This is a genomic window from Bifidobacterium sp. W8110 (genome assembly GCF_016101375.1).
Classification (GTDB): domain Bacteria; phylum Actinomycetota; class Actinomycetes; order Actinomycetales; family Bifidobacteriaceae; genus Bombiscardovia; species Bombiscardovia asteroides.
Window position 1 is genome coordinate 1 of the sequence record NZ_JACFQO010000001.1, and the last position, 57,671, is coordinate 57,671.

Consider the following 57,671-nt stretch of genomic DNA (forward strand, 5'->3'; position numbering starts at 1 on the left):
AGCTTGTTGCGGTGCTTGCCGCCCGAACCCTTGGTCGGGCCCTTCTTGTCAGCCATGCCTCCAGTGTAAAAGCAGGCAAGAACCAGCAAAACATCTGTCGGTCTCAATATCTGCCGGGTGAAGGCACGCCGTACCGTTATAGATCAGGCCGCGCGGATTGTTCCTGCGAGTCATCCCAGAGTGGCTACCTGGTCAGGATCTGGGAACTCCATCCACTCGACCGGGGACTGTCCCTTCAATGCAGGTGTGACGGCGATGTGGGCCATGGACGACCGGCCTGAGGCGCCATGCCAGTGTCTGATGCCCGCCGGGCAGAAGACCACATCACCGGGTTCCAGCCTGCGGGGCCGATGGCCCTCCTCCTGCTCCCACCCCTGCCCGGCGGTGACAATCAGGAGCTGGCCATGCGGGTGGGTGTGCCAACGGTTGACGCACCCGGGTGCGAAGGTCACATTGCTGGCTGAGCATTCCGCGTCCGGATCAGTCAGCCGATGCAACCAGACATGCCCGGTGAAGTTGGGTCCGTCTGCCGAATCCCCCAAGGGGTAAGGCCCTGAATCCGGCCCGGTTCCGGTTGCAGTTGCGGTGGTGTCCTGGCTCTTGGCGTCACTGTCGCCCTCACCGTAGACCTCCTTGGCCAGGCCGAAAGCCGACCATGCCTTGGGCCAGCCTGCATAGAAGGCCAGGTGGGTGATCAGCGCCACCATTTCAGTGCGGGTAACGCCATTGTTCTTGGCCATGGTCATATGGCTCTTTAGCTGGGGGAAGAGCCCCATGCTCATCAGACCTGCGCAGGTGATCATGCTGCGGTCCCTGGCAGAAAGCTCATCCTCGCGGGACCAGACCTGGCCGAAGAGCACATCATCGTTGAGGTGGGCGAATTGTGGTGCGAACCGACCGAGCTGGTCGTGGCCCGCCGTCTGTTTGATTGCCATGGGTTGATCTCCTTGCCATCATCTTGGCCGTGTCATTCCGGCAGATTCAGCTATACCCCTTCGAGTGCGCTCGAAGTCAAGGAAGCCCAGGCTGTCCCGGATGATCAGCGAGGTAGGCAGGGCGAGGGCTCCGGGATCCTCGGTGACAGGCGGGATGCCGGCTTTGCGCAGCCGTGCGATCAGGGCGGACTGTTGGCGGGACTGCCCGGTCTCGGGCTTCTGACCCAGCAGAATATCCGCTGCGGCATGTCCTATGGCTCGGCGGGGGATACGAATCGTAGCAACGGCCGGCTTGACGACAGGGGCGACCATGGTGTTGTCAAATCCGATGACGCCGACCCTGTCGGGCACGGTGACTCCTTTGGATTGCAGTCCCAGAATGACTCCGGCGGCGATCAGATCATTGTAAGCGACCACAGCGTCGGGAGGTTCCTGCTCCAGAGCGGCGGCAGCCTGCCGGCCGCCTTGGACAGTAGGATCCACTGGCCCCATTCGCCGGCATTCCAACCCCAGGGCCCGGCTGAGTGATTGTATGCTCTCCCAGCGGGATCGGTCGGACCAGGCTCCCACTCGGCTGGCTATGTAGACTACGGACCGTCGTCCCTGCCGCCGTAGCAGTTCCAGGGCTTGGGCCAGACCGGTGGAGGCATCGGGCAGGATGGAGGGAAGGCCCTCCATGGGGCGGTTGATTACCACAAGAGGCAGGCGTCGTGCCAGGCGCCGGGCCGTTGGCGTTCGGACCTGATCAGTGGCCAGAATGATTCCACGGGTGTGGCCGACCAGGCTTTCCAGCAGATCTTCCGTCCGCCCCAGCTCGGCTCCGGCCTCGATGATGCCGACCGCACCTTGCTCAGGCAGGGCTTCTTGAGCGCCGGCAAGAATCTGGGAGGAGATGCCGTTGGAGGCATCCTGGACCAGAAAGGTTATCAGGACCGGCCCGGTCGCATCCCCGCTGGGGGGATTGACAGGCAGGGGGTAGCCCATGGATTGGGCCAGGGAGCGGATCCGGGCGGCAGTCTGCGAGTTCAGTCGACCGGGATTGTTGAGTGCGCGGGAGACCGTGGACGGGGACACTCCGGCACTTGCGGCCACGTCGATCATGCGCACGCGTCGGTGCCCTTCCCGCCCCTGTGTGGGCTCCGGGAATCTCTTGGACAAGCCTGATGCTCCGTTCCTTGCCTGATATGGCTGCACTGGCATTGTATACGGCCTGCCTGCAGGTCGGCGCTGATGCGTCCGAAGACCTCCTCGGTCAGCGGATAGCAGCGGATGAGCAGGACAGAGATGGTGAACATGACGGCAGGTACCAGGCCCACAGCCAGTCGCATATTGGCGCCCAGGGCTGGATCCTGGGCAACATTCATGCCAGGCCTGTAACCGAGGAAAGACAGGATGGCCGGCCCCGCCCATCCATTGATGGCCGCTCCGACCTGGCGGGTGATGCTCAGGGCGGCCATGGAGGCTCCTGCGGTGTTTCCATTGCCGGTCCGCCACTGCTCGTACTGGACCGAATCCGCCTGCATGGCCCAGATGCAAGGGGTGATGACCTGCACGCCGATGCCGTTCAAGGCTATGCAGGCAACGGCAGGCCAGGCGGATTGGGCCAGGATGAAGGCCAGCGAGGATCCGATGACCATCAGCCCGCCCAAGGTCCAGGTGCCCCGCTTGCCCAGACGCTGCACCAGCCAGGGCGAGCAGGGGGCTACGACCACCCCGGCAAGGACGCCCACCAGGGTCAGGGCGAAGGTGACTCGTCCGGTCAGCCCAGGGTTGCCGACGGTCAGGACCTCCTTGGCGACGATCGGGGCCAACGAGGCCACCGGGTTGGTCATGAAGAGGGTGGCCAGACAGACCACCAATAGAGGACGATTGTCGGCCAGGAGCCGAAGATCCTCTTTCAGGGAGGTAGGAGGGGCTGCCGGGGGCAGGTAGCGCTCCCTGGTGGTCCGGGCCATGATCAGATAACCCAGGGAGCCCAGCAGACAGCAGGCGGCGACCACCGGAAGAAAGAGTCGGGAGGGGTCCATGTCGTTGACCCGCGGAGCCAGGGTAAAGGTCAGGACGACCCCTGCCGCCGCTCCGCCGAAGGTGCGGGAAGCCGCCAGGCGCTGACGGTCATCGGAGTCCCGGGTCATGGCTCCAAGCAGTGCCCCGTAGGGCACGCCGCCCAAGGCTCCAAGGAGCTGATAAAGCAGGTAGGTGACGATGGCCCAGCCGATGCGTACCGGCATGGGCGCGCCCGCCGGGATGGTGTACATCAGGGTGACTGAGATCATCATCGGCAGGCCGAAGACGACCACCAGTCGCCGCAGACCGCCCTCCTTGTCCTTGGCGCGGCCGTCGGTGATTCTTCCGGCGACCAGGTAGACCAGGGCCTGGAAGAGGTGGGCTCCCAGGAAGATGTCGGCCACCAGCATGGGGTCCATGCCCAAGTAGAGGTAATAGGTGGTCAGAAAGAGGTTGGTCATCTGCCAGCCGATGTTGTTGGCGGCATCGCCTAGGCCGTAGCCCAGAATGGCGGACCTGGGCAAGGACTCAGCGTTCATGGTCGTCCTCGGCGATGAGGCAGGGAAGGGAGGCGGGGGATTCCGGTCCGGGTCCTGCCGCGTTGATGGCGCTGACGCTGACTGTATACTTGCCGGGCTCCAGGTCACTGAGGGTCAGGGTGGTCTGTTTGGCAGCCAAACGCAGTCCTGTACTCTGCCCACGGGCCATTTCGCGTAGGGTGACCTGATAGGCCTGTAGAGGGATGCCTCCGTCGCTCGGGGCCGACCAGGAGGCCTGCATGGTTTTACCGGAAGAGGTCAGTCTGGGCTTGCCTGGACGCCCGGGCGCATGTCCCAGAATCAAGGAATCGCCTGGGGGAGAGGGGGGCGAGACTCGACCATCCTCGGTGGTGAAGGCTGCCATGACGCGATAGATGCCTGGAGGAACCTGTCGGAAACTGTGGGTCTGCCTGCCGGCGGGCAGCCAGACGGTCGGCTCGGGCTCATGATCGTCGGTTGGTTTCAAGGTCAGTTCGTATCCTGAAAACCCCTGAGGGACCTGGTCAACAGTCAGACGGACGGTCATGTCTGCCAGATCGATGCTGGCCTGAGGGTCGCCGGGGCAGGGCAGCACCGGGTCGGTCCTTCCGGCTTTGGGAGGGCCCATGTGCAGTTCAAGCGGGTCTGCAGGTTCGCCGATGCCCGTGGAGTTGCACTCCTGCAGGACCATCCGCCAGGAGCCGAAGGGGATTCCGTCCAGGTCGGCCTGTCCTTGGGACCGGTCCAGGTAGAAGGTCATGGACCTGCCGTTCCGGTCGCGCAGAAGGACCTGGGTGGTGCTCGGCGCGTCGGCCTGGTGTCGGATTGGTCCGTGCCGCCAAGTCAGCCGCAGACAGTGTCCGTGAGGCTGGGCGTCAATGCTCTTGGGAGCTGCAGGTATGGCTGGCAGACGATGGCGGGCGAAGGCCATGATCTGGCTCAGCTGCATGGCGTACCGTCCTCCTTGATAAGGATTGGCGCGCAGCCGCGTTGCCTCGATTCTGATGAACCTGATATTGCTCATTGGAGCAAAATCGAAGGCCTGCGGCCGACCGTCCACCGGCAGCGGATAGTTGTGGCGGCTGCAGACCCGAGTCCAGCTGCGGCCGTCCGATGAAAGGCTGATGGAGAAGTCCAGCGGAAAACCCTGACCCTGGTTGGGGTCAGTCAATCTGTTGCTGGTTGCGTACTCCACCACGCCGAAGGAATCGGTGCCTGACCACTGGCTGGACTGGTCCGCGCCTCCGGATGGATTGCGGCCCCGAGGTGCCAGAACCACCTGGGACAGGGTGGCCGCCTTCCGCATCTCCAGGAGAATCCACTCCGGGCGATTCCGGTTGCTGACGAAGCTGGACCATCCGAATCGGTTGTAGGCGGCTCCGAGACGACCGTCGACCAGGGCGGCCCTTGTCCATCCTGGCAGATCAGACTGGGATGAGACCTGAACCCGGGCACCAGCGGCAAGATTGGCCCGGGCCTGTCGGGGAGGCCGGCGTCCAGCGGTGAAGGTGACCGTTACCGTGGCCGTCTCCTGCAACGCCCCTTGGAAGCGCACGCGGGCCCGGTAGAGGTGCCCAGGTTCCAGGCCGGAGGGATCGACAGTGTAGTAGATATCCTGCTCGTGACGCAGGTTCCCCTTCATCCTTTCCAAGCTGAAGGCGCCCTCGGCATCCTCCAGGACCTGGGCGCTCCAGTGCTCGCTCATTGCGCCTCCCTCCTGGCGCAGATGGATGCAGTGTTTGACCTCCCGTGATGCCCATTCCACTCGGCCCAGGTCGATGCGGGGGTGTGCGGTCCCCAGCCGTGGCGGAGCGGCATGGTCGATCCACCCCAGGAAGTTCTCCTCCCGGAAGACCTGTCTACCCTGCTTGCGCACACACAGGACCAGAAGGAGTCGGGACCCCTGGCTGGCCTGATCCCTGGGCACGGTGATGGTCACGGGTACGGTCCGCCAGGATGCATGTGGGACCTGCACCCGTCGGCGGCCTCGGTCGACAACCACCCGTCTGCCCCCTGGGCCATTCTGCCAGGCCACTTGCCAGACCAACTCAAGGTCGGTTCCCCGACGTTCCTCGTCATTGTGGACAATGATGGTGCGTCGGCTGGTCGTTCCGCGCGGGTAGATCCTGTGGGGCTGACCCAGGCGTGGTTCACGGTCGAATTCCTTGTCGTAGGCGGAGACATCTGCGAAAGAGGCAGCTATATATCCAAAGGCCGGCCCCTCCTGCCAGGGGTCATCCTCATCCCGCCAGGGATCGAACTGGGGGCGCAGCAGCCTTTTAGGGTTGAGCCCCCTGCGGATTCTGCGCCGGTCCGGTTCCAGGCAGGCCTCGACGTTGTCGTAGATGAAAGCGGAAATACAGAAGGGCTTCCAATCGACTACTCGCGTGGTCCGTATGCCCCTGGTCACCCGTCCGACCTCCCGGCCGAAGTCCGCCCGGGAGATGGTGTCCGGATCTCCGTTGAGCCGGCCGTGATAAATGTCGGCAATCCGTCCCTGCCCATCGTAGCGGGGGATGCCTGCGGTGGAGACCGAGAATTCCTCGCCGGCGGCCAGGGGTAGGGGCGATTTGATGTCGTAGAGGGCATAGATGTCTGGAGCCGAGGTCATGCCAGAGGGATACCCCCCGTAATAGTGGCGGGAATCCTCGTCGGTAATGGGGGCATTAAAGCCGTCATTGACCACTGGCCGGGTGCCGTCCTGTTCATGCACGGCCGCCTGCAGGGCTGGGATGAGCAGGTCGCCGTCCTTGGGGTTCCATGCCTCGTTGGTGGTGGACCAGAGGACGATGCTGGGGTTGTTCCGATAGGCCCGCACCCATCGCCGCGTCCACTCGACATAGTGGCCAATGGCTTCAGGGCCGTAGCTCATGTGGAGGGGCGGATCCAGTTGCACATTGGCTGGAGAGCCTGGATTCCAGAAGGCCGTCTCCTCCTCAAGGAGCATACCGGTCTCGTCGGCGCGGTCGGCCAGGGCTTGAGAGGGGACTGAGCGGATGTGGTTGCGCAGAATATTGAAGTTGGCATGTCGATAGGCGTCCACCCAGGCCTTGGTCATGTCCTGACCGGATTGGTTGTCGTCAAGGATCAGCCCATAGGCATCGCCGGCCTCGTTGATCAGGTCGCGGCTGCCCTGGTTGAGCAGGCAGAGGGAGTCGCCGCGCAGCCGGATGGGGATGCCATTGAGCAGGTACCGGTCTCCTTGGCGCTGGAATTGCCGGAAGCCGAATCGCTCCTGGGAGCGGTCGATCACATGGCCACCGATCTCGAGAACAGCATGCATGACATACAGGAAGGGATCGGTCCGGGACCAGTAGTGGGCGTCCGGCCAGGCGATCTGCAGACGGACGACCTTGGAGGAGCGGGGATTCAGTGAGCAGGACACCGGGTTGAAGGCCAGCACGGCCCGGCCCTTGGGCATCGAAGGCTTCCAGGGACGGACCTCGGCCTTGAATCGCAGATTGCATGGGTGTTTGCTGGTGTTGGTCAGGGTCGCGTTGAGCTCCAGCCGGTCGTTGGAGGGGTCGGCGTCGCCGCCCAGATCGGGGATGATCTGCATGTCCTCGATGCGGACCCTGGGCCTGCTGCCGAGCCAGACGTCGCCGCCCAGCCCCAGCCGTCCGACGATGTTCTCGGTGCCGAAGGGGAAGAGCAGCCGGCCGGGGCCCTCAGCAGGAGCCAGGGCATCGGCGGGAAGGGATTTGACGCCCCAGATCTCGATCCTCATCCGGTTGCGTCCGGCATGAACCGCCCTGGTGACGTCCAGGTCGTAGGGCAGCAGCGTCATCAGATAGCCGCCGGTGGATGGCGGCCCCACCTGGATTGCGTTGATCGACACCCTGCCCAGGGTGGCCAGGGCGTCCAGGTGCAGGATCACGTCCTCGTTCGGGTCGAGGGCACCCAGGAAGAATTCCCTGAGGTAGACGCCATGGTGCAGGTCCCGGCTCCAGGAGTCCGGATAGCCGGTGGTCTCCGGCAGGCTGTCCCACCAGGTGGGCACCATGACGGGGTATCCCCGGTCTCCGTCGTCGGGGTGGAAGTCCCAGATGCCGTTGAGATTGAGTTTCATGCCGCCTCGCCTCGCTGCCTGCTGCTGCCGGTTCCCGACCGCCCGTCATGGCCGGTCAACAGGCAGGTTACATCGTATTGAGGCGTTGCCATTTATTGCCAATCCGGATCCGGGCGGCGGAGGTGGCCAAGGCCTGCTTCAGGGATGGGCATTCCGGGATGGTCGGCGAACAAGCAGACACTGGCATGCCAGCGCCAGGCCTCATCGGCCCGACACGGGACTGATCAGTCCGAGACGTCGGCCTTGTAGAAGTTGACGTAGGAGCGCGAAGGGGTCGGCCCACGCTGGCCCTGGTAGTGGGAGCCGTTGTGCTTGGACCCATAGGGGTACCGGGCGGGCGAGGAGAGTTGGAAGAAGCACATCTGGCCGATCTTCATGCCTGGCCAGAGCTTGACCGGCAGGGTGCTCACGTTGGACAGCTCCAGGGTGATGTGCCCCTCAAAGCCGGGATCGACGAATCCGGCGGTGGAGTGGGTCAGAATGCCCAGACGGCCCAGGGAGCTCTTGCCCTCCAGCCGGGCGGCCAGGGTGGAGTCCAGCTTGACATACTCCCAGGTGGATCCCAGAACGAACTCGCCGGGGTGCAGGATCCAGGGTTCGTCTTTGGGCACCTCGAACTGCTCGGTCAGTGCACCCTGGTCCTCCGCCGGATCTACGTAGGTGTACTGGTGATTGTTGAAGACCCGGAAGTAGCGGTCCAGGCGTACATCCACGCTGGAGGGTTGGACCATGGCCGGTGTCCACGGGTCCAGATTCAGGTGTCCTGCCTGATGGGCATCCAGGATGTCATGGTCGCTGAGCAACATGCCGAGGTATCTCCTTTAGGTTCGTTAATCGAGGGTCTCTCGTCGGGCGGGAAACCATCCGAAATCCAGTCTAACCGGCCCTATGCCCGCCTTCTGATCCGGCTGGATTCACAGAGAATTTTCAGATAACACTATCGTCACCATAAGGTAGCTGTTCTTTACTATAAACATCGGCTCAAAAACCGAACGGGCGGTTGACCTCCGTCCGACAACTGATTTCCCTTTCTTCTCTCTCGCCCGGCGGTGTTCACGCACCGCCGGGTTCTCTTCATTTTGGGGGAGTATCGGTGCGCCGACGTTTCACGTGAAACCAAGTAGACAATGGCTCGATTGAGTTCGTTAAGGACTATTACAGTACGGTCGGGCGTTGGCAAATCCATGAGCGTTGGCAAATCCATGAGTCGTCCAGTGTTTGTCCGGGCCGGGCCTTTGTTCCTTGAGCTTCCGCCCCCCCCCCCCCCCTGTATTCGAGACTCGAGACTGGCAGATCTCCAAGATGGGATTGAAAGTTCCGCACAGCCGCCTTCTGGCATCTATATAAGTTGTGCTCCGATGCGCGGTCCGCACCCTGGGCACAGGATTAAAGGTAGCGGTCGAAGATATGGAAGAACCCCCGTCAGTTATGGCTATGACGGGGGTTCTCCACCGGGGGGAGGGGCGGCGATCTTCTTGCCTTCGGCGGCTGAGGGAAGAGGGGGACTATCACATTGCCGAAAGCAGTCCGAACTCCGCTCCCTCCCCGGTTCGAGCGGCCGGGTGCCGGTGCTGGGCCCGACTCATTCCCGAGGCCAGGAAGAGTGGACCAAGCAGTGCGGCTATCCGACCAAGTGTGTGGGTCACATCAGCCTTACTCCTGGGGAGCCTTGGCTGACATGGCCTTGTGGAAGATGGCCACGATGATCAGGGCCAGTAGGGCGGCCAGTGCCATGACCCAGAACATGTTGGCTACCTGGGCCTGGACGCCGGTCTTGACACCTGCCAGGGCATGTGACCCGAATTGGGGATTGGCCATGAGTCCGCTGTAGACAGCCATGCCGATGGATGCCGAGGTGTTCATCATCAAATCCCCGATGCCGATGCCGCGTCCGTTCTGGTCCACTGGCAGGGTGGCCGAGAAGGAGTCGTAGAGGGGCGTGTAGGACATGGTGATGCCAGCAATGAAGACCGAGGCCAGCGCGGTCAGGACCCAGAAGCCCGAGGTGAGCATCAGGGCCGAACCGGCAGCTCCGGCGAGCATAAGCAGGGCGGACAGGATCAGCATGGGCAGGCGTCCCATGGCGTTCATGATGACTCCGGACAGGCAGCCCACCAGGGTGGCCACGATGTAGACGATGGTCAGGCAGAGGGAGACCTGGCTCAGGGAGATCCCGTAGATGCGGTCGCCGATCACGTTGTAGATGGGCACGCAGGCGAAGTTGAAGAAGTAGAAGACGAAGAGGGCCAGCAGGACAGCCATGTAGGCGCCGTTGGTCACGAACCCGCGGCTCAGGAAGGGGTTGGCGCCCTTCCAGACATAGGCGGCGAAGATCAGGATCAGGACGGCCAGCACCCCCAGCATCCAGGTGGCCGGGAAGGAGAAGTAGACGGCTACGAATCCGGCGATCAGCGCGAACAGGGCGATGCCGAAGACATCGATGCGCTCGCCCTTGATGCCGGTGTCAGGTGTGTACTTGAGCACCGGGGGGATCAGCAGGATGGAGACCAGGGGCACCAGGAAGAGGTAGCGCCAGTCGATGGAGGTGATCAGTCCGCCGGCGAAGATGCCCACGGCGGAGGAGGCGTAGTAGACGGCGTTGAAGATGCCCAGATAGAAGGCACGCTCCTTGTCGCTCAGGTACTTCATTGCCATGACCAGGAAGACCGAGCCGGCCACCTGACCGCCCGCGGTCTGGATCATGCGGGCCAGGACCACGGCCCAGAAGTTCGATGCGCCGAAGAAGCCCAGGAGGCTGCCGATGATCAGGGCGCCCACGCCGAACAGGGTCATCTTCCGGGGGGAGATGTAGTCGCAGAGGGTGCCGTAGAGCATGCAGACCACGCCCAGGACAATGCCGGGCAGGGTGCTGATCAGCGAGGCGTTGGCGGACATCCCCAGGGAGTCGCCCACGTTCTGGAAGACCAGGTTGAAGGCCTGGATCATCAGTGTGCCCAGCAGGAAGATGGTCAGCAGGGCCGGCAGGGCCCGCTTGGTGCTGCGGCGGTTTTCGTCCACGGTCGTTTCGGTAGCCGTTGTGGTGATGGATTCGCTCATGACTGCCGTCCTTTTTATCGTTCGCTCTCGGTCTTGCGCACCAGGGTCAGGAGCCTGTCCATGAAGCGCCGGGTGAACCGCTCGGTGTCTACCGACAGGGCCACCTTGGTGTTCTTGACCGTGTCCAGGAGCCTGCTGGGGTCGCCGATGGTACGGGCCCGCTGTGGTCCCTCGGTCTCGACCATCAGGTTGGTGGCGAAGGTGGTGACCAGGCTGGGGTCGATGGCCACGGCGGCGGCCAGGGGGTCGTGCAGGTTGCAGCCGCCCAGGTAGACCCCGCTCTCCTTTTCGCTGATGTCGATGTAGTAGTCGGTCATGTCTGCCAGGAAGCGGCCGGCGCTGGTGCCTGTTGCGCGCAGGGCCTCGGTGTCCTCGCGGCTCATCAGAGCCTGGGTGGTCACGTCCAGACCAACCATGGTGATGTCCGCCGTGGTGGCGAAGACCCGATTGGCGGCCTCGGGATCCTGGTTGATGTTGGCCTCCGCGAAGGGTCCCACGTTGCCCGGCTGGGTCAGTGTGCCGCCCATCATGACGATGCTGATGCGGTCGACGATGTCGGGAGCCTTTTCCAGGGCGGCGGCGATGGTGGTCAGGGCGCCGGTGGGCACCACGACCAGCTCGCCCTTGGGGTAACGGCGGACAGCGTCGATGATGAAGTCCACCGAGCTCTGCTGGCTGGCCTGCCGGTCGGTCTGTGCAGGGATCTCGACGTTGCCGGTGCCGTTGGCCCCGTGGAAGATCTCGGAGTCCGGCGGAACGCTGAAGGAGTCGGCCGTGCTGGGGTGGTCGATCCCCTTGAAGACCGGGATGTCCTCCCTGCCATACATGGCCAGCAGCCGCAGATCGTTGTCGACGCCTTGGTCGAGCACCACGTTGCCGTAGGTGCCGGTGATTCCGATCAGTTCGGCATCCGGGGAGCCCAGGACATAGGACAGAGCCAGCGTGTCGTCGATGCCAGTGTCCAGATCCAGGATGATCTTGCGGACGGTTTCCTTGCTTGCTGACACGTTGGTCTCCTTCCCAGAAGGATGGGCAGCCCCAACCTTCTGCTTACCTATGTCGTGCCTTCCCTAGGCTGATTCGTTACTGCCGTGAAACAAACAACCTGTTTGATGTAACGTTTCATCAAACTGTACGGAGCTAAACTACCTGCGGCTTGGAGGCTTGTCAAAGCGCGTTGGGGGGTGTTCGCCATCAGGGCAGAGACCTGCAAATCTATCGGTGATGTCTGTAGCTGCGTGTGGTAGGCCGCTTTTCCCCGCACTCGACGATAATGAGGGGTATGACTTTAGCGACCCCTGAACAGTATGTGGCGATGCTTGATGCAGCCAGACGGGGGTCCTATGCCTACCCCGCCATCAATGTGACCAGCACCCAGACCCTGAACGCGGCCCTGCAGGGGCTGGACGAGGCCCAGTCCGACGGAATCATCCAGGTCTCCGTGGGAGGTGCCGCCTACCTGTCCGGACAGCGCCTGGCCGACCGGGTGGCTGGCTCCATCGCCTTCGCTAAGTTCGCCCACGAGGTGATCGCCCGTTACCCAAGCATCACCGTGGCCCTGCATACGGACCACTGTGCCCCGCAATACCTGGGCGAGTGGGTTCGTCCCCTGCTGGCCTATGAGAGGGACCAGGTGGCTCACGGTCAGGAGCCGCTTTTCCAGTCGCACATGTGGGACGGTTCCGGCCTGCCTCTGGGGAAAAACCTGGCCACGGCGGCGGAGCTGCTGGAGCTGTCCCGTGCCGCCCACACCATCCTGGAGATTGAGGTGGGCACAGTCGGCGGCGAGGAGGACGGTCACTCGGCTGCCATCGACCAGCGGCTCTATTCCTCGCCCGAGGACGGACCCAGGGTGGTTGATGCCCTGGGTCTGGGCGAGCGCGGCCGATACATGGTGGCTTTCACCTTCGGCAATGTGCATGGGTCATATAAGCCAGGTGTGGTCAAGCTACGGCCCGACCTGCTGGGGCGGATCCAGGCCAGGACCGCCCGAGCCATATCCGATGGGGAGATTGGCGGCATACCTTCCCCGGGCGCCCCTGCCGATAAGCCCTTCCTCTTGGTCTTCCACGGGGGCTCCGGCTCACAGCCGGAGGAGATTGCCTCGGCAGTTGCTCATGGCGTGGTCAAGATGAACGTGGATACCGACACCCAGTACGCCTTCACCAGGGCCGTGGCAGGGCACATGTTCGCCAATTACGACAAGGTCCTCAAGGTGGATGGGGAGGTCGGTGACAAGAGCGAGTACGACCCCCGTTCCTGGGGACGCCAGGCCGAGGACGGGATGGCTGCCCGAGTAGTCCAGGCCTGCCATCAGCTGGGCAGCGCAGGGCGGGCCATGAGATGATCGCTGATTTCCAGTTCGAACATGGTCCTGTGGGCGGGACAGTCATGATCGGCTGCTGAGCCTATTCGGCCTTTTGATGCCAGGGTTGGTTCCTGGGTCGGTCGGTCTTCCGCTCCATACATGGGGTTAGGCTCGTCTATGGATGGTCTGCCTTTGTTTTCCTTGAATGGCGACCAGTGGATAAGGAGCATCGTATGCCGGGAATCGTGATTGTCGGAGCCCAGTGGGGCGACGAGGGCAAGGGCAAGGCAACGGATTTGATCGGCGAGCATATGGACTACGTCGCCAGGTTCAACGGGGGCAACAATGCCGGCCATACCGTGGTCGTGGGCGACCAGGAGTATGCCCTCCATCTTCTGCCCTCGGGAATCATTCACCCGGCCATCACCCCGGTCATCGGCAACGGCGTCGTGGTCGACCCGGCCGCCCTCTTCGAGGAGATCGATGTGCTCCAATCACGCGGTGTGGATTGCAGCCGGTTGAGGATCAGCGAGTCCGCGCACATCATCGCCCCCTATCATCGGACGCTGGACAAGGTGACCGAGCGCTTCCTGGGCAAGCACAAGATTGGCACGACCGGCCGTGGAATCGGCCCGGCCTACGCCGACAAGATCAACCGTGTGGGTATTCGTGTACACGACCTGTTCAATGTCGACCACCTGCGCGACAAGGTGGAGGCCAGCCTCCACCAGAAGAACCAGATGCTGGTCAAGCTCTACAACCGCCGGTCCATCGAGGTGGAGGCCACCGTTGAAGAGCTGGCGGGATACGCTGAACGACTCAAGCCATACGTGGCCAACACCTCGCTGATGCTCAACCAGGCTTTGGAGCAGGGCAAGAACGTCCTCTTCGAGGGGGGACAGGCCACCATGCTGGACGTGGATCACGGCACCTACCCCTTCGTCACATCATCCAACTGCACGGCCGGGGGCGCCTGCACCGGCACTGGCGTGGGCCCGACCAAGATCGACCGGGTGGTCGGCGTGGCCAAGGCCTATGTGACCCGCGTTGGCGAGGGGCCCTTCCCCACGGAGCTGGACAACGAGCAGGGCGAATGGCTGCGTCGTCAGGGCCACGAGTACGGGGTGACCACCGGCCGCTCCCGCCGCTGCGGCTGGTTCGACGCGCTGGTCAGCCGCTATGCAGTGCAGATCAACGGCCTGACCGACATCGTGTTGACCAAGCTGGATGTCCTCTCCGGCCTGGAGACCATCCCGGTCTGCGTGGGCTACGACATCACCCGGTCCGACGGCTCCCGGGCCAGGGTGGATCAGATGCCCGTGGACCAGGCCGAGTTCCAATCCGCCCAGCCGGTATACGAGGAGCTGCCGGGCTGGCGCGAGGATATCTCCGGCGCCAAGAGCTTCGAAGAGTTCCCGACCAAGGCCAAGGACTACATCCACCGTCTGGAGGATCTGTCCGGCTGCCGCATCTCGGCCGTGGGCTCGGGTCCGGGCCGCGATCAAATCGTGCAGATCCACTCGCTGATCGACTAAGGAAGATCCATGGCTCTGCCCTGCCTGACCGCCTTCCCTGGGGCGGTCGGTACGGGAATCATCATCTCCACGGACAGGCCTCTGGGAGAACGGCTGCACGGTGCCATCACCGATCTGATTGAGGGCTACGAGCGTGCCCTGTCACGGTTCAGACAGGATGCCATACCTGCGCAAATGGCCCAGGCTGCTCATGGGGGCAGGTTTGTCTTTCCTGACTACTGCCAGGGGCTCTTTGACCTATATGACAGGCTGTATTCCGCCACCGACGGGGCCTTGGACCCCATGGTGGGCGAGGACCTGACCCGTCTGGGCTACGGCAGGCAGCCCACTTTCCGGCTGCAGGCCGACGCCGCCGGGCATCTGGGACGGATTCATGGGCGACCGACCTGGGGTGATGACCTCAGACGTCAGGGTGCCGTCCTTATGACTGCCGGACCGGTCAGCCTTGATTTCGGGGCGGTCGGCAAGGGCTATCTGGTGGATCTGATTGCCGACCTGCTCGAGCCTCGGGTGGAAGAGTATCTGATCGATGCCGGTGGCGACATGCGTATGCGGACCTCCCGCCCGGTCTCCATCGCCATGGAGGATCCCGGCGATCTGTCTGCAGGCGTGGGCCGGATTGAGCTGTCCCATGGCTCCTTGTGCGCCTCGGCGCCTAGCCGTCGCCATTGGGCCGATTGGTCCGAGAATGCCGCAGCAGCGGGACTGACAGCCCTTCACCACATTTTGGATGCCATCGACGGCCGCCCGGTCGACCATGTGCTGGCCTCTTGGGTGGTGGCTGATGGAAAGGATGACGAACACCCCACGGGCCTGGCCGACGGTCTGGCCACCGCCCTCTTCCTGGTGCCGCCGGATGCGCTGGCCGCCGGATTTTCCTTCTCCTGCGCGCTGATGCGTGCCGACCGTCAGGCTCTGATCTCCGACGAATTTCCGGGCGGGTTCTTCACTGACTCCAATAACCATTCGTCCACATAGTGGACCAGTCTCGCTGGACCGGCCGATGTCAGGCCTATGGTCGGCACCAATGCGGATGTGCAGAGAACGCATCCGATTCGTGAATGATGAAGGGAGGTTCGCCGTGATGACCAGCTTGACAGACACCCGCCGATTCGGCAATGTGTCCGCGCGAATTATTAGCCCGTCCTCACCGGCGGACTGACTCGACAATCTTCATTGTTCGGCCCCGTCGGAAGGCGGGGCTGGACGCATAGGCTTCATCGCATCAGACCCTGCCGACAGCGGGGTTTTTCTATAAGGAGATGAGATGAAGTGACGGCAAACGACGTCAGTGTTGCTTCCCCGGCCACGGCAGCGTCCGCGTCCGGCAGCACCCGTGTGACCCGCAGCTCGGTCCGCACAGTCATCGGGGCCTCCATGGTCGGCACGGCCATCGAGTTCTACGATTTCTACGCTTACGGGACGGCTTCGGCCAACTATTTCCCCAAGCTCTTCTTCCCCAAGACCGATCCGACCGTGGCCCTGCTGGCATCCCTGCTGACCTTCGCCATCGCTTTCATCGCGCGGCCCTTGGGATCCTTGATCTTCGGACACTTCGGTGACCGCCAGGGACGCAAGACCACGCTGGTGGTCTCCCTACTGACCATGGGCTGCTCCACGGTCCTGATCGGCGTCCTGCCCACCTACGCCACCTGGGGACTCTGGGCCGTGGTGGTCCTCTGCCTCTGCCGGTTCGTCCAGGGAATAGGCCTGGGCGGTGAGTGGTCCGGTGCGGCCCTGGTGGCCACCGAGAACGCCCCGGAAGGCAAGAGGGCCCTCTACGGCTCCTTCCCTGAGCTGGGCGCCCCCATCGGTTTCTTCCTGGCCAACGGAACCTACTTCCTGCTGGAGATGTTCTGCACGCCCGAGCAGATGCTGAGCTGGGGTTGGCGTGTGCCCTTCCTGCTCTCCGCCATCCTGGTGGTCGTGGGGCTGGCTGTGCGCGTCTCCATGCAGGAGACCCCCATCTTCCAGATGGCTCTGGATCAGCAGAAGGTCGTCAAGACCCCGCTATTGGAGGTCTTCCGCAAGAGCTGGCGCCAGGTGCTCCAGGCCACCTTCCTGGTCGCGGTCACCTACACCCTCTTCTACACCTTGGCTACCTGGTCCCTGGCCTACGGCACCAAGCCCAAGTCCCAGGGCGGCGGCGGACTGGGCTTCACCAACCAGGAGTACCTGCTCATGCTTATGGTCTCCATCCTGGTCTTCGCCCTCTTCATCGTGCTGGCCTGCGTCTATGCGGATCGCATCGGCCGTCGCCGGGTGCTGATCGGCAGCTCCGTCATGCTGGTGGTCTTCAGCCTGGTCTTCCCCTACCTGCTCATGGCCCATCACAACACCTTCCAGGTCATGGTCTTCCTCTGCGTCGGGTTCGCCCTGATGGGCATCGCCTTCGGGCCCATCGGCGCCTTCCTGCCGGAGCTCTTCGACGCCAACGTGCGCTACTCGGGTTCCGGCATCGGCTACAACTTGGCGGCCATCGTGGGCGCGGCCTTCGTGCCTACCATCGCCACCTGGCTCTCCTCCCACTGGGGAGTGCGCTCGGTCGGGCTCTACCTGGCCGTTATGGCGGTCTGCTGCCTGGTGGCAGTGCTGACCTGCCACGAAACCAAGGATGTGGACTTCACCAAGTAAGCCTGGATGCATCCCGCCGGCCGGTTCCTCGAATCGTGCCGGTGTCCGAACAACGAATTGCGGACAGTCCATCTGGCCATATCACGAGTATGGTTGGAGGCATACCGTATCCAAAGGGTACGGATCGGGGTCAAGGACAAAATCCGTCGCCCCGGTCGAAAGAGCATCGTCCGCCTGGAACAACGACAGGAATTCACAGTATTTTGCGTTCCCCGGCCTGGAAGAGCCGGTCCGGTTGGACCGCACATAAAGGAGTGTAGATAATGGCAGCACAGATCTGGTATGAGAAGGATGGGGACCTTTCGGTTCTGGATGGCAAGAAGGTGGCCATCATCGGCTACGGTTCCCAGGGACATGCTCATGCGCTGAACCTGCGTGATTCCGGTGTGGATGTGGTGGTCGGCCTGCGTGCCAACTCCAAGTCGGTGCCCTTCGCCAAGGAGCAGGGTCTGGAGGTCAAGACCGTGCCCGAGGCCACCAAGGAGGCCGACATCGTCATGATTTTGGCCCCCGACCAGTACCAGCGCAACATCTGGCGGGACGACATCGAGCCCAACATCAAGGAGGGTGCGGCTGTCGCCTTTGCCCACGGGTTCAACATCCATTACGGCTACATCAAGCCCAGTGCCGACCATCCGGTCTTCATGGTGGCCCCCAAGGGCCCGGGCCATATCGTCCGTCGTGAGTATGTCGCTGGCCGTGGCGTGCCCGTGGTCGTGGCCGTGGAGCAGGATCCTCGCGGCGACGCCTGGGACATCACCCTGGCCTATGCAAAGGCTCTGGGTGCCCTGCGGGCCGGTGCCATCAAGACCACTTTCAAGGAAGAGACCGAGACCGACCTCTTCGGCGAGCAGGATGTGCTCATGGGCGGCGTCAACCATCTGGTCGAGGCCGGCTTCGAGGTGCTGACCGAGGCCGGCTACCAGCCTGAGATCGCCTACTTCGAGGTCTGCCACGAGCTCAAGATGCTGGTCGATCTGATGAACGAGGGCGGCCTGAACAAGGCCCGCTGGTCCTGCTCCGACACCGCCCAGTACGGTGATTTCACCTCCACCGTGGTGGACGAGTCCACCAAGGACAGGATGCGTCACCAGCTGAAGCGCATTCAGGACGGCTCCTTCGCCAAGGAGTTCATCGATGACCAGGATGCCGGCGCCCCCAAGTTCAAGGAGCTCCAGGAGAAGTACTCCCACGAGAAGATCGAGGAGGTCGGCCCCAAGCTGCGCGCCATGTTCTCCTGGAACAAGGATGTCAAGGATGCCGACGAAGCCCAGTCCTTCACCGGCAAGATCGCCCGTTCCCAGGTGCAGTGACCTCTGGGTTCTGTCGGGAGGAGCCTGCCTGGCCCGACTGACCATTCAGTAAATGGCCGTTCCCTCATCCGGATGCAATGCCGATGAGGGAACGGCCATTTTGTTATTCCCGAAATTCATATTGCAGTTGCGCGGTCAGATTGTTCGTTGACCGGATTGGTCATATGGATGTGCGAAATATTCAATGCCGGAGGATATTGGTGGTGCCCCGCGGCTGGAACGACCATCTGCGGGGCACCATTGGTTATAAGAGGAAGTGGTCCTTCTGAAGTGATCCTTCTACAAGGTGTCCTTTGTTCCCGCCGCCTCAGCGGGTGGATTCGGCGCCGGACACGTCCATGTCCTTGAGACGCACGATCTTGGTGTGGTTGACGAACTTGAAGCCCAGGTAGAGGACCAGGACCAGTACCACGCTGAAGTATGTCATGGCCATGTGCGACCAGTTCAGGCTGAGCAGGGAGGGGATGTCCTGTCCGGCGATGACGATGACGCAGAGCACCATGGCCAGGATCGGGCCCAGCGGGTAGAGCTTGGAGTGGTACTTGAGCTCGCTCAGGTCGTGCCCCTGGAGCTTGAAGGCCCTCCGGAAGCGGAAGTGGCTCAGGGCGATGCCGATCCAGGCGATGAACCCGGTCAGTCCTGTGGCGGTCACCAGCCACATGTAGAAGGACTGGCCGAAGATGCTGGAGGCGAAGGTGGCCAGGGACATGCAGACCGTGGCCACCAGCGCCGCCAGGGGGATGCCCCTCTTTGTGGTCTTGGCGAAGATGGCCGGGGCATAATGGTCCTTGGCCAGTCCGTAGAGCATGCGGCTGGATGCATAGGCCCCGGTGTTGACGGCCGAGAGGATGGATGTCAGCACCACCGCGTTCATGACGCTGGCCGCCGAGGCCAGGCCGGCCCGCTGGAAGACCAGGGTGAAAGGCGACATGGCGATGTTCCCGTCAGAGGCTCCCAGGAGGTTGGGGCTGGTGTAGGGGATCAGGGCGGCGATGACGAAGATGGACAGCACATAGAAGAGCAGGATTCGCCAGAAGACATCGTTGATGGCCTTGGGAACGGCCTTGCCGGGGTTTTCGGATTCACCAGCGGTCACACCCACCACCTCGGTGCCCTGGAAGGAGTAGCCGGCAATCAGGAAGACGCTCATGATGGCCGGGAATCCTCCCACGAAGGGGGCATCCTTGTAGGTGAAGTTCTTCAGGCCGACTGCAGGTTGGAACATGATTCCGCAGATCATGGCCATGCCGATGACCAGAAAGACGATGATGGTGGCCACCTTGATCAGGGAGAGCCAGAACTCGGTTTCCCCGAATGCGGAGACCGTCAGGGCGTTGATCAGGAAGACGATGACCAGGACCAGCAGGCTCCAGATCCATCCTGGGGTGTGGGGCAGCCAGTACTGGATCAGCAGGGCGGCGGTGGAGATGTCCACGGCACCCGAGATGGTCCAGTTCAACCAGTAGTCCCAGCCCATGGCAAAGCCCAGGGCCGGATCTACGTAGCGGGCGCTGTAGGCGGCGAAGGATCCCGACACCGGAAGGTGGGTGGCCAGCTCGCCCAGACTGGTCATCAGGAAGTAGACCATGACGCCCATGGCGATGTAGGCCAGAAGTCCTCCGCCGGGGCCGGCTGTGGAGATGGTGGAGCCTGAGGTCATGAACAGGCCGGTGCCGATGCAGCCGCCCAGGGCGATCATGGAGATGTGGCGGGTCTTGAGGTTACGCTTGACGCTGCCGTAGCCATGATGCTCTTGCCCGGCCCGGTCGGATTGATTGGTGTTCGACGCTGCATTGCTGGTGTTCTGCGTCATGATCCTCCTCCTTTTGGCTGGGCGACGCACCGGGGAGTCCGGGGTCGTACTGAAATTGCGATTCCTGATACACCGGCCGGATGCCGGAATAGGTTCATATGGCCGGGTCCTTGAGCCGGTCCTCGAACGCTTAGGGAGTCTATGCCATTGGTATGGCCTTTCGACTCCCTTGGTCACAATGTGTCATGGTAGTTGGCAAACCTGTCATGGCAATTCCGGATCTCCGCTCAAATCCATCGTCTCCAGGGGCACAATCCGGGTATGGTTCCGGACCTTGTAGCCCAGGTAGAGCGCGAGTACCAGAGGCACGCTGATGTAGGTGACGCCGATCTCCTGCCAGTTCCAGTTGACGAAGGCCTCGAAGTTCTGCCCGCCGATGACGATGACACATAGGACAAGGGCCAGGATGGGCCCCAGGGGGAAGAGTTTGGCATGGTAGCGCAGTTCATCAACCCGGTGGCCCTGGACCACCCAGGCGCGGCGGAAGCGGTAGTGGCTCAGGGCGATGCCGATCCAGACGATGAATCCTGTCAGCCCCGAGGCGGCCACCAGCCACATGTAGATACGCTGGCCGAAGATGCTGGCGGCGAAGGTGGCCAGGGAGACCACGAGAGTGGCGACCAGCGAGGCCATGGGGATGCCGTGACGGCTGGTGTGGCCGAAGAAGGCCGGGGCGTAATGGTCCTTGGCAAGGGCGTAGAGCATTCGGGTGGAGGCATAGACACCCGAGTTGGCGGACGAGAGGACCGAGGTCAGGATGATGGCGTTCATGACGCTGGCCGCCGAGGCCAGACCCGCCCGCTGGAAGACCAGGGTAAAGGGCGACATGGCGATGTCTCCTTGCGCGGAGCTGAGCAGATTGGGGCTGGTGTAGGGGATCAGGGCGGCGATGACGAAGATGGACAGGATATAGAAGAGCAGGATCCGCCAGAAGACATCGTTGATGGCCTTGGGAACGGCCCGGGCTGGATCCCTGGACTCGCCGGCTGTGACGCCTATCAGCTCGGTGCCTTGGAAGGAAAAGCCGGCAATCAAAAAGACGTTGAGAATGGCGGGGAATCCGCCCACGAAAGGCGCATCCTTGTAGGTGAAGTTGCCCATGCCCACGGCCGGCTGGAACATGATGCCGCAGATCATGGCCAGACCGATGACCAGGAAGACGATCACTGTCACTACCTTGATCAGGGAGAGCCAGAACTCGGTCTCGCCAAAGGTGGACACGGTCAGGGCGTTGATCAGGAAAATGACCACCAGAACCAGCAGGCTCCAGACCCAGCCGGGGGTGTGTGGCAGCCAGTACTGGATCAGCAGGGCTGCGGTGGAGATGTCCACTGCCACGGTGATGGCCCAGTTCAGCCAATAGTTCCAACCCATGGCGAATCCCAGAGCCGGATCCACATAGCGGGCGTTGTAAGCGGCAAAGGAGCCGGAAGTGGGCAGGTGGGTGGCCAGCTCGCCAAGACTGGTCATCAGGAAGTAGACCATGAGGCCCATGGCCGCATAGGCCACCAACGCGCCTCCTGGCCCGGCCTTGGCAATAGTGGAGCCGGAGGTCATGAACAGGCCGGTGCCGATGCAGCCACCCAGGGCGATCATGGTGACGTGTCGGGTCTTGAGGTTGCGTTGGACCCGGTCGTCGGATGCGGAGGGACTGGCCTTTCCGCCCTGCCTGGTCGCCATGACTGCTCTTTTCCTCGAACTGACCTGAGAGCCCTATGGCGACGGTTCCGGTCAGTTCCGCTCAGGCGGAATCCAGACGCATTGCCTGTCTGTGACACTGCACATAGCGCTCCGCAACATGGGGTTGCGACAGTCCCGGACCTGTTCGACCCGGGCCCAACGGGACGGATGGGCGGATCCGTGCCGTTTCGGCCGAACTTCCTTTCGCCGGGAATACGCGACACCGCACTGTCTGATCCCGGTTACTGATAGGTTCGGCGACCTCTTCAGTGATTTGCAATTACCGGTCAGCATAGAGGGATTCTCAGACAAGGCCCAAACGGATCCCTTGTCTTCGATGATCGATAGGCAGATCTGCAATGTCCCTGGCCACGCTGAGCGGTCTTGGTCATGCCGGTCGACTGTCTTAGGATAAGTATGAATTCGTTAGGAAAGAAGGCAGCGACTGATGAAGGTCGACGACATCAAGGTAATCGGCAATATCGGAGCGGGGACCATGGGGCATGCCACGGCGCTCCAGTTCGCCATGCAGGGGTATCCGGTCCGGCTGGTGGACTCCAGCCGCCAGGCCCTGGACCGGGGGAGGGGATTGATCGAGCATGATCTGGATACCTTCATCGGTGCTGGGTTGATTTCCCAGGATCAGAGGGAGAGCGTGCTGGATCGGATTCAGGAGGACACTGATTACGGCATTCTGGCTGATGCCGACTTTGTCATCGAATCCGTCTTGGAAGACATGGATGTCAAGCACCAGGTTTGGCAGCAGGTGGAGACCATAGTTGGAGAGCAGACCATTCTGGCCACTAACACCTCGGGACTGGGGCCCACTGAGATCGCCTCGGTGCTGCAGCATCCTCAGCGGTTCCTGGTGGCCCACTTCTGGAATCCCGCCCAGCTCATGCCCCTGGTCGAGGTGGTGCCTGCTGCGGACACCGACCAGGGCGTGGTGGATACCACGGTTGAACTCATGAACCGCATCGGCAAGCATGCCGTGGCGCTGTCCACGGAATCACTCGGATTCGTGGGCAACCGCATCCAGGCGGCGGTTATTCGGGAGTGCCTGAATATCGTGGAACGGGGGATCGCCACACCGCAGGCCGTCGATGAGATCGTCACCTACAGCCTGGGTCGACGGTGGAGCATCCTTGGACCCATCGCCAGCGCTGATCTGGGAGGATTGGATGTCTTCGACAATATCTCCAAGTACCTCTACGACGATTTGGACAACCGTCCTGGCGAGGACCCGATCTTGAAGGCCAAGGTTCAGGCAGGGCAGCTAGGCGCCAAGAGCGGTCAGGGGTTCTATTCCTGGCAGGGGGCCGAGAGCCAAGCCATGATCGCCGACCGCGACCAGCGGCTGCTGGAGGCGCTGGTCGCGGACCGCAAAAAGGAGAAAGACCGCTGAGTTCTTCCGCTTATATCACTGCCGCGCTCGCCCCTGGGTCAGCTGATAGGCCACCAGCAGGACGATCAGCCAGATGGGCCCGGCGATGACGGCCACCCGGTAGCTGGGCGAGAAGCACATGAGCACCACGATCATGGCCAGGAAGGCCAGGACCGCCCAAGGGGTCACCCGGGCAAAGGGCAGCTTGAAGTGCAGGGCGTTCAGAGCGCTTTCGCCGGTCCTGCCTGCCAGGTCGCCGGGGCCCTCGCCGCGGGCAACAGCACGCCGGAAGAGCATCTCGGTCACCATGATCATGGACCAATTGATGATGGCCGAGATTGTTGCGATACTCATCAGGTAGTTGAAGGCGAACTGCGGCCAGAGGAAGACCACGACCACGGCCAGGGCAATGATGCAGGCCGAGGTCAGCACTCCTGCGTAGGGCACGCCGCCCTTGGACAGCCGCCCCAGATACCTGGGGGCGTTGCCCTGCCGGGCCAGGGAGAAGAGCATGCGGGAGTTGGAGTAGAGGGCCGAATTGTAGACGCTCATGACTGCGGTCAGGCAGACGAAGTTGAGGATGCCTGCGGCCGCGTGGACTCCAACCGAGTCGAAGATCTGGACGAAGGGGCTGACGACCATGCCCTGCGCATTGGGCTTGCCGATGGCATTCCAGGGGACTACGGCCATGATCACCCCAAGCGTCAGGATGTAGAAGACCAGGATTCTCCAGATAATGGCGTTGGTGGCCTTGGGGATGGTCCGACGGGGATCGGAGGCCTCCCCGGCGGTGATGCCGATCAGCTCGGTGCCGCCGAAGCTGAACATAACCACCGCCAGCGACATGAGCAGGCCGGTCCACTGGCCGTTGGCCCCGTGCCTCATGAGTCCGTTGGGCAGGAACCCGCCGCCTACTGTGAACCAGTTGGCGAAGGATGCCCGCAGACCGTTGGCCGTGGGCAGGGCCATGACCACGACGGCCAGGCCGCCGATGATCATGGCGACGATAGCTGCGATCTTGATGATGGCGAACCAGAACTCGAACTCGCCGAACTTGCTGACCCCCATCAGATTGGCTGCCGTGATGACCACCAGGAAGAAGGCCGCAGAGACCCAGGCGGGTATTGCCGGGAACCAGAAGTTGACGAAGGTGCCCACTACGGAAAGTTCGACCATGGATACCAGCACGTAGTTCATCCAGTAGTTCCACCCCGATACAAAGCCCGCGCGTTTGGACCAGTAGCGGGTGGCGTAGTAGCTGAAAGCGCCGGACTTGGGGTCTTCCACGCTCATTTCGCTCATGGCCCTGACGATCATGAAGATGGCTAGACCGCCTATCAGATAGGCGATGATGATGGCCGGCCCAGCCAATGAGATGGATTCCCCGGACCCGTAGAAGAGTCCCGTGCCGATGGCGCCGCCCAGCGAGATGAGCTGGATGTGCCTGTTCTTCAGGGTTTTGCGCAGGTTCTTGCCCTGCGACTCCTTGGGTTGATCCATGGGGATGCCATTCCTTAGGTGGTGATAGTTGTCAGCTGAATATGACCGGCTGACAGGGCCAACCCTATCGGAGCCGACCCGGGCAGAATGATTAGACCTTTGCATTGTGGAATATAGACGTCCGCCATATGAGACGTTCAATTCACCGAATCGTGACCGCCGGGTCCTACCATGGGCGTCGGTGCCTGCCGTCTGCTCCCGGTTATCGACACCTCTGTGGTATTGCTGACCTACCGGCCTCGACGGGACGTCCCTTCCTGGGCGGCGATGATTAATGGGTTGTGAAGACAAGGAGGTGCAGTCGCATGAACCGTACGGGCAATGGCCCTTTGGCGCAGCAGAATCAAGGTGACAGCGCCTCGGCAGGCGACGGCATGGAACGCGGTCTGAGCAACCGTCATGTGCAGTTCATCGCCATCGGCGGCACCATCGGCACCGGGCTCTTCCTGGGGTCGGGCAAGTCCATAGCCCTGACCGGTCCCTCCATCATCCTGGTCTACATCGGCGTGGGGCTGATCATGTACCTGCTCATGCGGGCCATTGGCGAGCTCATGTATCGCAGCCCCGTACAGCACACCTTCATCGCCTTCATCAGCCGCTACCTGGGCCAGGGGTGGGGGTCCTTCGCCGGCTGGTCCTACTGGATCGTGCTCATCCTGATCGGCATGTCCGAGCTGACTGCCGTGGGCACCTACTTCGTCACCTTCTTCGGCACCTTCGGCATTGATCTGAGTGCCTGGCGGGGTCTGATCGAGCTGTGCTTCCTGACGGCCATGGTGTGCATCAACCTGATTGCCGTAAGGGTTTTCGGGGAGACCGAGTTCTGGTTCTCCATGATCAAAATCACCCTGATCCTGGCCATGATCGCCACGGCTGTGGTCATGGTCATCACGGGATTCCACTATCCCGCTGTCCACATGCCGGGACAGGACGGGATCAGCCCGGCCGGCCATGCGGGCCTGGACAACATCACCAACGGTTTGAGCCTGGCTCCCAACGGGTGGATGGCTTTCTTCATGAGCTTCCAGATGGTCTTCTTCGCCTACGAGATGATCGAATTCGTGGGGGTGACCGTCTCCGAGACCCAGAATCCCCGCAAGGTCCTGCCTAAGGCCATCAATCAGATCATCCTGCGCGTACTGATTTTCTACGTGGGTGCCCTGGTCGCCATCATGCTGATCGTGCCCTGGCGATCCTTCCGCCCCAACGCTGACGGCAGCTTCACCTCGCCCTTCGTCATGGTCTTCCGCTACGCCGGGGTGGACTGGGCGGCCGCATTGGTCTTCTTCGTGGTCATCACAGCAGCCAGCTCCTCGCTGAACTCCCTGCTCTACTCCGCCGGCCGCAACCTCTTCCAGCTGGCTGCTGCCGGCCGCTCTCCTGTGATGCGCAGCCTGCACACAATCTCACGTCGCGGCAAGGTGCCCGCCCGAGCCATCATCCTGTCCGGAGTACTAATCCTCTTATCTCCGGTGTTGCATATGCTGCCCGGCTTCGAGAACACCTTTGTCCTGTTCACCTCCTGCTCCAGCGCGGTCATCATCTTTATCTACATTCTGACCCTGCTTGCTCACCGTCGCTACCGGACCAGCCCGGACTTCATGCCCGATGGGTTCATCATGCCGGCCTACCGGGTGACTGGAGCCGTTGCCATCGCCTTCTTCGTCCTGATCTACCTCTCGCTCTTCCTGGCTCCCGACACCCGGTATCCAGCCATACTGGGATTGGTCTGGCTACTGGTATTCGGTGGCATCTGCCTGTGGAAGCATAGGGGTGAGCCGTTGTCGGTCGACTGACCATCTACGGGCGTGGGCGCATTATATGGCCTCAAAAGGCTATAAACAAGTCTGTTTTTCCACTTGTGCTTGAGCTAGATTGATTTTCGGTAGTTGTCAAATCGGCCTTCGTTTCTCGCAGGTTCGATTACGAGGGACTGACGAAGGAGATCATCGCCCATGGTTGCACAGGTCGGCAGGACGCGAGTGGCCAGAACCGCTGGCTCTCTGCTTTCATGCCTGTTGCTGGCCCTGATGTTCCTGGTCTTGCAGACCCCGCAATCGGCCATGGCGGCGAGCGGGGCCACGGACTATGACAGCTGGACCCAGGTGGCTGACTCAGTATCCCATCAGTTGGATAGAGGGTGTGAGGACTATGCCCGGGGGGATCATGCCGGGGCGGCCTCGCAATTCATGGGGGCCTACAACGTAAGCTATGTGGGATCCGGATTCGTCTCGGTGGTCGAGTCGACCCTGGGGCAGGATAGGCGCAACGCTCTGGATGGGCAGTTCCAGTCCCTGCAGAATCAGGCCTATGCCCCGGATGCCGGGCAGGCCCTGACCGAGGGCAGTGAAAAGCTCAAGGTTGATCTGGCCGCTGCGGCCAACCAGCTGGATGCCACCCAAGGGCTGGCCAATCCCCGTGCCTATGCCAAGGCCCAGCAGGAGCAGATCAAGGCGGATCGTCGACGGTTGGATGCAGCCAAGAAGCATCGGAACACCGGCAAGGGCGACCGGACCTGGACCCAGGTGGCCCATGAGATGACGCCCATCCTGGATCAGGCGCTCGCCCAGGCTTCCAAGGGGCATGGTCAGGCGGGATCCGACCTGGTCAACAAGGCTTATTACCAGTATTACGAAAAGCTGGGCTTCGAGAAGAACGTCATGAACGCCATCAGCGGCAACAGGGTCTCTCAGGTGGAATACCAGTTCAAGGAGACCCGGATGGCCATGGTGGCGGGCAAGCCGGCAAAGACCCTGGTGAATGACCTCAAGAGCATGCTGGTCGAGGACGCAACCATTCTGGACGGAGGCGCCGCGGACAAGGTCAATGGGTGGACGTCCTTCCTGACCTCCGCCTTCGGCCAGGCCTTTGTGGTCCTGTTGAGGGAGGGGCTGGAGGCAATCCTGGTGGTGGCGGCCATCATTGCCTACCTGGTCAAGTCCGGCCATAAGGACAAGGTTCGGCACATCTACTGGGGCATTGCAGCCGGCCTCGTAGCCAGCGGGCTGGTGGCCCTGCTCTTCACCCTGCTCTTCAACGGGAATGGTCCCCAGCAGGAGATCCTGGAGGGCGTGGTGGCCTTGGTGGCCATGCTCATGTTGCTCTACACCAGCAACTGGATGCTGTCCAAGTCCTCTGTGGAATCCTGGAACCGCTATATTCAAAGCCGGACCGTGGCGGCCATCTCGAAGGGCAGCGTGATCTCCCTGGCCCTGCTCTCCTTCCTGGCGGTCTTCAGGGAGGGTGCTGAGACGGTCATGTTCTACCAGGCCATCTTCGCCATGGCCCCCGGCGGCAGGCGGGAGATTTGGACCGGTTTTGCGGCTGCCGCCGTGGTCCTGGTCATCGTCTTCGTGCTCATCCGCTTCACCTCGGTCAAGATTCCCATCCGGCCCTTCTTCATCATCACCAGCCTGCTCATGGCGGTCATGGTGATCATCTTCGCCGGGGGCGGGGTTCATGCCCTGATCGAGGGCGACCTGGTGCCGGCTACCTATCTGCCCGGTGTGCCCACCAGCGACTGGATCGGGCTGTATCCCTACACGCAGACCATCGGCGCCCAGATTCTGGCGGCCCTGGTCGTGGTCGTGCTGGCAATTGTGTCGACCCACCGCCTGCACAAGCAGGAGCGGTCGCGGTCGAATCAGGACTCCGGCGGGTCGCCGTCGGCACCCGTCCATCGGACGGAAACCGAGCAGGCCGCCGAAGGGGCTGTGCCCTCTGAGGTCACGGCATCCATGCAAACACCGAAGAGCGAAGGACAATCATGAAGAAGAGACAATTGACCGCCTTGGTCGCGCTGGTGCTCTCGGGCACCCTGGCCCTGGCGGGGTGCGGCTCCAGCGGGTCAGGCACCCGTGAGGCCCAAGCGCCTGAGGCCTCCGGCGCCTCCCAGTCCTCGGCGGGCAAGGGGGCCGGGTTCGAGGAGATCCCCATCCCGCCCGACGATCAGCAGAAGGGTCCCCTGAACATCGGCACGGTCTTCTTCCAGCCCATCGACATGGAGCCCGCCTCCATGGGTCTGAAGGCGGCCGATGCCAGCCTGCACCTGGAGGCCGATATCCACGCCCTGCCCAACAACAACCTGGGCTATGCCAAGGGCGAGTTCGTCCCGGATCTGACCGTCAACTACACCATTCAGAACAAGGATGACCCCAACGACAAGCAGTCCGGCACCTTCATGCAGATGAACGCCTCGGATGGCCCACATTACGGGGCCAACATCAAGATGGAGAAGGCCGGATCCTACAAGCTGACCTATTCCATCGACTCTCCTGAGAAGAAGGGCTGGATGCTGCACGTCGACCCGGAGACCGGCGTGAAGGGACACTTCTGGACCGAGCCCATCGTGGTCAGCTGGGACTGGGACTACACGCCCCATCAGTGGTAAGCTGCCATGCACCATGCTTGAGCAATTTGTCACGGTCTTGCCGGGGACGCTGGCCCCGGCCCTCCTGGTCATGGTATTCAGCGTGCTGCTGGAGGTGGGCGAGGGCCGCGATCGGCCCCGTTCCTCCTCCTGGCGACTGATCGGCCTGGGGGTCGGCGTGCTGGGGGCGTTGGTCTTTGCCCTCTTGCGCGCCACCGTGATCATCAACCGCCGGACCATGGTCAACTATCCGACCCTGGTAGCCTGCGTTCTGACCGACCTGGCGGCCATCGTGGTGGTGGTGGTCGCCGACCGGCTGGTCTCGGACTGGCATCGTCGCCCCTGGGCCATGGATCTGGTCAACGCCCTGGCGGCCCTGGCCATAGCCCTGACCGCCTTCCGTGCCCTGCCTGATGTCATCCTGCAGCTTACGGCCTTTGTGGAGCCGGGGGAGCCGGTGCTGACCTCGGCCATGCTCCTGCGGGCCCTGGGCTTCCTGCTCGGTCTGGCTGCCGCTGTGACGGTGGCTGCCATTCTGAGGACCATGCATACATCCTGCCCTCGGATGGCCTTTCGTCTGGCCGCCCTGCTCATGGTGGTCCTGCTGCTGATCCGGCACGGCGTAGCCCTGGTGGCCCTGATGCAGACCACCGGCCTGGTTCTTCTGCACGGCTGGGCCTTCCGGGTCATGGCCCTGGGTTACAACGCCGACCTCATCCTGGTTCTTGCCCAGGTCTTGGTCTTCATCATTCCAGTCCTGGCCTGCCTGGTCGCAGGCTGGCGCATGCCGGTGACCGGAGCCTCCACAGCCGACGATCGTAGCCACCGTGCCTTCCGCCGGAGGGCCCTGGCATCAGCGGTCTGGAGCCTGGTGGCCATGATCGGCGTCACCCTGGCCCTGACGGTGGGTACCGCCAAGGCCCACCAGGTGCCCGTGCTTTCGCCTCCAGAGCAGTATTCCTTGACTGCCGATACGGCTACCATTCGTTTCTCCCAGGTGGAGGATGGCCACCTGCACCGATTCAGCTACCGGGCCAAGGACGGCACCGAGATGCGCTTCATCATCATCCGCAAGAATGGCGCGGCCTACGGGGTAGGGCTGGATGCCTGCGATAACTGCGGGGATGCGGGCTATTACGAAAAAGACGGCAAGATCATCTGCAAGAAGTGCGACGTAGCCATCAACCTGGCCACCATCGGGTTCAAGGGCGGCTGTAATCCCGTCCCTCTGCCCTATAAGACCGGTCGGGGGGCCATACTAATCAGCACCGCCGACCTGGATGCTCTGTCCTCGCACTTCAAGAGCTGAAAAAGGGAAGGAGCGGTTGGTATGTTCTTCATGCGAATGATGCTGCGGTCATTCAGCCGCCAGTTTGGGCGAAGAATGCTCATCGCCGTCACGGTCTGCCTGTCTGCCTGCGTAGCAACGGCCATGCTGGGGGTGGTCTTCGATGTGGGCGACAAGCTCAACGCGGAACTGTCCACCTATGGATCCAATATCACGGTCCAGGCCAAGGCGGATGCCGTGGTCTCCGACCTCTACGGCGACCAGGAGGGCGGCCCCTCAGGTGACGAGTCAACGCCGACCGCCTTCCTCAAGGAGTCCCAGGTGCCCAAGATCAAGACCATCTTCTGGGCCTACAACATCACCGACTTCGCCCCCCGCCTGGACCTTCGTGGCACTGTGGACCAGGTCGGCGCCCCCCTGGTGGGCACCTGGTTCGGCCGGACCGTCAAGGTGGACAGCGGTGAAAGCAGCACTGCGGGTCTGAAAGGTCTTCGACCCTGGTGGAAGGTTCAAGGACGCTGGCCCAAGGACGAGGCTGGGTCCGGCGGCAGGACCGAGGCCATGATGGGCAAAGAGCTGGCTGCACGACTGGGCGGCAGTCAGGTTGGTGACCAGGTCAAGGTCGGTCTGGGCGATCAGCGGCGGACCGTCACCATCGTAGGCATCTTCGACTCCGGTGATGCCGATGCCTCCTCCCTCTACCTGCCTACCCGGCCGCTACAGGAGATGTCCGGCCTGACCGATCAGATCGACCAGGTGGAGGTCAAGGCCCTGACCACGCCCGAGAACGATCTGGCGCGCAAGGCTGCGCGAAACCCTGCTGCCCTCTCCCAGGACGAATGGGAGACCTGGTACTGCACGGCCTATCCCTCATCCATCGCCTACCAGATCGAGGAGGCCATCCCCGGGTCCATGGCCAAGCAGGTCAGACAGGTGGCTGCCCTGCAGGGCGATGTTCTGCAGAAAACCCAGGCGGTCATGATCCTGATGACCGTGCTCAGCCTGCTGGCGGCAGCCATAGCCGTGGCCAACCTGATGGCGTCCTCCATAAGCGAGCGGTCCTCGGAGTTCGCCCTGCTCAAGGCCTTGGGCGCCACCGACGGGGCTGTGTCCCGATTGGTGCTGGCGGAGACGGCCCTGATCGCCCTGGCCGGGGCTCTGGTCGGTGCTCTGCTGGGCTCTGGGGTGGCTCAGATCGTGGGCAGGGTGGTCTTCGGCTCGGGCATTACCATGAGGCCCATGGTCTTCGTGCTGGTCTTCGTGCTGTTGGCCATTACAGTGCTGCTGGCGTCCATCTCGTCCATCAGATCGATTCTGCGGCTTCGGCCGGCGGAGGTGCTTCATGGCCGCTGATCGCCATAAGAGCCATATGACCAACACCCGCATGTTCCTGACCATGCTCTTCGGGGCCGTTTTCCGCCGTCGTGGCCGGGCCCTGATGGCCGTGGTGGCCTCCCTGGTGGGTGCCGCCACCCTCTTCTGCCTGGCGGCGGTCTGCATTGAGGCCCCTAGGCAGATCAACCAGGAGATGCGTTCCTACGGGGCCAACCTGGTCGTCTCGCCCATCCAGGGAGGCAATCGGTCCGGGTCCGGCATCGAACAGGGCATGGTGGACCACACCACCCATATGGTGACCGCCAAGGCTCCGGCAAGGTACGCCACCTATCGATATGAGACGGTGCAGGTCAATGCCGGGGCCCGAGAGATGGCCGGCATCCACCCCGACCAGGTTCGTCAGCTCAACCGCCACTGGAGCGTGGAGGGTTCCTGGCCCCGGCCTGGTTCGGTCATGGTGGGGCGGGACCTGGCTGATTCGCTGGGGCTGGCCACCGGCAAGCGGATGACCATCGGCTATCCGGCCGGACAGGTCACCGGCACAGGCAAGGCCGGAGGCCAGGGCCGTGATTTTCGAGTGGGCGGCATCGTCGATACCGGTGGTCCAGAGGATCGGATCATCTACGCCGACCTGTCTGATCTGGAGCTCCTGACCGGGGCCAAGCGGGGCACCGATGTCATCGAATACTCGGTCAACACCATGACCTCGGGGCTGAAGACCATCGCTGCCGGCATCAACGACATGACCTCCATGGGGGTCAAGGCCCGGCCGGTCACCAGGATCACAGCGGGCGACAGCCACACCATCGCCATGCTCCAGTCGCTCTTCTGGCTCGTTTCGGTGGTGGTGCTGGTCCTGACCTTTGTGGGCGTGGGGACCACCATGGCCTCCATTGTCTCCCAGCGGCGCAGCGAGATCGGCCTGCGCAAGGCCTTGGGTGCCTCCTCGCGGGGGATAGCCATGGAGTTTCTGGCAGAGTCGGCCTGCTACGGATTGGCTGGAGGTCTGATCGGCACCGCCTTGGGTTATGGCTTCGCCCGGCTGCTCTGCCTATCCGTCTTCCAGCGGCCGCTGGGCTTCAACTGGTGGCTGGCCCTGGGCACGGTCCTGTTGAGCGTGGCCATATCCATGATCGCATCCATCCGGCCGGTCCTCCGGGCTTCGCGTATCGACCCGGCCCTGGTTTTGAGGGAGGAATGACAATGACGCAGGCAAAGGCGAGCGAGTTCCAGTCGGGCGGCGGCATGCTGCTGGACCTGGACCATGTTTCCAAGATTTACGGCGATTTGCACGCCCTGGACGACCTGAATCTGAGCGTCCCGCAGGGCCAGTGGCTGGCCGTGGTGGGGTCCTCCGGCTCGGGCAAGACCACGCTGATGAACATTCTGGGTTGCATGGACACCCCCAGCCGGGGGTCGGTCCGACTGCAAGGGCGGCCGCTGGAGGATCTGAGCCAGTCCCAGCTGGCCGATGTGCGTAAGAACGTAATCGGTCTGGTTTTCCAGAAGTTCTACCTGGTCCCGCATCTGACCGCCCTGGAGAATGTCATGGTGGCCCAGTACTACCACTCGGTGGTGGATGAGGACCAGGCCATGAAGGCCCTGGACCGTGTGGGTCTGGCGGATCGGGCCCGCCACCTGCCCAGTCAGCTTTCGGGCGGCGAGCAGCAGCGGGTCTGCGTGGCCCGGGCATTGATCAACGAGCCCAAGCTGATCCTGGCTGACGAGCCCACTGGCAACCTGGACGAGGCCAATGAGCGGATTGTGCTGGACCTCTTTAGGCAATTGCATGACCAGGGGACCTCTTTGATCGTGGTCACCCACGATGCCTTGGTGGCCTCATGTGCCCAGCGGGAGATCATGCTCAACCACGGTGTGCTGGCCGGCGAGCAGTGGAATGATGAGGAGGCCAAGCAGGCCTACCTGGCTGCCGGAGGTCGGCCGGCCTTCAGTGGAACTCCTGTCGATTCCGGGGACCAGGATATTCCAGTGGGTTTCCATGACCCCACTAAGACGGCCAAGACCGGCGGCTCCCTGCCGGGATCGGCCGCTGAATCAGAAGGAGGGCGTTGAAATGGCCAAAAGCAAGTCTCGGGGACTGGCCACGGCCTCGGCAACATTGGCGACTCTGGTGGCGGTCGGCTCACTCCTGGGCGGTTGCGGGAGCCAGCAGGCCAAGCCCATGGACGACGAGTTCGCCGGATCGGGCGCCGAGTCCAGCTCTGCTCCAGAGTCGGGAGCCGGCGCTGCGGGCGAGGGCAACCCCACGGCCGTCTCCCGTGATGGACTGCCGACCAGTCCGGCTGACACGGGCAACTATCACGACGGCACCTACGCTCTGACGGGCAAATACGGGCATGACGGGGCTGACAGCATCGATGTGGATCTGGACCTGTCAGGAGGCCAGGTGACCCGGGTCCAGGTTCAGGGGCATTCGGATTCGCCCATCTCGCGCGGCCACATGGAACGCTTCGCTCGGGCTGTGCCCGGAGTAGTCCAGGGGCGTCCGCTCAAGGACCTCAAGGTGGACAAGGTGGCTGGGGCCAGCTGGACCTCGGACGCCTTCAACAAGGCTCTGGACCTGGCCCGGCTGGAGGCTTCGGCGGAGAGGTCGTCCTGAGAGCCTGGCTGTAAGGGCGGCGGAAACAAAAAAGGGCGAGGAGTCGAGTCCTCGCCCCTTTTCAAGCCTTCTATATTATAGGTCGTGTAGTTATATCGGTCGCCTCAGACCAACTACCGATCCCACCAGGGCCGCAGCGGGTAGGTGTCCGTGCCGGTCTCGGGATCGGGCTTGATGCACTGGAACTGGTGTATTTGAATGTTGTCGAGCTCGAAGTTGAGCCGCGCGCCGGCCATATACAGGCCCCAGAGTCGCGCCTTGGGCTCGCCCACCATGGGCTTGGCCTGGTCCCAATGCTCCTGGAGGTTCTCAGTCCAGTGCTTGAGGGTCAGCGCATAGTGCTGACGCAGGTTCTCCTGGGTGATGACCTCGAAGCCGGTGTCCTGGATGGCCAGTTCGATCTCGGCCGGGCTGGCCAGCTCACCGTCGGGGAAGATGTAGCGGTCGATGAATCCGCCGGCCCGCTTGTGGTCGTGGGAGTTGGTGCGGGTGATCTGGTGGTTGAGCAGGATGCCGCCCGGACGCAGCTTGTCCATCATCTCCTTGAAGTAGGAGGGGTACTGCTTATAGCCCACATGCTCCATCATGCCGATGGAGCAGATTCCATCGAAGCCGGACTCGGGCACGTCGCGATAATCCATCAGCCGGACCTCGGCCAGATCCTGCAGACCCTCCTGGCGGATCCAGTTCTGGGCCCACTCCACCTGCTCCTCAGCCAGAGTCACGCCGATGACGTGGATGCCACGGCGGGCGGCCGCTATTGCCATGGAGCCCCAGCCGCAGCCCACGTCAAGCAGACGGTCGCCCTTGTTCAGGTGCATCTTGTCCAGGACCATGTTGAGCTTGTGCCACTGAGCGTCCTCCAGGCTGCCGTCCGCCTTCTCGAAGACGGCACAGGTGTATGTCATGGAGGAGCCCAGGAAGAGCCGATAGAAGTCGTTGGACTGGTCGTAGTGGTAGCTGACAGTGGCTGCGTCGCCCCGGCGGGTGTGGGGACGGATGCCCTCAGACAGTCGCTTGGCCAGCGAGGGCCCTTCGATGGCCGGCGGCTCGGGCACGCGCACTCCGTGAGAGAAGACAGCCCCTGCGGCCCGGGCCAGCTCCATCTTGCTGGGATGCTTGACGAAGTGCTTGAGACCCATCAGTTCCTTGAGAACCTGGTATGGGTTGCCTGGCAGCAGCTCGGGAGAGTCCAGATCGCCCTGCAGGTAGGCGCGGGCCAGACCCAGATCGTTGGGATTTTCCGTGATGTAGTACATGGCACGGGAATTCTTGACTTCCAGATGCAGTGGCGCTTGGTCCTGCCCGAAGACCGACCCATCGAAGGCGGTCACCTGCACAGGCGCGTCAGGGGTGAGGAAGAGCCCAATCATCTCGGCTACAGTCATCTTGCTTTTGGCCATAAAGCCCCCTTGTTCGTGACCCGGACATGACGGAACACGGCGGGTCGAGTAGTTGATGAATATAGGTACTGTCCTCACCCTACCCCCGACACTGGTCCCTGCTGGTCCTATGTTCGGTGAATTATTCCGCATGGGAAACCTTGCCTGGGCACAGACTGTTTGGTAAGGCTGAATACGGAGGCGAGCAGGGAATGACCGACAGCGGATCAGCGACGCATGGGGCGGATGAAGCCTGGATTCAGGACACTCTTGCCAGATTGGGGCATTCGCGTTTTCGGGCTGGATTCTCCCTGTCGGCCAAGGATCGCGCCTATGCCCGCGCCAAGGGCAGGGATACCATCGACCGCCATGCCCATGAGATGCTGGCCAAGCGTGTGGGGCCTGCCCATCCATTCAAGGATGGCAAGCAGACCCCCTACCGCGGGCATCCAGTTTTCACGGCCCAGCATGCCACGGCCACCTGCTGCCGGGGGTGCATCGAGCGCTGGCATCACATCCCGCGCGGACGGGCTTTGACCGATGCGGAGGTGGATGCTCTGGCCAAGCTGGTCATGACCTGGGTCGAGCGAGATTTGGTGAATCACCCGGTCCGTTCGGCCTAACAGCGCTCGCTACTTCTTGTTCCTGGTGCCTGTGTGGGAAAGGCCCAGAAGTTTGCGTGTCTCGGCAACCAGCTTTTTCGGTGTCTTGCGCACGCCACTCTCTTCGGCATCCTTGATGATGGTCTTCACGTCCAGGTCGGGATTGCGGTCCTGTGTGGCCACCAGGTCGCGTGCCTCCTGCCGGTTGAGCACGGTGGGCAGGGTTCCGGGCATGGGGCGCCGGGCGGTCTCGGCCAGGAAGAGCACGGTGATCAGACCGCAGGTCGAGGTGAACATGATCCAGTAGGCAGGTGCCAGGGACTTGCCGGTCGCGGTCACCAGCCCTTCCATGATGACAGGCGCGGTTCCGCCGAAGACGGCTACGGCCAGGTTGTATGACAGGCCCATGCCGCCGTAACGGGACGCGGTTGGGAAGAGAGCCGGCAGGGTGGATGCCAGGTTGGCCACGAAGAAGATGACTGGGATGGCCAGCAGGACCAGTCCGCCGAAGACGGCACCCGTGGTTTCATGCTCCAACAGTCGGAAAGCGGGCAGGGACAGGCACAGTCCAGTGAATGCTCCCATAAACAGCACCTTCTTGCGGCCAAAGCGGTCGGAAAGGGCTCCGGTGATGGGGATGCAGCAGGCCACCATGAGCAGGACCGGCAGGGAGAGCAGGTTGGCCTGGGCTGTGTTGTAGTGCAGGGTGCCCGACAGGTAGGTGGGCATGTAGGCGGTCAGCGTGTAGCTCAGGGTGTTGGCCGCGGCCACCAGGATGAAGGCCATGAGCAGTTCCCGCCAATAGCCCCGGATCAGGTCCAGCAGGCTCTTGTGCTGGCTCTTGGTCTTCTCGTCGCTGGCATCCTGGGCTTGACGGAAGGCAGGGGTGTCCTGAACCTTGGCCCGGAAGTAGACCGCGATGGCAGCCAGCGGCAGGGCGATGATGAAGGGGATGCGCCAGCCCCAGGCCAGCATGGCTTCTGGGGAGATGGAGAACTCCAGGAGGGAGACCAAGGCTGCTCCGAAGGCGTAGCCCAGGTAGGATCCCACGTCCAGCAGGGAGGCGAAGAAGCCACGATGCCGGTCAGGGGAATATTCGGTGACCATGGTCGAGGCACCTGCGTACTCGCCGCCTGTGGAGAAGCCTTGGATCAGCTTGAGCAGGATAAGCAGAATAGGTGCCAGCGGACCGACGGCAGCATAGCTGGGCAGAAGGCCGATCAGCAGGGTGGCTGCGGACATGCTAAGCAGGGTGAAGGCCAGAATGCGCTGACGGCCGACCTTGTCGCCCAGCTGGCCCAGGACCACGCCGCCCAGCGGGCGGGCAACGAAAGTGACGGCGAAAACACCAAGAGAGAAGAGCCGCTGCACGGCATCGGATGCGTCGGACAGGAAGACGCGGCCGATGGTCACCGCCAGATAGCCGTAGACCCCCACGTCGTACCATTCCATGAAGTTGCCGACCACGGTGCCGGCGATGGCCCGCTTGAGGGTGGATCTGTCCACTACGTTGATGTCGGTCAGGTGCAGGCGCTCGCTCCAGCCCCGGTGCGGTTTGGGATTCTGTTTGCGGGCCCTGCGCTTTTCCGCGGCCTGCTGCTTCTTCAGTTGCTTGGCTGTCTGTCGATCACGCTGTTTCTGCTCGTGCTGGCCGCTATCTGCAGTCGAAATTTTATCGTTCTCTGCCATTATTCCTTCTCCGGCCACTAGGCCGTTGTTCGTCTTTTCCGCCTTTGTGAGTTCCCTGTCTGCCTCTTCCTCTAGCGGTTTTCACAAAAATGCCATAAATACACAGCTTACCACGCCTCATGATGAAGGCTGTGGTGGACCCGGCTCCGGCCCACCACAGCCCACTTGGTCGGATTTGATCAGACCTTCAGGAATCCGGGGTCCCGGTAGTCGGGATCAGGATACTGGTAGAAGCCCTGACCGGTCTCTTCGCCCAGCTTGCCTTGGTCTATCATGGCCTTGAGCTTGTCCAGGAGGGGCTTGGCTTGAGGATTGTCACCCTGGCGCTGGCAGAGGATGTTGTATGCGGTCCGAAGGCCGACCATGTCGTAGAAGCCGAAGGGTCCCTTGGGCGCGCCAGTGGCAATCATCCAGGTTTTGTCGATAGTCTGTGGATCGGCCACATCGTGCGCCCATAGCATGCCGGCGGCGCCCATGAGTGGCATCAGCAACGTGTTGAGCACATAGCCGGGCTGTTCCTTGTGCAGCTGGATGGGGACCATGCCAATTTCCCGGGCAAAGGAAACGATTCGGTTGTAGATGTCCGGATCCGTTTGATCGGTTCCCATGATTTCAGCAGTATTCATCAGCCAGATCTGGTTGGCGAAGTGCAAGTTCAGGAATTTGTCTGGCCTGCCTGTGTCGGCTGCAAAAGTGCTGGGCACGTAGGTGGAGGAGTTACTGGCGAAAATAGTGTTCTCGGGTGCCAGTTTGGCCAGGCTCTGGTAGAAGTCGTGCTTGATGGAGGGCTTCTCGGGAATTGCCTCGATGACCAGATCCGCGTTCTTGACTGCCTCGCTCAGGTCGGTGGTGAAGCTCATTCGACCTAACCCGGCATCAAACTGTTCGTCTGTTGCTTTTATGTCGCGCTTATAGGCGGCGCGAAGCGCTTTGACCCGTTCTCTGGCCGCTGCTACGGCATCGTCTCCGATGTCGTAGACCGTGACATTTTTGCCCTTGAATGCACATTGATAGGCGATCTGACTGCCCAAAACGCCACCACCGGCGACGGTGACCTGTTCGATCTCTGTCATAAATGACCTCTTTCATTGTGTCGGCACCCTTCCTTGGATGCCTGATTCAATGCTAGTAAAGAGGCGCAGTCGGCGGTTTGCGAGGGTTGGCGAGCAGCTTGACGGTTAGATTCGCTTGAAAATCGGCAGTGAAAACAGACCCTCCCATTGCGGGGAGGCGAGTTGCGTTGTGGTCCCCTGCAACGGGTGGGTCCTGTTTGGTGAAAACGGTTCTCTCAGGCCTTCAGGAAGTCAGGATCAGCAAAGGCGGGGTTGGGATAGGTGTAGAACCCTTCTCCCGAATCCTTGCCGGTCTTCCCCTCGTCCATCATCTTCTGGATCTTCTCCAGGAAGGGCTTGAAGTCAGGGTTGTCTCCCCGCTGTTCCTTGGTGATATTGAAGGCGGTCCGCAGTCCCACAACGTCAAAGATGGCAAAGGGTCCCATGGGCGCACCTGTTGCGATCATCCAGGTCTTGTCCACAGTCTCCGGATCCGCGATGCCCTGACCCCAAAGGTAGGAGGCGGCTTCGAGCAGGGGGATGAGGAGGGTGTTCAGGACGTATCCGGGCTGTTCTTTCTTCAGGACGATGGGAACCATGCCGATCTCCTTGGCATAGTCCACGATTTCATTGAAGACCTTGGGGTCGGTCTGATCGGTGCCCATGATTTCAGCCGTGTTGTAGAGCCAAACCTGGTTGGCAAAGTGCATGTTCAGGAACTTGTCCGGCCTGCCCGTGTCAGCTGCGAAAGTGCTGGGCACGTAGGTGGAGGAGTTGCTGGTGAAGATGGCATCCTTGGGGGCCAGCTTGGCCAGGTTCTGGTAAAGGTCATGCTTGATCGAGGGCTTTTCCGGGACTGCTTCAATGACCAGGTCAGCGTCCTTGACGGCCTCGGCCATGTCGGCTGTAAAGGACATATTGTTCAGTCCGGCGTCGAATTGTTCATCAGTGGCATTGATGTCGTGCTTGTAGGAATCGCGCAGATTCTTGACACGCTCCTCGGCGGCCGCCACAGCCTGGTCGTTGATGTCGTAGATCGTTACCTTCTTACCCTTGAAGGCTGATTGATAGGCGATTTGGCTGCCAAGCACCCCACCGCCGGCAACCGTGACATTATGAATGTTCGTCATAGAAACCTCTTTCCATAGCAATGCATCCGTCCTTGGATACTTATTCCATACTACTTGCAGTACCTGGGATTATTCTGGGTGTCCCTATGTTCCTGAAAGGCTGGAATAAGGGGATAAATCACGGTCTTTTCGGCCGTTCAAGCAAGCGTGTGAAACAATGAGAATTTTGTCGCTTTGCTCACATGAGTGTTCTGTGGCAGTCGTCGTTGGGGTGGGGTTGAGAGCTGCCATATAACCCGATTGTCCATCTGCATTCCTTGCTATACACGAGAGGGAAGAGTCGCCGGCCTTAGGAGGACAGTCAGAGAATCTGGCAGAACTCGATGGTCTCCTGGTTGGGGCCGATAACGTTGAAGTAGCGGATTCCCTGCTGCCAGAAAGTGGGAATGGACTGGATGGCCTTCTCTCTGATGGTCAACCCCATCTCCAGGGCATGCTCGTAAGCAGCATCGATGTCTGGCGCGTCCAGCGCCCAGTGGTTGATGGCCCCGGTGCGCATGGGCGCAGGCTCGCCCTCCCAGGTCTCGATGGTCAAATGTCCCAGGCGCAGAAAGGCGCATCGATTCTCTTCGTTGGGATAGATGCCGACCAGTTCGAACCCGAGTTTGTTGGTGTAGAAGTCGATGGTCTCGTCCAGATTACGGGCGATCATGCCCGAGTGCTGCAGATCCTTGGCATATTCCGACATTGGTCTCATGATGGCCGCTCCTTTGGTGATTTGATGCTGCGATGCTTCCTTGCATCTACTCTAGGCGGTGGTGCGTGTGGAGATGGGGCGAGATGGAAAGTGGAACAGGCTTCGTAGCCTGAACCTTCAGAATCCTCCAACGTCCTGCATGAAGGCGAACAGGTTCTCAGTGTTAACCGAGAGCTGGGAGGCGACAGTCGGTACTTGGGATGTTTCCAGAGGCGATTGTGGCCGTATACCTCGTTACGAACCTTGTCGACGATTGTCACTTGGTCCTTGTTAGCCAGAACCTCCAGTGTCGCCAAAACGTTGCTGACAAGGCGAACTGAGGGTTGTAGTACCGGTTGTTGCACAGGGTGGAATATGAGCGTGAAAGCTTAATGAAATTGGAAACGGGATGAATCATGTCTCGATTGAATAGGAAGTCGGGCCAGGACGAGCGGTCCTGACCCGATGTGAATGACGATGAGCTTCCGTGACTATGTGACGGATAGATCAGAGTATGCCCAGCAGCTCGTGGTTTCTGCTGTCCCTGGCGAATACCGGCAGAGTATCCAGCGGGGCTTCTGCAGTGATCGTCTGACCCCCGTTGTACATCGCTCCGTCGCGAAGATCCTGCCACTGCGTAGTCGCGTCCCCAGGCAAGTAGACCTGTCGGGATCTGGCTCCTTCCTCTACCACGGGGGCTACCAGCAGATCAGGTCCGAGCATATACTCGTCGGCGATATCGGAGGCAGCGTCGTCATTGGGGAATTCGTAGAACAGTCCTCTGATGAGCGGCTGCCCGTCCTCATGTGCCTGGGCAAACAGCTCACGCAGATAAGGGCGAAGATGCTCTCGGATCCTGATGAACTTGACATAGATGTCTTCGACGGACTTGCCGTAGCTCCATGGTTCATTGCTCGCTCCGGAAGGTAGTCGTCGTTCGCCTTGCGCCGTAGTGATGGCGGTCTTGGTGGTCCCATCGGGGTGGTGCTGGCTACGGTCACCGTGATTGCGCATGACGGGCGAGAAGCAGGAGAATTGCGCCCACCGCAACAGCAGTTCGCGGAATGTGGGATCGTCGATATCACCATCGTGGAAGCCTCCCAGGTCGGTGGTGAACCAAGGAATGCCGGCCATGCCCATATGGATGGCACAGGTGATTTGTGACCTGAACGCCTCGAAGGTGGATGCTACATCGCCCGACCATACAAGAGCCCCATATTGCTGGGATCCGGCCCATGCGCATCTGGTGAGGTTAACGATCTGTCCCTGGCGCCCATAGGCCAGCTGCCCCTCGTAGAATCCCTTGTTGTATTCCCGCGGATACAGATTGGCTGTCTGCTGAGCAGGTCCAGCCCAGTAGCGGTAATTGCTGAAATCGTAAGTGCCATACTCCGGTTCGGCCTCATCCAGCCAGAATGCGTCGACGCCGACATCGGCGTAGTGCTCACGGCATTTCTCCCATACATATTGGCGGGCTCTAGGGTTGGTAGCGTCGTAGAACTGGCTGGGCCCCTCGAACATCATGCCGAGGTCTTCGCCATGGTCTGCTCGCACCAGCAGATTCTTGGCCTTCATCTCTGGATAGTTTTCAGAAGTCAGTGCTATCTGCGGCCAGACTGACACCATGAGTCGGATCCCCATCTTGTGCAATTCGTCGCTCATGCTGACGGGATCCGGCCAGAATTCGTCCTCGAACCTGAAATCACCCATGTGAGGCCAATGGAAGAAGTCGATGACAATGAGGTCCAGAGGGATGTTGCGCTTTTTGAACTCTCTGGCAACCTCCAGCAATTGATCCTGGTTCCAATAGCGAAGCTTGCTCTGCCAAAATCCAAGACCCCATTCAGGCATCTGAGGAGCATGGCCGGTAGCGTCTGCGTAATGGGCCATAATTGAGCGGTAATCGGCACCGGCTGTAACCCAGTAATCAATCTGTCGAGTGCTGTCCGCCGACCATTGAGTCTTGTTTTTCCCAAAACTGACGGAACCGACGGCTGGATTGTTCCAGAGGAATCCGTATCCACAGCTGGAGACGACGAAGGGTATGGAGATTTGCGAGTTCCTATGGGCCAGTTCGAGCGTGCAGCCTTTCAGATCCATGATGTTCTGTTGATATTCACCCATGCCGTACAGACGTTCGTTTTCCGGAGGCACGAATGTCACCTTGACCTGGTGGTCGCCTCCCACGATGGGAGTGAAAGAACGCGCTCTTAAATTCAGGGAGCCGCCATCGCTCATCTCGCTGAAGAGCAGCTTGCCGTCGGTGCGCCAAAAGCTGAGCAGGCACTTGTCGGTATAACCGTTGCCTGTGTCAATGCCGCCCGAAGCCTGCGCCTTGACCATGAGGGATCCGTTGATTATGGTGGCTTGTCCCCGCTGGTCATCGATGCTTATGTGCACCGCATCGGCAGGCTCGTGGTGGTCTTGTAAAAGCGCCCAGTCCGGGTCTTCGGGTTCGTGCATCTGCGAGGATCGTACACGTATCGAATCTGATCCCCAGGGCTCGATGCGAAGGTATTCGCCGTTGCCTGTCCACTTCAGGGTTTGGCCGTCGGTGGTAAATGTTGAATGTTGCATTGATTCAGTACCCTTTCAATTGGTTGATTCACTTTCGGTTTCAGTCCTTTATTGCACCTGCTGTAACTCCCGCAGCGACATATTTCTGTGCGACGATCAGCAGTATTGCTGTTGGCACCGAAGCCAGGACGGCTGTAGCCATCAATGGACCCCATTCCTGATTCTGTGCCCCTATAAAATCATAGAGGCCCATCGTGATGGGACGCATGCGGCCCCCGCCGGAATCCAGCGTTGACGCAAACATGAAGTCAGACCATGCCCAGAGGAATGAGAACAACGAAGTCGTTACGATGGAGTTTCTGCTTAGCGGGACCACTATGGTTGTGAATACACGCCAGTGTGAAGCGCCATCGATTTCTGCAGCTTCAATGATGGAATGTGGCATGCCGGTCATGAAGCTCGATAGAAGCATGACGGCGAATGGTACGGCCACTGTGGAATCCGCAATGATCAGACCGGGGATGCTGTCCAAAAGGCCGATACGATTGTAGATCTGATAAAAGCCCAGGGCCATGACTACCGCGGGGATCATCTGAGCCACAATCAGAAGGAAATTGATTGTTCTGCGGCCTTTGAGTTCAAGAAAAGCGATGGCGTAAGAAGACGGAAGTGCGATGGCGAGTGTCAACAGAACTACACCGATGGCAATGAGCAGGGATGTGCCCAGGTATGTCATTTCGGTGTGGAAGGCTGAAGAAAAGTTCGTCAACGTGAAATCGCGTGGATATAGGTCTCCCGAGCGAATCGACTGTCTTTTGGTCAGAGAGATGTTGATCATCCAATAAATCGGGAAAAGCATGATTAGGGTGAGTACGACGGCGATCAGCGTTTTCCACCATGTCGAACGATGCCTCATTATTGCTTGCTCCTCTCTGAACCCTGTGCCCGTAGATAGGCAAAGGCGAATACCAGGGCGATGGCGATCAGAATGGTGCCCACGACGGATGCTTCTGAATATCGGATGGTTGCGGATGTTCCCTTCCCGAATGCCATCTCATAAGCCCAGGTGGCAAGGGTGCGCGATGTGCCCGTTCCTTTGGTCATTATCCAAATTATGTCTACGGTTTTGAGTGTGTATACGAATCCGAGCAGGAGGGTGATCATGGTGACAGGTTTCAATAAAGGAAAGGTGATTTTCCAGAATCGCTGCCAAGAGTTGCAACCGTCCAAGGATGCAGCTTCGTATAGATCTTGGTTAATGTTTTGCAATCCTGAATACAGAATGACCATATTGAATGGAATACCTAACCAGATGTTGGCAATGATGACTGACCATAGGGAGTGATCAGCCTGCAGCCACCAGATAGGGGAGCCGCCGAAAAAGCCTATGACTTTGTTGATGACACCGGTATCGGCATCCATCATCCATTGCCAGATAGTGCCTGAAATCATTGGAGGCAAGAGCCAAGGGACCAGGAAAGCGCCACGGAGCACAGCCGATAGTCGAAAATTCTGGTTGAAGAATACTGCCAGTGCCAGCCCCAGGCTGTATTGAAAAATAATTGAGAGTACCACAAATAATAAAGTCTGTACGAGTATCGTCCAGAACTTCGGATTTCCTAGAACCTCCTGGTATACCTGAATGCCGGACCATGGTGCGTCACCGGTGACGAAAGTCCGGCGAGTGAAACGGTGCAGACTCATAAAGATATTTTGGATAAGTGGTGTTACGTAGAAGACGGCCAGATACACGATGAGAGGCATAGCGAAGCCCCAGGCCGCCAGTGTCGTCGAATGGATGCCGCGTTTTTTTGAGTTCTGGATGCTCCCGTCGGAGTCCTGTAGTGGATGAATATTGAATGACATCGTTCACCTGATCAACGCAAGAAATAAGATTATTGAAAATTGCCTTGAGGCAAAGGGTGCTGAGAAGTCGAGCATCTCTGCCGACTTCTCAGCTGGTTCAGCGCTGGTTCAGCGCCTCTTGCAGATCTTCGGAGAGCTGCGCTGAAACATCCTCATATTTGAGGCCAATGTCTGAAGTTCTGCCCTTGGCCTGCTCGATCGGCTTTACCCACGGGGCCCAGATCTGGTTCTCTTTGACCTGTTGGTTTCTTACGGAGCGTTTCGCTGCTAAATAGACCATCTCATCATTGGTCTTTTTTAGATTATTCCCGTCAACCAGACAGTTAATGACTTCAGCCGTTGCTTTGCTGAGATTCTTGTCGGCCTTTTTCTGGGTAGGCATAGTGATGAATTCGCCTCCGGTCGGCACGGAGGCGACTCCGCCGGATTTACCGGGAATCGGTATCATTCCGTATCCCTTTTCCTTGGCGGATTCGGCCTGCCATGAGCCATTTTCAGAGAATCCGTACTGATCAGTCAGGAAAGCATCCCAGGCTGCAGATTGGTTGTCGGTGGATACGGATTTTGGCGCCCAACCTTTTCGGACCCAATCGGAGACCAGGTTCAAAGCATCGGTTTCGGCTTGTGATTTTGGATGTTTCAGATCCCCCTCTGCTCCCCAAAACCAAGGCAGGAACTGGAATGTACCCTCCTCGCCGGAGATGCCTGCGAAGGTAATGCCTTTGCTTCCTGACGCCACCACTTGTTCTATAGCCTTGTTCAGGCTCGCCCAATCTTTTATGGACGCAGGATCGACGCCTGCTTTTTCCAGTATTTTCGGGTTATAGTAAAGCCCCAGTGCATTGGATCCGTAAGAGATGCCGTATTGGACGTTGTCGATGATTCCAGGTGCCTCGATGTTGCTGTCGTATCCCTTGGTGTTGATGCCGGCGGCTTTGATGTCGGTAACGAGGCCAGCATCGACTGCGGTAGGCATTTTTGGATTATCTATCAAGGCGATTTGTGGGGCATTCCCGGCCTTTACGGCGGTGGTGAGATTATTCAGCAGATCAGACTGGGGGTATCCAGTACGCTTTATTTTGTAACCCTTGGGAGCGCAACGCTTGACGAATGCCTCCCATGTGCTGGATGCGTTTTTCTGTGGATAGGGATCCCAAAAACCAATGGTGTCCGCACTCTGATTCGAGCCGCCGCAAGCGGCAAGACTTGCCGCAATGACGACAGCTGAACAGATGGTTGCGAAGCGTTTGATGAACAGGTTGTGCATGATTTCCTTTCTGCGATGCCGCTACGGTGTGGCATCTTCATCCAAGCTGGTATGACTCGAGCCCCGGAGTCGAATCATCACTTATTGAACCGGTTCACAAACATTATATAATATCCTTGCAGTAGGTCAAATCAATTAATTATTGGACAGGTGGGATGCCGCTTGGGGTTTTGTATTCGGGATTGCAGAAACAAACTCTCCTGGAGATGGCCAGACGACTGCATCAGTGCTGTTTGCTGACTTGTTGCTGCAAGGTAAAATCCAATAATGATTTTGTGATGGGTGCATCCGGATCCTGAATGCGAGCCACCAATGTACTTACGATTTTCTGCGCCAACTGGTCTATATCGGTTTGGATGAAGGCGAATGAGGCTAGCACCGACCACTGCATTTGTTTGGGAAAGACGGAAATCACATACAGGTCGTCTGGAATCTGAATGCCTCTTGCGGAAAAGGCCTGCGGGGCTATAATCGATGCACTTTCGTTGTGGATGATCATCGCAGTGGCATGAGGATACAGATGTAACGCATGCAACAGTTCTCCTGCTGGATCCGATTCGTCGTTGTCAGGTGAATAGATATGCAGAATAATTCCTAGATCCTTGGCGCTTTGTGTGATTTGGTCTCTGAAGCGTAAGGCGAAACCCATACGCTTCTCAAAAATACTCTTAGACCAGGAGTACAAGATCACCTCCTGATGGTTATCGGCAGCCATGCATTGCATGCATCTTGCAGCCTCCGATCGGAAGTCTGAGTCCACTGTGTCTAAACCGAAAGATGAAATCGGTGATCCGAAGACGACTGTGGGGATTCCAATCTCTTTGGCAGTAGTCATGCGCGGGTCGTTGTCACATACATCCATAAGTATGAAGCCGTCCACTTTATGGGAGGCGGCGGCTTTCCTCATGGCGTCGCAACCGTCATCAGAACCGATGAACATGCTGTCGTAACCGGATCGTGTCGCATACTCAGACAACAGATAAATGTGCAGTCCGAAAAAGGATGACAGGTAGACACCATGGTGGGTGGGCGACACAATTCCCAGTACGTTGCTTTTCTTGGTTGACAGGGCTCTGGCAGCGTGATTGACGGTATATCCCAGATCATCTATTGTGCGCCGCACCTTCTCTGCCGTCTGTTTGCTTATTCTTTTATCGTTGGAGAGTACGTATGAAACAGTGGCTTTCGAGACTCCAGCCGCTTGGGCTACGTCAGAAATCGTCACTACTTTATCCACTTTTTACCCTCCTTTTGGTCTGCGCAGCCCCTGGCGGGTATAACACGCAAGGCGTCAGGGCAAAGATGCCCACCCCTCATTAGCTATCTATATGGTACTCAGAGATTGAATAAGTTAAGTCGCTTCACTTTGTCGCCGTCAGTATTATCGGAGAAACAGATCGCTCGCAGATGAAAAGTCGGGTTCCGAAAGGATCTGGTCATAGCTGTATTCATGGGCGACTGACTGCAAAGTTCTTAAAGTACAGCCCCTGATTGCTGTGTCGGGCCGACGAGCATACCTTCAGAAGCTGCAGACCTTGATGATAGGCACGGCAGACAATCAGAGCCTTCCGACGACCGTACTTGCGCCTGGAACGCTCAGTTGATCAGGCCTTCCAGCTGGCGGCGGTTGATCAGTGAGGGGATGACGCCTTCGTGGGCGACGCTGAAGCCGGCGGCCAGATTGGCAATGTGAGCGGCTTTGTCCAGGGAGCATCCGCTGCACAGGTAGGAGGCCAGGGCACTGATAAAGGCATCGCTGGCGCCGGTGTCGTCGATTGCTCGGGTCTCGTGGGCTGGGAAGTCCTTGTGCCCGCTGGAAGTGACCAGGGTGCAGCCGCGCTCGCCCAGGGTGATGATGACCCTGCCCACCCCGCCGTCTATGAACCGTTTCGCCTTGTCCACCACGGATCCTGCTCCGGGTATCAGGGTGTTCAACTCGTTCAGATTCGGGATCAGGATGTCGATCGAAGCCAGCAGGTCTTCAGGCAGGTGGTCGCAGGATGACGGTTTGACGATGGTGGCGGCCTGGTGGCGCTTGGCTGTTCTGCAGGCCTCGGCGACAGTGTCCATGGGGATCTCTGTCTGGATCAGGCAGTAGCCGGTGTTCCGGAAGATCTGGTCGCGCTCGGTGATGTCGTCCGGAGTCAGGGACTCGTTGGCGCCCGCCACCAGGGAGATCATCGACTCACCCTTGCCGTCGACGAAGATGTAGGCTTTGCCCGTGTCCGCTCCGGTGACCCTGCGCACACCGGTGGCATCCACATGGGCCTGCCTCATGGTTTTGTAGATGTAGTCTGCGGCCGGATCGTTGCCGACATTGCCGATCAGGGAAACCTGATGCTCCAGCCTGGCCACGCCCACCGCCTGGTTGGTGGCCTTGCCCCCCGGTGTGGAGGCGAAGTTTCTGGTCGTGGTGGTCATACCCGCCTTGGGCAGGCTGGGGGCGGTCAGGTAGGTGTCCACATTGATGCTGCCGACCACCACGATCTTCTTGCATTGCTGGTCCGGGGGCCGGCCGACGGTCTTCTCGCCGTCCAGGGTGAAGACGTGCTCAAAGGTCTCGCTCCGATCAGACTCATGCTCGATGGCGTGGATGATCCGTCTGCACAGGTAGGCGCCGAAGTCGGCGTTGCGCATGACGTAGGACGATATTTCCGGGCTGCCAGGGTAGCGCAGGTGCACGTTGGTGTCGTTCATCAGGGAGACCAGGGAGAGGTCCTGGGGCAGACGGTAATGCATGGATTCGGCGAACTGAAGGAATTCCAGGGCATGGTGGTAGTGGGATGCCACGATACCGGTGACGTGGCGGTTCTCCAGCACCTGGGTCAGGTCCTCGCCGATGGTTTCCAGGACCATGTCGGTGTGGTATTGGAGGCTGTGGTCGAACAAGCATCGACGATAACCGTGCAGGAAGCTCTGTGTCCGTCTGCCCGGCGAAATAAGGCAAGCGATGCTGGTGTGGTGGCGCTTGATCAGCTCTTCAGTAAGACTGTAGGCAGCCTCCTCGTAGGGCATGAGCGCGGCCCGGTCGTCTCCCAGGGGTCCAATGGTCAGTTCGGGAATCCCCCCTGCCTCGATCCTGCTTTTCAAGGCCAGGCTTGTGCGGTCGATCGGTTCCCAGACCATGCCATCCACTCGATGCTCCAGGGCGGCCAGGATGTTGCGTTCCTCCTGGTCGTGATTGCCGTAGCTGTTGAAAACCAGGGTGCCGTACCCCGACTTTTGTGCCTGCTGGATGATCCCATCCAAGGTGGAGTCCATGGAGATGGATGAGCTGAGCAGGACTCCGATTCTCCAGGTGGTGGTGTTGGGTTTGGAGGATCCGTAGGGCGTGTAGTGGTACTTCCTGACCAGTTCAAGGACCCTGTCGCGCGTGGCGGCTGTGATGCTCGCGTCCTTGTGATTCACAATCTTGGAGACCGTCGATGTGGATACGCCGGCAAGCTGAGCAATGTCCTTGATGTTCATGTGGTTTCCTGTGCTCCTCATCTCTGACGCTCCGGCGAACGGCTCTGTCTACCTGTTGGATCTGGCGAATCAAGCTTACCTGAGAGATCGTCGTCGGAGGTTTCGCATTTGACACCCCATCCGGCTGTTGATAGTCTCTGTCAATGAAAGTTGTTTACTAAAGTGGTTTCTCAAAGCGGTGATGCGGATCTGGCTGTGAGCGACGGCCATCTGCAGAAATCGACATTCAAGGACCAAAGGCGGTACGGATTATGAGCGCGCGATTGTTATGGAGAGGAATCACTGCGCAGTTTTCGACGAAATCCTTGGTGCTGATACCTATCGCGGTGGGCATCAACCTCATCGGCGGGACTCTGAGCTCTACCCTCAAACTGCCGCTTTTCCTGGATATGATCGGCACCACGGTCATCGCCTGTCTGTCCGGTCCCTGGGTGGCTGCCCTGTGCGGACTGCTGACCAACGTCTTCCTCGCCTTGGTGGCCAATCCGGTCTATCTGCCCTATGCGCTCTCCAGCGTTCTGTGCGGCCTGGTGATCGGATACATGGTCAAGGCCGGGCTCTTCAAACGGATATGGGGAGTCGTCCTGGTCTGGCTGGCCTGCGCCTTGGTCAACACGGTCACAGCATCTCTGATCACCGTGCTCGTCTACGGGGGTGCCACCGGAGTCAACGGCACCTCGGTCCTCACAGCTGCACTGGTGGTGGCTGTGAAGAACATCATTATCTCGGTGCTCTCCTCCTCCATGCTGGAGAATCTGATCGACAAGGGCATTACCGTCCTGATTGCTTATGTGATTGTGCGTCGAATCCCCAAGCGTTTCCTGAGTCAATACGCTCTGGACGGCAGCGAGGACCAGGCCGATCTGGACGATTTGGATGACCTGGATGAGGATGAAGGCGAAGATGAACGCGAAGCGACTGGAGCGTCCAGTCTGGAGAGTTCAGCACGGCCGGGGAGGATCGACGGCGCAGCAGAAGCTGATCGGGGCACATCGACCGGCGACCCGGCGGACTTGGACTGTGAACGTACCCAAAGGTCTGAACGCTGATGCCTGGTCCTGCAACGAACGGGATTCCTGATTCTCCACTGTCCCGCATGCATCCCATGGCCAAGATCGCTGGCGTGTGCTCCTTGGGCCTGGCGACCTTGGTCTGGCCGGACTTCACTCTTGGCCTGGGGATTATCGTCATGCTCTTTATCGCAGCTGCTATGGCTCGGGTGCTCAGGCCCTTCTCTGGCGTGATGCTGGGGTTCGGCATTCCCGTTACGCTCATGCTGGTGTTCATTCAGGGGTGCTACAGCCCGAGGAATTCCAAGGTCATTCTTGACCTGGGATTCGCCCGACTGGGTCTCGAAGGCAGCCTCTATGCGGCCAAAATCGTAGTGACACTTTTGGTTTTCCTGGGGTCCTTCTACCTGACCAATAAAACTACCTACACGGGTCGTCTGGTTGCTGCTCTGACGCAGATCGGTGTTCCATCGAAGATTGGCTACCTGATCCTGGCCAGTTTGAATGTGGTTCCGCAGATGCAGCGCAGGATTGCGATTATCGAGCAGTCTCAGCATGCACGTGGTCTGGAGACCGGTGGCGGCTTGATTTCCCGGGCGCGGGCCTTCCTGCCCCTGCTCGGGCCGGTTGTTCTTTCCTCCCTGACGGATTCGCAAGAGCGCGGGATGACTCTGGAGACCCGTGGATTCGGCATCCGAGGGGTGCGGCAGACCAGCTACCTTGAGGTGGTCTGGCGGCACAGTGACACCGTGATGACCATCCTGTTCACCGTTTTCCTGGTGCTCACCCTGGTGCTCGGTTGCCTCTCTCGTGCAGGTTTGATCACTTTCGCAATCCAGTGGGGAGGTCGGGCATGACTGAGGTCATACGAGTGGAGGACTTCTCCTTCAGATACCGTGATGCCGATCGGACCACCTTGAAGCGGGTGAGCTTCAGCGTCGAACAGGGCAGCTTCTTCTGCATCGTCGGATCCAATGGGGCGGGCAAATCGACCCTGTGCAACGCCTTGGTCGGTCTGATTCCGCACTATTTTGTAGGAAAATCCAAGGGAAGCGTCAGAATCAAGGACCGTGACGTAGCCACTTCGACCATTGCCGATCTGTCCAGACATGTAGGTCTGGTCTTTCAGAACCCCTTCAATCAGCTTTCCTATACGGCAGGGACCGTGGCCGAGGAACTGGCTTTCGGGCTGGGCAATCATGGGGTTCCACGTGAAACCATGCATACCAAGGTGGCCCGGGTGGCAGCCCTTATGCATATCGAGGATCTGCTCGACAAGAATCCCCTGGAGCTTTCCGGCGGACAGGTGCAGCGGGTGGCCCTTGGCTCGACCTTGATCATGGAACCGGACATCCTGGTTCTGGATGAATGCACAGCCCAGCTGGATCCGCTTGGCAGCGAGGAAATCTTCGACATTGTCAAGCGGCTCAACCATGAGGGGATCACCGTAGTCATGGTCGATCACGATATGGAGCGGGTCGCCCGATGCGCTGACCAGGTCATGGTCCTGGGCGCTGGTCGGGTTCGTGCCCTGGGCACCCCTGAGAAGGTTTTCACCGACCCCGAGATCGTGAAGTGGGGGATTGACATACCGGATTACGTCAAGCTCTGTAGAGGTTTGCAGGACGCAGGATTCGAACTGTCGGATTTGCCCGTACGCGAGGACCAGGCGGTACGCATGATTCGGGAGGCGCTTCGATGAAGATCGACCTGGAGCATCTGGAGCACATCTACACGCATGGCCATCGTGCCTTGGATGGAGTGGATCTGATCCTCGAAGGTGATCGGCCCGTGGCGCTGATCGGTCAGAACGGCGCTGGCAAGACCACCTTGGCCAAGCATCTGAACGGCATCCTTAGACCGACCAGTGGTCGGATCTTGCTTGACGGCGTCGATCTGGCTACGGCGGACACGGCCCAGTGGGCCCGGAAAGTGGGATACGTCTTTCAGAATCCCGACGATCAGCTCTTTCTGGACAGTGTGCGTAAGGAATTTGAGTTCGGTCCCCGGCAGCTTGGGTTCGATCAGGATCTGATAGGGCGACGTCTGGAGCAGGTGGCGGGGTTAGTGGGTCTGGCGGACCGGTTGGACGATCATCCTTTTGATCTGAGCCCTACTGAAAAGAAGTTCTGCGCCATCGGATCCGTTCTCATGATGGATACGGGTGCCGTGGTCTTCGACGAGCCCACATGCGGCCAGGACAAGGCCGGCAATGATCGACTGGCTGCCATCATCGCCAGTCTGCGGGACCAAGGCAAGCTCTGCATCACGATTTCCCACGACATGAAGTTCGTCACCCACAACTTCCCCAGGGTTGTGCTCATGCAGCATGGCCGGGTCCTGCTGGATGGCAGCCGCGAGGAGGTCTTTTCCCGGGATGATGTGCTCAAGCAGGCCTATGTGACACCTCCGCCCATCACCCGAGTGGCACGGCAGGTCGGGTTGGAGGGCCCGGTCTTCACCGTTTCCGGCTTTGTCGATGCAGCCCGGCGGGCCAAAGCGGGGGCAGGAATTTGAGTTTGGACACGACAAGAGCAAAAGGAGTGAAGCAATGACCAGACCACTGATCATCGACACGGACCCCGGCATCGATGATGCTGCGGCCATTACGATGCTGGTCGACGAGCCCAGCTTCGACATCAGGCTGATAGCCTCGGTGTCCGGCAATGTGGGCATCGGCCACACCACCAACAATGCCCTGAAGCTGCTGACCTTCCTGGGCAGGCGCATCCCCGTGGCCCGTGGCGCTGCGGCCCCGCTCATGCGTGACAACAGGTTCGCCACCGAAGCCCACGGCAAGTCAGGGATGGGGTCATTCGTCTTCCCTGAGCCGGACACCAGCCTGCTGACCGAGAACAATGCGGTCCTGGAGGAGCGGCGGGTGCTGCTGGAGAGCGATGAGCCGGTCACCATCCTGACCCTGGGCCCTCTGACCAACATCGCCCTGCTGCTGGCCACCTTCCCGGAGGTCAAGGACCACATCGACCGGATCGTCATGATGGGAGGCTCCACCGGACGCGGCAACATCGGGGTCTATGGCGAGTTCAACATCTCCGTCGATCCTGAGGCTGCCAAGATGGTCTTCCGCAGCGGGCTGCCCGTGACCATGGTCGGCCTGGACATCGGTCGCAAGGCCCATCTGGTCGCCGGAGACCTGGACGATCTGGATGCATCCGGCGAAGTGGGCGGCATGGTCGCTTCCCTCTTCCGGTCGTACGACGGCGGACATATCGAGGAGGGGATCAAGATGTATGACCCCTCGGCCGCCATGGTCCTGCTCCAGCCCGACCTGTTCACCATGCGCCAGGCCTTCGTGGATGTCGAGATTTCCAGTCCGCTCACCCTGGGCGCCACGGTGGTCGATTACGACGGCATCCTGGGCGGCAAAGCCAACGCCAGCGTCTGCGTGGACGTGGATGTGGACGGGTTCCGCTCCGCCTTTGTCGACAGGGTCGGCCGGGTCCAGCGCCAGTAGCTTCCGCATTGAGAAGAACCGAAAGGAAACTAAGGAAAAAATGAGTGAGTCAACTGTCTCCGAGGAGCAGAAGAACGGCATACCCGTTCCCGAGGAGGGGACTCCCGAGTTCGCGAAAATGAACAAGATGGCCCGCGTGGCCATCCCGGTGGTCCTGATCATCTTCACCCTGGGTGTGCTCCAGCAGCAGGCCTTCGGCATGATCTACGTGAACATCGGCAAGCAGCTGAACCAGGCCAATCTGGCGCCGCTGATCACCTCCCTGCCCGGCATCATCCTGGGAATCGTCTGCGTCATCTACGGCTCCCTAGGCGATTTCGTCTCCCTGAAGAAGATGATGATTTTGGGCACGATCGTCTTCGTGCTGGGGTCGATTCTGGGATGCTTCGGCACCTTCAGCATCTGGATCGTCATCGCGGCCCGTGTGGTGCAGTCTGCCGGTTGGCAGGTTTCCGGCTCCATCTTCCTGGTTCTGGTCTCCAAGTATGTGGAGAAAAAGAAGCGCGTGCTCTGGTACGGCGTCTTCGTTGCGGTCTTCCGCTTCGCCGCTGCCCTGGGAGTCTTCCTGGCCGGCTACATGACCCTGCTTGACTGGCGCTGGCTTTTCGGCGTGGGCATCCTGGCCGTCTTCTTCATTCCCGTCCTGGCCAAGAACCTGCCCGACCAGCATGCCGCTGGCGTCAAGATCGACGGAATCGGCTTCACGCTGATTGGACTGTTCGCCGCTTCGGTGACCATGTTCTTCACCGACATCAACTGGGGCTGGGGCATCGCCTGTATTGTGACCCTTGTTGCATTCGTGGTGTACATCAACAAGGCCAGCAACCCCTTCATCACTCCGAAGATGCTGACCAACCCGGCCTTCGCCATGACCATGACCGTCATCTTCGTCGGCTACTTCTTCAGCTACACCCTGAACGCGGGCGTCAACGCCATCGGTCTGAACGTCTACGGCATCGACTCCTCCAAGGTCTCCAACCTGCTGGTCTGGTCCATCATCCTGGCTGGCATCATGGGATTCGCGGCCGGGCCTATCATCCAGAAGATCGGGCGCAAGGCTTCGGTCATCCTGGCTCTGGCCTGCATGGGCGGCGGCCTGATCGCTATCGCCTTCCTGATTCCCGCCGGCAAGATCTGGGCCCTGGCTGTGGCGCCCTGCATCTACTACTTCGGCACCTCCTTCTTCTACCAGCCCATCGTTGACACCGCGACCCTGACCGTGGCTCCTGAGGAGTCCGGGCGTGTGCTTGGCTTCAACGACCTCCTGCAGGCCATCACCGGCTCTGTCGGCGTCGCCCTCTTCGGCCAGCTCATGGCCAACGGATCCATGGGTTCGGGCAGCCTGGCAGGCACTGCGCAGGGCCTGGCTTCGACCTACGCCAATGTCTTCATGATCGGCGGCGTGATCATCCTGCTGGGCTTGGTGCTCTTCATCTGCTCTATGAAGATGATCTACAGCCACTCCCGCGTGGCTGAGGACGAGGACTGATCTTCCGAGCTGCTGATTGAGAGAACCGGGTCTGGGGATTTGCTCCTGGGCCCGGTTCTTGTCCATAAGGGTGTGGACAGAATTCTGTCGGGCATGATGGGCGTGTCTTCCGTAACGCGGTTGGAGGATGAACAGTCTTCGGTCTAAAAATGTCCGAATTATGGAAGCCGGTTGGGTGGCTGCATTCTGGTGCTCTAGCATCGTGTCCATGGAGAAAATGACATCGCTGAAGCCATGGTTGCGCAAGGGTGTCTTCTTCTATGTCGATGCCCGATGGCGTTGATGTTATAGCCGGTTCTTCTTCTGATTCCTATATTTACCTCGGTGTTTGAGGTTGCTCTTGTATTATCTGCGGACATGCTGCCACAGGAAATCCATATCCATGGCGTGCTGAAATGGCATCGGGTGAGGTCCCACTGTCGCCTTCAATCCGCAGCACTCGACCTGGGAAGTGCCCTTATGACTATCAACGTAACTATGGAATCCCGCTGGTTCTTCAGCGACCTCGATGCCCTGGCCATCTGCAGGCGGCTGCGCACCAGATACCGTGAGGATCAGCTCTTCCTCCTGGAGTCTCTGAGTGGCCCTGATAAGGACCGGAATCGCTCGGCAATCGGATTCGAACCGATGTTGACCCTGAGCGTGACGGACCATGTCATGACCATCGATCCTTTAGGCAGTGCTCAGCTGACAGGAATCCTGAAGCCTTTCGGTCGGATTGAGCAGGGGGTGGTCCACCATCCGGTCCCCGACATCCAGGAGGTCTTCGCAGTGCTGAGGCGGTTGGAATCCTCCTTCGCCATCAGCGGCGATCATGAAGGCCCCTTCGGGATGGGCTGGTTCGGCTACTTCGGGTATGACACCATCTTCATGATCGAGGATCTGGAGGAGCGCATACCAAGGGACGCTGCCTTGCCGGTCATATCGCTGACTCTTTATCGGGGAATCATCACCTTGGATCTGAAGGCCGGCGGCCACTGCGCCACTCTGATTCATGTCGAAGAGGCCTCTGCCGAGTGTGGTATTCCAAGGGGCGGGGATAATCTGCGAGAGCGCGGATCTTCAGTACAGTCTGGTGTGCAGATCCAGAATGCGTCAATGGAGAGCGGCGGGTCCGGGCATGGATTCGCGTCGTTGGAAGAGGTGCTGGGACTGCTCCAATCTGACGTATCGCCGGGGCAATCCCCTGAATCGAAAGCTGCCCAAGGTGGCATTGGGCCGGACTATCCATATGAGGCCCATGACACGATTGATCGGGGCCGTTTCTATCAGTGGTTTGCCAAGGGCAAGGAGCACATAGCCCAGGGCGATGTGTATCAGCTCCAGCTCGGGCATGAGATCCAGGTGGATTCCCGCATTCCGCCCTTCCAGGTCTATCAGCGACTGCGTCTGCAGGATCCGTCCCCCTACATGTACTATTTCGTGACTCCCCAAGGGGTGCATGTCATCGGAGCCAGCCCTGAGCTCTTCATCGGGTTGACCCCGGATGGTGACATAACCCTGCGGCCCATCGCCGGAACGGTCGGCAATCCCGGAGAGGAGAAGGCCCGCCAGTCGGCCATCAGGCAGCTGACCGGCGACCCCAAGGAACGGGCCGAACACCTGATGCTGGTGGACCTGGGCCGCAACGACGTAGCCAGGTGCTGCACACCCGAATCCTTGGAGGTGGACCGGTTGATGACC

General features: G+C 60.4%; 43 protein-coding genes, 1 pseudogene and 1 riboswitch (1 of these 45 running past the window's edge). Of the genes and pseudogenes, 22 read left to right on the forward strand and 22 right to left on the reverse strand.

The features are described 5' to 3' along the window. Positions 1–170 precede the first annotated feature (170 nt). The 8 genes from H3T88_RS00005 to H3T88_RS00040 form a co-directional block, all read right to left on the reverse strand. Positions 171–935 carry a carboxymuconolactone decarboxylase family protein gene (locus H3T88_RS00005; RefSeq protein WP_198203131.1) on the reverse strand — a complete coding sequence of 255 codons (765 nt, stop codon included), beginning with the start codon at positions 933–935 and terminating at the stop codon, positions 171–173. Positions 936–953: 18 nt separating this feature from the next. Further along, positions 954–2,036 carry a LacI family DNA-binding transcriptional regulator gene (locus tag H3T88_RS00010; RefSeq protein WP_232347069.1) on the reverse strand — a complete coding sequence of 361 codons (1,083 nt, stop codon included), beginning with the start codon at positions 2,034–2,036 and terminating at the stop codon, positions 954–956. Further along, on the reverse strand, positions 2,033–3,481 hold the full coding sequence (locus H3T88_RS00015) for an MFS transporter (protein ID WP_198203133.1): 1,449 nt from the start codon (positions 3,479–3,481) through the stop codon (positions 2,033–2,035). The genes H3T88_RS00010 and H3T88_RS00015 overlap by 4 nt, the downstream gene beginning before the upstream one ends. Continuing rightward, the gene (locus tag H3T88_RS00020) at positions 3,471–7,529 is read right to left on the reverse strand and encodes a fibronectin type III domain-containing protein (protein ID WP_198203134.1); all 4,059 of its coding nucleotides are present in this window, start codon (positions 7,527–7,529) and stop codon (positions 3,471–3,473) included. The genes H3T88_RS00015 and H3T88_RS00020 overlap by 11 nt, the downstream gene beginning before the upstream one ends. Before the next feature lie 224 nt (positions 7,530–7,753). After that, entirely contained in the window at positions 7,754–8,335 is a 582-nt protein-coding gene (gene dcd / locus H3T88_RS00025) for a dCTP deaminase (protein ID WP_110425991.1), read from the reverse strand. A 702-nt stretch (positions 8,336–9,037) separates the two neighbouring features. After that, positions 9,038–9,175, reverse strand: coding sequence for a hypothetical protein (locus tag H3T88_RS00030; protein ID WP_198203135.1), 138 nt, complete (start codon positions 9,173–9,175; stop codon positions 9,038–9,040). A gap of 7 nt (positions 9,176–9,182) precedes the next feature. After that, positions 9,183–10,586 (reverse strand): MFS transporter, encoded by a 1,404-nt coding sequence (locus H3T88_RS00035; RefSeq protein ID WP_198203136.1) that lies wholly within the window; start codon positions 10,584–10,586, stop codon positions 9,183–9,185. A gap of 14 nt (positions 10,587–10,600) precedes the next feature. Beyond that, positions 10,601–11,593, reverse strand: a complete 993-nt coding sequence (locus H3T88_RS00040) for a nucleoside hydrolase (protein ID WP_198203137.1) — start codon at positions 11,591–11,593, stop codon at positions 10,601–10,603. A gap of 275 nt (positions 11,594–11,868) precedes the next feature. Here H3T88_RS00040 and fbaA point away from each other — a divergent pair, with 275 nt between their 5' ends. From fbaA to ilvC, 5 genes are all read left to right on the forward strand, one after another. Then, positions 11,869–12,933, forward strand: a complete 1,065-nt coding sequence (fbaA, locus tag H3T88_RS00045) for a class II fructose-bisphosphate aldolase (protein ID WP_198203138.1) — start codon at positions 11,869–11,871, stop codon at positions 12,931–12,933. 194 nt (positions 12,934–13,127) lie between these two features. Further along, entirely contained in the window at positions 13,128–14,429 is a 1,302-nt protein-coding gene (locus tag H3T88_RS00050) for an adenylosuccinate synthase (RefSeq protein ID WP_198203139.1), read from the forward strand. 9 nt (positions 14,430–14,438) lie between these two features. Next, the gene (locus H3T88_RS00055; protein ID WP_198203140.1) at positions 14,439–15,407 is read left to right on the forward strand and encodes an FAD:protein FMN transferase; all 969 of its coding nucleotides are present in this window, start codon (positions 14,439–14,441) and stop codon (positions 15,405–15,407) included. Between the two features lie 399 nt (positions 15,408–15,806). Beyond that, entirely contained in the window at positions 15,807–17,063 is a 1,257-nt protein-coding gene (locus H3T88_RS00060) for an MFS transporter (RefSeq protein ID WP_195760154.1), read from the forward strand. Between the two features lie 263 nt (positions 17,064–17,326). Next, positions 17,327–18,376, forward strand: coding sequence for a ketol-acid reductoisomerase (gene ilvC / locus H3T88_RS00065; protein ID WP_121912809.1), 1,050 nt, complete (start codon positions 17,327–17,329; stop codon positions 18,374–18,376). Positions 18,377–18,683: 307 nt separating this feature from the next. On the opposite strand, the gene H3T88_RS00070 is transcribed toward ilvC, so the two are convergent. Both H3T88_RS00070 and H3T88_RS00075 read right to left on the reverse strand, forming a co-directional pair. Further along, complete coding sequence (locus tag H3T88_RS00070) at positions 18,684–20,189, reverse strand: amino acid permease (RefSeq protein ID WP_198203141.1); 1,506 nt, start codon at positions 20,187–20,189, stop codon at positions 18,684–18,686. A gap of 204 nt (positions 20,190–20,393) precedes the next feature. After that, entirely contained in the window at positions 20,394–21,869 is a 1,476-nt protein-coding gene (locus tag H3T88_RS00075) for an amino acid permease (RefSeq protein ID WP_198203142.1), read from the reverse strand. 96 nt (positions 21,870–21,965) lie between these two features. After that, positions 21,966–22,144: riboswitch (Lysine riboswitch) on the reverse strand. A 173-nt stretch (positions 22,145–22,317) separates the two neighbouring features. On the opposite strand from H3T88_RS00075, the gene H3T88_RS00080 reads away from it, so the two are divergent. Continuing rightward, the gene (locus H3T88_RS00080; RefSeq protein WP_198203143.1) at positions 22,318–23,274 is read left to right on the forward strand and encodes a 3-hydroxyacyl-CoA dehydrogenase family protein; all 957 of its coding nucleotides are present in this window, start codon (positions 22,318–22,320) and stop codon (positions 23,272–23,274) included. A gap of 15 nt (positions 23,275–23,289) precedes the next feature. On the opposite strand, the gene H3T88_RS00085 is transcribed toward H3T88_RS00080, so the two are convergent. Further along, positions 23,290–24,753: an amino acid permease gene (locus H3T88_RS00085; RefSeq protein ID WP_198203144.1), complete on the reverse strand. Its 1,464-nt coding sequence runs from the start codon at positions 24,751–24,753 to the stop codon at positions 23,290–23,292. Between the two features lie 305 nt (positions 24,754–25,058). Between H3T88_RS00085 and H3T88_RS00090 the strand changes: the two genes are divergently transcribed. The 8 genes from H3T88_RS00090 (at position 25,059) to H3T88_RS00125 (ending at position 34,365) form a co-directional block, all read left to right on the forward strand. Then, complete coding sequence (locus tag H3T88_RS00090; protein ID WP_198203145.1) at positions 25,059–26,549, forward strand: amino acid permease; 1,491 nt, start codon at positions 25,059–25,061, stop codon at positions 26,547–26,549. Between the two features lie 159 nt (positions 26,550–26,708). Next, complete coding sequence (locus H3T88_RS00095; RefSeq protein WP_198203146.1) at positions 26,709–28,523, forward strand: FTR1 family iron permease; 1,815 nt, start codon at positions 26,709–26,711, stop codon at positions 28,521–28,523. Next, complete coding sequence (locus H3T88_RS00100; RefSeq protein ID WP_110417790.1) at positions 28,520–29,143, forward strand: iron transporter; 624 nt, start codon at positions 28,520–28,522, stop codon at positions 29,141–29,143. Before H3T88_RS00095 ends, H3T88_RS00100 begins: the two co-directional genes overlap by 4 nt. A gap of 13 nt (positions 29,144–29,156) precedes the next feature. Continuing rightward, complete coding sequence (locus H3T88_RS00105) at positions 29,157–30,431, forward strand: DUF2318 domain-containing protein (protein ID WP_198203147.1); 1,275 nt, start codon at positions 29,157–29,159, stop codon at positions 30,429–30,431. Positions 30,432–30,452: 21 nt separating this feature from the next. Then, a complete protein-coding gene (locus tag H3T88_RS00110; RefSeq protein WP_198203148.1) occupies positions 30,453–31,763 on the forward strand; it encodes an ABC transporter permease in 1,311 nt (436 codons plus the stop codon). 16 nt (positions 31,764–31,779) lie between these two features. Continuing rightward, positions 31,780–32,946 carry an ABC transporter permease gene (locus H3T88_RS00115; protein WP_198203506.1) on the forward strand — a complete coding sequence of 389 codons (1,167 nt, stop codon included), beginning with the start codon at positions 31,780–31,782 and terminating at the stop codon, positions 32,944–32,946. 44 nt (positions 32,947–32,990) lie between these two features. Continuing rightward, positions 32,991–33,818 carry an ABC transporter ATP-binding protein gene (locus H3T88_RS00120; protein ID WP_198203507.1) on the forward strand — a complete coding sequence of 276 codons (828 nt, stop codon included), beginning with the start codon at positions 32,991–32,993 and terminating at the stop codon, positions 33,816–33,818. Between the two features lies 1 nt (position 33,819). Then, on the forward strand, positions 33,820–34,365 hold the full coding sequence (locus tag H3T88_RS00125) for an FMN-binding protein (RefSeq protein ID WP_198203149.1): 546 nt from the start codon (positions 33,820–33,822) through the stop codon (positions 34,363–34,365). 113 nt (positions 34,366–34,478) lie between these two features. On the opposite strand, the gene H3T88_RS00130 is transcribed toward H3T88_RS00125, so the two are convergent. After that, positions 34,479–35,768: a class I SAM-dependent methyltransferase gene (locus H3T88_RS00130; protein ID WP_198203150.1), complete on the reverse strand. Its 1,290-nt coding sequence runs from the start codon at positions 35,766–35,768 to the stop codon at positions 34,479–34,481. A gap of 191 nt (positions 35,769–35,959) precedes the next feature. Between H3T88_RS00130 and H3T88_RS00135 the strand changes: the two genes are divergently transcribed. Then, the gene (locus H3T88_RS00135) at positions 35,960–36,370 is read left to right on the forward strand and encodes a DUF4186 domain-containing protein (RefSeq protein ID WP_198203151.1); all 411 of its coding nucleotides are present in this window, start codon (positions 35,960–35,962) and stop codon (positions 36,368–36,370) included. Positions 36,371–36,379: 9 nt separating this feature from the next. Here the strand turns inward: H3T88_RS00135 and H3T88_RS00140 are convergent, their stop codons facing one another. The 10 genes from H3T88_RS00140 to H3T88_RS00185 all read right to left on the reverse strand — a co-directional run bounded on the left by H3T88_RS00140 (position 36,380) and on the right by H3T88_RS00185 (position 50,014). Then, the gene (locus tag H3T88_RS00140) at positions 36,380–38,038 is read right to left on the reverse strand and encodes an MFS transporter (RefSeq protein ID WP_198203152.1); all 1,659 of its coding nucleotides are present in this window, start codon (positions 38,036–38,038) and stop codon (positions 36,380–36,382) included. 179 nt (positions 38,039–38,217) lie between these two features. Then, positions 38,218–39,111 carry a 3-hydroxyacyl-CoA dehydrogenase gene (locus H3T88_RS00145; protein ID WP_110417783.1) on the reverse strand — a complete coding sequence of 298 codons (894 nt, stop codon included), beginning with the start codon at positions 39,109–39,111 and terminating at the stop codon, positions 38,218–38,220. Positions 39,112–39,326: 215 nt separating this feature from the next. Beyond that, on the reverse strand, positions 39,327–40,220 hold the full coding sequence (locus tag H3T88_RS00150) for a 3-hydroxyacyl-CoA dehydrogenase (RefSeq protein ID WP_015022614.1): 894 nt from the start codon (positions 40,218–40,220) through the stop codon (positions 39,327–39,329). A gap of 301 nt (positions 40,221–40,521) precedes the next feature. Continuing rightward, positions 40,522–40,917 (reverse strand): VOC family protein, encoded by a 396-nt coding sequence (locus H3T88_RS00155; RefSeq protein WP_232347034.1) that lies wholly within the window; start codon positions 40,915–40,917, stop codon positions 40,522–40,524. Positions 40,918–41,403: 486 nt separating this feature from the next. Next, positions 41,404–43,473 carry a glycoside hydrolase family 31 protein gene (locus H3T88_RS00160; RefSeq protein ID WP_198203153.1) on the reverse strand — a complete coding sequence of 690 codons (2,070 nt, stop codon included), beginning with the start codon at positions 43,471–43,473 and terminating at the stop codon, positions 41,404–41,406. A 40-nt stretch (positions 43,474–43,513) separates the two neighbouring features. Further along, positions 43,514–44,329, reverse strand: coding sequence for a carbohydrate ABC transporter permease (locus tag H3T88_RS00165; protein WP_198203154.1), 816 nt, complete (start codon positions 44,327–44,329; stop codon positions 43,514–43,516). Then, positions 44,329–45,279: a carbohydrate ABC transporter permease gene (locus H3T88_RS00170; protein WP_198183246.1), complete on the reverse strand. Its 951-nt coding sequence runs from the start codon at positions 45,277–45,279 to the stop codon at positions 44,329–44,331. The genes H3T88_RS00165 and H3T88_RS00170 overlap by 1 nt, the downstream gene beginning before the upstream one ends. A 97-nt stretch (positions 45,280–45,376) precedes the next feature. After that, complete coding sequence (locus tag H3T88_RS00175; RefSeq protein WP_198203155.1) at positions 45,377–46,546, reverse strand: ABC transporter substrate-binding protein; 1,170 nt, start codon at positions 46,544–46,546, stop codon at positions 45,377–45,379. A 223-nt stretch (positions 46,547–46,769) separates the two neighbouring features. Continuing rightward, on the reverse strand, positions 46,770–47,783 hold the full coding sequence (locus H3T88_RS00180; protein WP_198203156.1) for a LacI family DNA-binding transcriptional regulator: 1,014 nt from the start codon (positions 47,781–47,783) through the stop codon (positions 46,770–46,772). A 359-nt stretch (positions 47,784–48,142) separates the two neighbouring features. Continuing rightward, positions 48,143–50,014, reverse strand: a complete 1,872-nt coding sequence (locus tag H3T88_RS00185) for a PfkB family carbohydrate kinase (protein WP_198203157.1) — start codon at positions 50,012–50,014, stop codon at positions 48,143–48,145. A 251-nt stretch (positions 50,015–50,265) separates the two neighbouring features. Here H3T88_RS00185 and H3T88_RS00190 point away from each other — a divergent pair. From H3T88_RS00190 to H3T88_RS00220, 7 genes and pseudogenes are all read left to right on the forward strand, one after another. After that, positions 50,266–50,916 (forward strand): annotated as a pseudogene (locus H3T88_RS00190) (ECF transporter S component); the annotation flags it as partial. 146 nt (positions 50,917–51,062) lie between these two features. Beyond that, positions 51,063–51,881: an energy-coupling factor transporter transmembrane component T gene (locus H3T88_RS00195; RefSeq protein ID WP_198203159.1), complete on the forward strand. Its 819-nt coding sequence runs from the start codon at positions 51,063–51,065 to the stop codon at positions 51,879–51,881. Further along, positions 51,878–52,726 carry an energy-coupling factor ABC transporter ATP-binding protein gene (locus H3T88_RS00200; protein ID WP_198203160.1) on the forward strand — a complete coding sequence of 283 codons (849 nt, stop codon included), beginning with the start codon at positions 51,878–51,880 and terminating at the stop codon, positions 52,724–52,726. The genes H3T88_RS00195 and H3T88_RS00200 overlap by 4 nt, the downstream gene beginning before the upstream one ends. Then, positions 52,723–53,541: an energy-coupling factor ABC transporter ATP-binding protein gene (locus H3T88_RS00205; RefSeq protein WP_198203161.1), complete on the forward strand. Its 819-nt coding sequence runs from the start codon at positions 52,723–52,725 to the stop codon at positions 53,539–53,541. The genes H3T88_RS00200 and H3T88_RS00205 overlap by 4 nt, the downstream gene beginning before the upstream one ends. Before the next feature lie 34 nt (positions 53,542–53,575). Further along, positions 53,576–54,499 carry a nucleoside hydrolase gene (locus H3T88_RS00210; RefSeq protein ID WP_198203162.1) on the forward strand — a complete coding sequence of 308 codons (924 nt, stop codon included), beginning with the start codon at positions 53,576–53,578 and terminating at the stop codon, positions 54,497–54,499. Between the two features lie 40 nt (positions 54,500–54,539). Then, positions 54,540–55,988 (forward strand): MFS transporter, encoded by a 1,449-nt coding sequence (locus tag H3T88_RS00215; protein ID WP_046323515.1) that lies wholly within the window; start codon positions 54,540–54,542, stop codon positions 55,986–55,988. Positions 55,989–56,447: 459 nt separating this feature from the next. After that, positions 56,448–57,671: the 5' portion of an anthranilate synthase component I family protein gene (locus H3T88_RS00220; RefSeq protein ID WP_198203163.1), read on the forward strand. 402 nt of this gene lie beyond the right edge of the window; the window shows 1,224 of its 1,626 coding nt (coding positions 1–1,224); the start codon lies at positions 56,448–56,450; the stop codon falls past the right edge of the window.

What these genes read in the sequence shown, in the direction of transcription:
- H3T88_RS00005 (WP_198203131.1), bottom strand. Translation starts at nt 935, where the DNA reads ATGGCAATCAAACAGACGGCGGGCCACGACCAGCTCGGTCGGTTCGCA.
- H3T88_RS00010 (WP_232347069.1), bottom strand. Translation starts at nt 2,036, where the DNA reads ATGATCGACGTGGCCGCAAGTGCCGGAGTGTCCCCGTCCACGGTCTCC.
- H3T88_RS00015 (WP_198203133.1), bottom strand. Translation starts at nt 3,481, where the DNA reads ATGAACGCTGAGTCCTTGCCCAGGTCCGCCATTCTGGGCTACGGCCTA.
- H3T88_RS00020 (WP_198203134.1), bottom strand. Translation starts at nt 7,529, where the DNA reads ATGAAACTCAATCTCAACGGCATCTGGGACTTCCACCCCGACGACGGA.
- dcd (WP_110425991.1), bottom strand. Translation starts at nt 8,335, where the DNA reads ATGTTGCTCAGCGACCATGACATCCTGGATGCCCATCAGGCAGGACAC.
- H3T88_RS00035 (WP_198203136.1), bottom strand. Translation starts at nt 10,586, where the DNA reads ATGAGCGAATCCATCACCACAACGGCTACCGAAACGACCGTGGACGAA.
- fbaA (WP_198203138.1), top strand. Translation starts at nt 11,869, where the DNA reads ATGACTTTAGCGACCCCTGAACAGTATGTGGCGATGCTTGATGCAGCC.
- H3T88_RS00050 (WP_198203139.1), top strand. Translation starts at nt 13,128, where the DNA reads ATGCCGGGAATCGTGATTGTCGGAGCCCAGTGGGGCGACGAGGGCAAG.
- H3T88_RS00055 (WP_198203140.1), top strand. Translation starts at nt 14,439, where the DNA reads ATGGCTCTGCCCTGCCTGACCGCCTTCCCTGGGGCGGTCGGTACGGGA.
- H3T88_RS00060 (WP_195760154.1), top strand. Translation starts at nt 15,807, where the DNA reads ATGGTCGGCACGGCCATCGAGTTCTACGATTTCTACGCTTACGGGACG.
- ilvC (WP_121912809.1), top strand. Translation starts at nt 17,327, where the DNA reads ATGGCAGCACAGATCTGGTATGAGAAGGATGGGGACCTTTCGGTTCTG.
- H3T88_RS00070 (WP_198203141.1), bottom strand. Translation starts at nt 20,189, where the DNA reads ATGACGCAGAACACCAGCAATGCAGCGTCGAACACCAATCAATCCGAC.
- H3T88_RS00075 (WP_198203142.1), bottom strand. Translation starts at nt 21,869, where the DNA reads ATGGCGACCAGGCAGGGCGGAAAGGCCAGTCCCTCCGCATCCGACGAC.
- H3T88_RS00080 (WP_198203143.1), top strand. Translation starts at nt 22,318, where the DNA reads ATGAAGGTCGACGACATCAAGGTAATCGGCAATATCGGAGCGGGGACC.
- H3T88_RS00085 (WP_198203144.1), bottom strand. Translation starts at nt 24,753, where the DNA reads ATGGATCAACCCAAGGAGTCGCAGGGCAAGAACCTGCGCAAAACCCTG.
- H3T88_RS00090 (WP_198203145.1), top strand. Translation starts at nt 25,059, where the DNA reads ATGAACCGTACGGGCAATGGCCCTTTGGCGCAGCAGAATCAAGGTGAC.
- H3T88_RS00095 (WP_198203146.1), top strand. Translation starts at nt 26,709, where the DNA reads ATGGTTGCACAGGTCGGCAGGACGCGAGTGGCCAGAACCGCTGGCTCT.
- H3T88_RS00100 (WP_110417790.1), top strand. Translation starts at nt 28,520, where the DNA reads ATGAAGAAGAGACAATTGACCGCCTTGGTCGCGCTGGTGCTCTCGGGC.
- H3T88_RS00105 (WP_198203147.1), top strand. Translation starts at nt 29,157, where the DNA reads ATGCTTGAGCAATTTGTCACGGTCTTGCCGGGGACGCTGGCCCCGGCC.
- H3T88_RS00110 (WP_198203148.1), top strand. Translation starts at nt 30,453, where the DNA reads ATGTTCTTCATGCGAATGATGCTGCGGTCATTCAGCCGCCAGTTTGGG.
- H3T88_RS00115 (WP_198203506.1), top strand. Translation starts at nt 31,780, where the DNA reads ATGACCAACACCCGCATGTTCCTGACCATGCTCTTCGGGGCCGTTTTC.
- H3T88_RS00120 (WP_198203507.1), top strand. Translation starts at nt 32,991, where the DNA reads ATGCTGCTGGACCTGGACCATGTTTCCAAGATTTACGGCGATTTGCAC.
- H3T88_RS00125 (WP_198203149.1), top strand. Translation starts at nt 33,820, where the DNA reads ATGGCCAAAAGCAAGTCTCGGGGACTGGCCACGGCCTCGGCAACATTG.
- H3T88_RS00130 (WP_198203150.1), bottom strand. Translation starts at nt 35,768, where the DNA reads ATGGCCAAAAGCAAGATGACTGTAGCCGAGATGATTGGGCTCTTCCTC.
- H3T88_RS00135 (WP_198203151.1), top strand. Translation starts at nt 35,960, where the DNA reads ATGACCGACAGCGGATCAGCGACGCATGGGGCGGATGAAGCCTGGATT.
- H3T88_RS00140 (WP_198203152.1), bottom strand. Translation starts at nt 38,038, where the DNA reads ATGGCAGAGAACGATAAAATTTCGACTGCAGATAGCGGCCAGCACGAG.
- H3T88_RS00145 (WP_110417783.1), bottom strand. Translation starts at nt 39,111, where the DNA reads ATGACAGAGATCGAACAGGTCACCGTCGCCGGTGGTGGCGTTTTGGGC.
- H3T88_RS00150 (WP_015022614.1), bottom strand. Translation starts at nt 40,220, where the DNA reads ATGACGAACATTCATAATGTCACGGTTGCCGGCGGTGGGGTGCTTGGC.
- H3T88_RS00155 (WP_232347034.1), bottom strand. Translation starts at nt 40,917, where the DNA reads ATGAGACCAATGTCGGAATATGCCAAGGATCTGCAGCACTCGGGCATG.
- H3T88_RS00160 (WP_198203153.1), bottom strand. Translation starts at nt 43,473, where the DNA reads ATGCAACATTCAACATTTACCACCGACGGCCAAACCCTGAAGTGGACA.
- H3T88_RS00165 (WP_198203154.1), bottom strand. Translation starts at nt 44,329, where the DNA reads ATGAGGCATCGTTCGACATGGTGGAAAACGCTGATCGCCGTCGTACTC.
- H3T88_RS00170 (WP_198183246.1), bottom strand. Translation starts at nt 45,279, where the DNA reads ATGTCATTCAATATTCATCCACTACAGGACTCCGACGGGAGCATCCAG.
- H3T88_RS00175 (WP_198203155.1), bottom strand. Translation starts at nt 46,546, where the DNA reads ATGCACAACCTGTTCATCAAACGCTTCGCAACCATCTGTTCAGCTGTC.
- H3T88_RS00185 (WP_198203157.1), bottom strand. Translation starts at nt 50,014, where the DNA reads ATGAACATCAAGGACATTGCTCAGCTTGCCGGCGTATCCACATCGACG.
- H3T88_RS00195 (WP_198203159.1), top strand. Translation starts at nt 51,063, where the DNA reads ATGCCTGGTCCTGCAACGAACGGGATTCCTGATTCTCCACTGTCCCGC.
- H3T88_RS00200 (WP_198203160.1), top strand. Translation starts at nt 51,878, where the DNA reads ATGACTGAGGTCATACGAGTGGAGGACTTCTCCTTCAGATACCGTGAT.
- H3T88_RS00205 (WP_198203161.1), top strand. Translation starts at nt 52,723, where the DNA reads ATGAAGATCGACCTGGAGCATCTGGAGCACATCTACACGCATGGCCAT.
- H3T88_RS00210 (WP_198203162.1), top strand. Translation starts at nt 53,576, where the DNA reads ATGACCAGACCACTGATCATCGACACGGACCCCGGCATCGATGATGCT.
- H3T88_RS00215 (WP_046323515.1), top strand. Translation starts at nt 54,540, where the DNA reads ATGAGTGAGTCAACTGTCTCCGAGGAGCAGAAGAACGGCATACCCGTT.